We start from the raw sequence: 43,909 nt of genomic DNA on the forward strand, positions 1-43,909 counted from the left end.
GTTCATCGCGCGCTCCACAATTCCGAACGGTGTTACGGCGGTTGGGTTAACGCGCCGTTGCCGATTCCATACGGCGTCCACCCCATGGGGCGCGAAGGCCCGTGTTCACCTTCTGAAGCTAGGCTGGAGGCTCAACATCACGGACTTCCGGCCATGCAGAACGCTAAGCCCCGCTCCCTTCCCCGCCGTCTGGCGGCCCTGGCCGCACTGGCCGCACTGGCCCTCGTCGCCGCCCCGTCCCTCGCCGCAGCCCAGGCGAAGACAGAGACCGAACCGACCTGGACCTTCGCGTCTGAATATACGGCCGACGTCACGGGCGTCGTCTCGGGCGGGGCCGCGCGGGCGGGCCGCTATCTGGACAATCTGAGCGTCAGCCTGGACGGGGATCTGGAACGGGCCTGGGGCTGGCGCGGCGCGCGGCTGCATCTGTCGGGCCTTTACAACGGCGGGGGCGAACCCAACGCCCTGGCCGGAACCCTGCAAGGGGTCGACAATATCGAGGTCTCCGCCCAGGGCGCACGACTGTACGAAGCCTGGATCGAACAGGACCTGGGCTGGGGAAGCCTGCTGGGCGGCCTGTATGACCTGAACAGCGAATTCTACGCCACCGAGGCCTCGGGCCTGCTGCTGGCGCCGCCGTTCGGCATCGGCTCGGAACTGGCCTCCACCGGTCCGAACGGCCCGGCCATCTTCCCCTCCACCTCCCTGGCCGCGCGGCTGCGGATCGGGAACGTCGAGACCTTTTACGCCCAAGCCGCCGTGATCAACGCGGACGCCCGCACCATCGGCGACCGGGGCGGGGTGGCCACCACCCTGGATCACGGCGTCCTGGGGATCGTCGAGGTCGGGGGCCGCGTCAACGGGGCGGGCCGCTACGCCGTCGGCGTCTGGCGCTATGACCAGCATCAGGACGACATCCGCGACCTGACGCCCGAGGGCGAACCGGCCCAGGGCCTGGCGCGCGGCGCCTACGCCCTGGCCGAGGGGCGGGTCTATGGGACGGCGAACCCGGACGGGCCCCAGGTCGATCTGTTCGGCCGGATCGGCGCCTCGGACGGGGACACCACCGATTTCGAAGGCGGCTGGCAGGCCGGCGTCCTGGTCAGCCAGGTCTGGGCGGGCCGCCCCGACAGCCAGGTCTCCTTCGGCGTCCATCAGGGCTGGCTGTCCGACAAGGGCCGCGCCAACATCGCCGACGCCGGCGACGACCCCGCCCATTACGAAGAGGGGCTGGAGCTGACCTACGCCGACCGGATCGGCCGTTTCACCCTCCAGCCGGACGTCCAGCTGATCCGCTACGCCGGGGGTCTGCGCGACGCCGACACGGTGGTGGTGGTCGCGCTGCGGGTCACGACCGCCCTCTATTAATCCACCACGGCGCGGGCGGGGTCGAAGCCGACCACCTCGCGGATCACGATCATGCTGCGATAGCTGCGGACCCCCTTTTCCGGGACCAGTTCGCGGATGCCGAAGGCTTCGTAATCGGCCATGGTCGGGACGGCCACGGTCAGCAGATAGTCGGTCTCGCCCGTCACGTCCCAGGCGCCCTGGACCTCGGGACTGGCCCTCATGGCCTGCTGGAAGGCGGTCATGACCTTGCGGTCCTGAGTGTTCATCTCGACCAGCACATGCAGGACGATGCGCGGCTTGATCCGGGCCGGATCGACCAGGGCGACGTCGGCGACGATGACCCCTTCGGCCCGGAGGCGCCGCATCCGCCGCAGCACCGCCGATTCCGACAGGCCCACCGCCTGGGCCGTGACCCGCGCCGGCTCCTGATTGTCGCGCCGCGCCCGCGCCAGCAGCCGCCGGTCAAACTCGTCCAGGGTGACGAAATCCGTCATATCATGCTCTTTAACGCCGCTTTTCGGCGCAAGGAGGCCGGAAATCGGCGAGATACGCAAGCGGCTTTGGGCTATCTCTCGTCCCATGACCGCGCCCAGCCTGAGCCCGAGCCTGCAGTCCCCGCTGATCGCGCGGCTGATCCCCTACGCCGCCCTGTTCGCGGGGATGATGATCCTGGCGGGGGGCACATCCTTCGCCAAGAGCCTGTTTCCGCTGATCGGGGCGCAGGGGGCCACCGCCTATCGCGTCGGGATCTCGGCCCTGCTGCTGGTTCTGGTGTTCCGGCCCTGGCGGTTCGCCCTGACCCGGGCCGATCTGAAGGCCGTCGTCCTGTACGGCGCCGTCCTGGGGGCCATGAATCTGAGCTTCTACATGGCGCTGCGCACCATTCCGCTGGGCGTGGCCATCGCCATCGAATTCATCGGGCCGCTCAGCCTGGCCCTGATCCATTCGCGCCGGCCGATCCATTTCGTCTGCGTCGGCTTTGCGGTGCTGGGCCTGGGCCTGCTGCTGCCGCTGAAGGGCGGGGCGGGATCGCTGGACCCGGTCGGCGTGGCCCTGGCCGCCTTCGCCGGCCTTTGCTGGGCGCTGTACATCATCTTCGGCAAGCGGCTGAGCCATCTGCATCCGGGCCAGTCGGTGGCCCTGGGCATGAGCGTGGCGGCGATGGTCGTCGTGCCCTTCGGCCTCGCCCACGCCGGGGCGGCCCTGTTCAACCCGGCCATCGTGGTCGCCGGCCTGGCCGTGGCGATCTTCTCCAGCGCCCTGCCCTATTCGCTGGAGATGGTGGCCCTGCGCGGCATTCCCAAACGCACCTTCGGCGTGGTGCTCAGCGCCGAACCCGCCATCGGCGCCCTGGCCGGGCTGGTCGTCCTGCACGAACATCTGACCAGCCGGCAATGGATCGCCATCGCCGCCATCGTCATCGCCTCGGTCGGCGCCATCGCGACGACGCGGGAGACGCCGGTCGCCGGAGATCCGGTTTAACCCCCCCTTCACCCCCCGTTAACCATGATGGCGCAAACGGTTAACGCCTGTTTCTGGGGTTCGTCTTGCATAATCTCGTCGCCGCCGTCGAAGCGATCGACCCGCTGGTCGTCACCGGCAAGGTCGCGGGCGTCTCGGGCCTGCTGATCGAGTCGCGAGGGGGTCTGTCGCGGCTGGCGGTCGGGGCGCGGGCCGAGATTTGGCGGCGCGGGTTGGAGCCCCTGCCGGCCGAGGTGGTGGGGTTCCGCGACGCCAAGGCCCTGTTGATGCCGTTCGGCCCGGTCGAGGGGGTGGCGCCCGGCGCCGAGATCCGCATCGTCGACCAGGCCGCCAGCGTGCGCCCGACCACCGCCTGGCTGGGCCGGATCATCGACGCCTTCGGCAATCCCATCGACGGCCTGGGCCCCCTGCCCCAGGGGCCGGCGCCCTATCCCCTGCGCACGCCGCCGCCCCCGGCCCATTCGCGCGGCCGGGTGGGCGAGCGGCTGGACCTGGGGGTCAGGGCCATGGACGTCTTCACCACCACCTGCCGGGGCCAGCGGCTGGGCATCTTCGCGGGTTCCGGCGTGGGCAAGTCGGTGCTTTTGTCCATGCTGGCCAAACAGGCCAGCTGCGACGCGGTCGTGGTCGGCCTGATCGGCGAACGGGGCCGCGAAGTGCGCGAGTTCGTTGAAGAGACCCTGGGCGAAGAGGGGCTGAGACGCGCCGTCGTCGTGGTCGCCACCTCGGACGAACCGGCCCTGAAACGCCGCCAGTCGGCCTATATGACCATGGCCATCGCCGAGTTCCTGCGCGACCAGGATCTGGAGGTCCTGTGCCTGATGGACTCGGTGACCCGTTTCGCCATGGCCCAGCGCGAGATCGGCCTGGCGGCGGGCGAACCGCCGACGACCAAGGGATACACCCCCACCGTCTTCACCGAACTGCCCAAACTGCTGGAGCGGGCCGGGCCGGGGCCGATCCGGCCGGACGGCACCACGGCCGCGCCCATCACCGCCCTGTTCACCGTCCTGGTGGACGGGGGCGACCATGACGAGCCCATAGCCGACGCCGTGCGCGGTATTCTGGACGGCCATATCGTCATGGATCGCAAGATCGCCGAGCGCGGCCGCTTCCCCGCCATCGACGTGTTGAAATCCGTCAGCCGGACCATGCCGGCCTGCCAGACCCCCCCCGAGCGCGAGCTGAACAAGCGCGCCCGCCAGTGTCTGTCGGCCTATGGCAATATGGAGGAGCTGATCAAGATCGGCGCCTACCGCACCGGCGCCGACCCGATCGTGGACCGGGCCATCGCCCTGAACCCCGCGCTGGAGGAGTTTCTGAGCCAGGACAAGGACGACGTCACCCGTCTTTCCGATTCCTTTACCCGGCTGGAGACTATTCTGAACCAAGGCATGATCAGAGAGTGACGAAATGACCGCTTGGGCCCAATCCCTGATCCGCATCTCCAACTATGAGGTCGAAACCCTGCAAAAGCGCCTGGCCGAGGTCAGCGCGCGCCGGGCCACGGCCGAGATGCGGCTGGCGGTTCTGGACGCCGAGGTCGAGGTGGAGCGCGAGCGCGCACGCCTGGACGCCGACGCCAATATGATGCTGGCCGCCTATCTGAACGGCTGGAAGGCCCGCCGCGCCGCCGCCGAAAGCGATCTGAGCGTCATCGACGCCGAAGAGGCCGGGGCCCGCGACGCCCTGACGGGCGCCTTCGAAGAGCTGAAGAAGTTCGAACACGTCGCCGAAACCACCCGGCTGAACAAGCTGATCGCCATCGCCAAGCGCGAAACCGCCGCCTTCGACGAGTTGGGCCTGCGGAAACGTGCGGTCTGAGGATCCTCAGACCTTCCCCCGCTTGCGGGGGAAGTGTCAGCTCGTCGAGCGCAGCGAGACGGCTGACGATGGGGGAAGTCTTCTGTTGAGCAGCACGTCCCTCTCCGACCCTGGTTTGCTTCGCGAACGCCGGGCCGCCTCTCCCGCAAGCGGGAGAGGGTTTGGTCTCTCCCGCCGCGCCGTGATCGCCTCGTCGCTGGCCCTGGCCGCCTGCGACCGCACCGCGGCCGAACCGATCCCGCCGAACCTTCCGCCGCTGAAGTCCGTCGCCCCCGCCCCCTTCGGCGCGGCGATCAAGGCGATGCAGATCGACGATCCCGACTGGGTCGCCCTGGCCCGCGCCCAGGTCTCTCAACTCACGCCCGAGTGGGAGATGAAGATGGAATATGTCCTGGCCGACGGGCTGGACCGGCCCCGGTTCGACCGGTCGGACCGGATCGCCGCCTTCGCCGCCCAGAACGGCATGGCCCTGCACGGCCACACCCTGATCTGGTATTCGCAAGGGGCCGAGGCGTTTGCGGGCCTGTCGGGCCCCGCCTTCGACAGGGCCTTCGACGGCTATGTCGCCGCCTTGGCGGGCCGGTATCGCGGCAAGGTCCGCAGCTGGGACGTGGTCAATGAGCCGATCCTGGACGACGGTTCGGGGATGCGCGACTGCCACTGGAGCGCCCGATACGGCCACGACGGCTATATTCTGCGCGCCTTCGAACAGGCGCGGGCGGCCGATCCGGACGCGGTGCTGTTCCTCAACGAATACAATCAGGAAAGCGTGCCGGCCAAGGGCGTCCAGTTCCTGAAACTGGTCGAGCGGCTGTTGAAGGCGGGGTGTCCGCTTCAGGGGCTGGGGCTGCAGTCGCATCTTTGGATCGACATCCCCGAGGGGGCGATCCGCGCCTTCATGCGCGAGGCGGTCCAGTTCGGCCTGCCGATTCATGTGTCGGAGCTGGACTGCACCCTGCGGACCGAGAACCGGCTGGACCTGCGCGGCGCAGGTCAGCGCACGACCTTGCAGACGGCGCGGGTGCGGGAGTTGGCGGAGGCCTTTACAGCTCTGCCGGCGGCCCAGAGGTTCGCCTTCACCGTCTGGGGTCTGCGCGACACCGACAGCTGGTATCGTCAGGGCGACAAGGACGACGGGCGCGACCGGCCCCTGCCGTTCGACGGCGCGGGACGACCGGGGCCGATGGCGGCGGCCTTGGCCCAGGGGTTCACGGACTGAAAAAGACCGGCTTCGGGCGGTCGGCCGGGAGACCGCCCGAAGTCGGATCAGGGTCTCAGGACTTCTTCTTGGCCGTTTGAGCCGGGGTCTCGGCGCGCTGATGACGGCTGTGGCGGGCCGGGCGCTGCGGACGGGCGGCCGAGGTCGTCGAATGGGCGGTCGAGGCGGTCGCGGCCGGGGCGCGGCCAGAGGCAGAGGCGGGGGCCGAGGCGGGGACGGTTCCGGCGAAGGCGGCGCCGCTGCTCAGGGCGACGACGGCCAGGGCGCCCAGGACGGCGGAGGTGCGGAAGGATTTCATCTGAAGTCTCTCTGTGTTGAGAACGTCCGTTCGTTTCGGACGACCCGTTTCTCGACGCCGGCTCCGGCGGGCGATGGGCGGTTCGGTGTCGGCCCGTGTCGGCGGGGCGGAGATTTGTGTCCGACTGTGTCGGCCGCCTTTTCGCCATCAGCCGGGCGGACAGAGACGACCGACCTGCCACGCTGAACCCGCCCCATGACCGCCGCCCCGCCCGTGCTTCTGGTCGTCGACGACGACCGCGATATCCGCACCCTTCTGGCCGATCATCTGGAGCAGCACGGCTTTCGCACCTTAAAGGCGGCCGACGGCCGGGCGGCCAAGGCGGCGCTGGAGGCCGGGCCGGTCGATCTGGTGGTGCTGGACCTCAATCTGCCGGACGAGGACGGCCTAAGCCTGTGCCGCGCCATCCGGGCGACGTCGCGGACCCCGGTCATCATGCTGACGGCGCGGGGCGATCCGATCGACCGGATCGTGGGGCTGGAGATGGGGGCCGACGACTATATGGCCAAGCCGTTCGAGCCGCGCGAGCTGGTGGCCCGCATCCGCACCGTCCTGCGCCGCGCCCGCCCGGAGGCCGAGCCGGTCCAGGGGCGCTGCGCCCAGTTCGCCGGCTGGTCCCTGGACGTCGCCGCCCGCAGCCTGACGGCGCCGGACGGGCGGGTGGCGCCCTTGTCCGGGGCCGATTTCGACCTGCTGCACGCCCTGGTCCGAAACGGCGGGCGGCCCCTGTCGCGCGAACGCATCCGCGCCCTGTCCACCGTCGCCGACGCCGACGACCGGGCGGTCGATCTGAGGGTCAGCCGCCTGCGTCAGAAGCTGGGCGACGACGCCAAGAACCCGGTCCTGATACGCACGGTGCGCAGCCTGGGCTATATGTTGTCGGGGCCGGTGACGTGGCGCGCCTAGGCCGGGGCGTGAGGCGGGGGCTGGGCGGCGCCGTCGACGGATCCACGGTCCGGCTGTTCGCCCTGGTGCTGCTCGGGGCCTTGGCGGCGGCGGCGGTGACCTTTCTGGCGCTTCAGCTGGGCCGTCATCACTGGCTGAAACAGGCCCATGACTTCACCACGGCCGAGCGGATCGGCGACCTGGCCCAGGCCGACGACGATCCGGCCGCCGCCGTGGCCGTGGCCCTGACCCCGGCCGGGGGACAGCGGCGCGGGCCGCCCGACCCCGCCCTGACCCAGGCGGTGGCCCAGGCCCTGGCCCGACGCGGCGTGACCGGGGTCAAGGTGCGGGCCTATGAGGCGGCCAAGGCCGCCTGCGGCGCCCAGGCGGACGCGGCCCTTCGCTGTCGCATCCTGACCCTCGATCCCCAGGACGGAACGGCCGTGGCCCCTGTGGCGGTCAGCCTGCCGCCCGCCCCGCGGCCCTGGAGCCTGGGGCGCGACAGCGCACTGTTGCTGGCCGTCGGCCTGGCGACGGTGGCGGCGACGGCCTGGCTGGCGTCACGCCGGGCGGCGGCGCCCCTGGCGCGGCTGTCGGCCGGGGCCGAGGCCCTGGGCCGGGACCTGGACGGCCCGCCCCTGGCGGTGGAGGGGACGCGCGAGGTGCGCCAGGCGGCCATGGCGCTGAACGCCATGCAGACCCGGCTTCAGGCCCTGATCGCCGAACGGGCCCGCGTCCTGGCCGCCGTGGCCCACGATCTTCAGACGCCCCTGACCCGGCTGAGGCTGCGGGTCGAAAAGGTGGCGGACGAGACCCTGCGCGCCCAGCTGATCGCGGATCTGGCGGCCATGCAGCATCTGGTGCGCGAGGGGCTGGACCTGGCGCGGCTGGAGACCCGGATCGAGCCGATCGTCCCGGTCGATCTGGACGCCCTGCTGTCGGCCCTGTGCGAGGATGCGGCCGAGGCGGGCCAGCCGGTCGTCTTCGTTCAGGGCTGCGGGGCGGTGCGGCCGACCCGGCCCCTGGCTCTGAGGCGGTGCCTGACCAATCTGATCGACAACGCCGTGCGCCACGGCGGCGATGCGGCGGTCCGGGCCGAGGTCGAGGGCGAGACGGTGCGTCTGATCGTCCGCGACCACGGGCCGGGCGTGCCCGAGGACCGGCTGGAGGCCCTGTTCGAGCCCTTCTACCGGCTGGATCCCTCGCGGTCGCGCGACAGCGGCGGCTCGGGCCTGGGCCTGACCATCGCCCGCCGCATGGCCGAGATCGCCGGCGGCCGCCTGACCCTGGCCAATGCGGCGGACGGGGGGATGGAGGCGACGGTGACCTTCGCGCCGGACGAAGAACGGGGCTGATCGACAGGTGTCGGCCCACCCTTGAGTTCCCATATTGGAAACGTTTCCTTGTTTCCAGATTGGAAACATGCGATACGACCCCATGAACGTGATCGCGAAATCAGCCCTGGTGAAGTTCTGGGAGGCCCAGCCGAAGGGCAAGCCCCAGGACACGGCGAAGGCGGCGATGATCGAGTGGCACACCGCCGCCTCGGACGCCGACTGGAGCAACTTCGCAGAGCTGAAGGCCACCTTCAGCAGCGCCGACTATGTGGTGGACGGCAAGATCGTCTTCGACGTGGGCGGCAACAAATACCGGATCGTCGGTCTGGTGGGGTTTCGGGCCAAAGGGATTTTCATCCTCTTCGTCGGGACTCACGCCGAATACGACAAGATCGATGTGGCGAAACTATAGGATTGGAGAGAGCGAAGATGACGATGGACATGAGCACGATCCGCACCCTGGCTGACGAGGCCGAATACCAAGCGGCGCTGAAGGCGGTGCGGCCCTATTTCGAGAACGAACCTGCTGAAGGCTCCGAGGCGGCCGCCCATTACGACGCCCTGGTCCTGCTGATCGAGGACTATGAGCGCCGGCACTATCCAATTCCACGGGCCGAGCCGGTCGATGTGCTGAAGTTCGTCATGCAGGCGAACAACTATACGCAGTCAGATCTGACCGAGATCCTCGGATCGAAGGCGCGCGCCTCCGAGCTGCTGAACGGCAAGCGGGAGATCAACCTCGATCAAATCCGAAAGATCAGCCGGGCTTGGCGGATTCCGGCCGGATCGCTTGTCGGCGACTTAGCCGCCTAACACGGTCAAGGGCGCCCATGTCCTCCACGCCAGGAACACAACTAGAAGCGACATCGGTCCTGCTCACCACCAGATCGCCCAGCTGCATCCGAACGCCCGGTTCGCAGCCTCTAAAGGCTTAAAGCCCTTTTCAGGAGACGCCCGTGCCCCTTTTCCTTCGCCTTCGTCGCGGCCGTCTCGCGGCCTCCGTCCTGGCCCTGGCTCTGGCCCCCGTCCTGGCGGCGGGCCCCCTCGCAGCCCAGGATCGGGCGCCGGACGTGGCCCGAATGGACCAGATCGTCCGGGCCTCCAGCGAGGCCGACGCCTTTTCCGGCGCCGTCCTGGTCGCGCGCGACGGGGAGATCCTGCTGGACCGGGGCTATGGTCTGGCGAACCGGGAATGGGGCGTCCCCAATGACGGCGACGTCAAATTCCGCCTGGGCTCGCTGAGCAAACAGTTCACGGCCGTCGCCGTCCTGCTGTTGAGCGAACAGGGCAAGGTCGATCTGGACGCCCCGATCAAGACCTGGCTGCCCGACGCCCCGGCCGCCTGGGACGCCGTCACCCCGCGCCGGCTTTTGAGCCACACCGCCGGCCTGCCCAACTTCACCACCTTTGCCGACTATGAGGCGCTGAAGACCCGGCCGGCCACGACGGCCCAGCTGATCGCCCGGTTCAGCGGGCGGCCCCTGGACTTCGCGCCGGGCGAAGGCTTCGCCTATTCCAACTCGGGCTATATCCTGCTGAGCGCGGTGATCGAGGCGGCCAGCGGTCAGACCTACGCCGACTTCATTCAACAGGCGCTGTTCACCCCGCTCGGCATGGCCGACAGCGGCTATGACCGGCACGACCGCATCCTGCCTCGACGCGCCTCGGGCTATACGAAGGAGGCGTCCGGCGTGGTCAACGCCGACTATGTGGACATGAGCATCCCCCTGGGCGCGGGCGCCCTGTATTCGACCACCCACGACCTCTTGAAATGGGAACAGGCCCTGTTCGGGGGCCGGGTGCTGAAGCCCCAGTCCCTGACCGCCCTGACCACCCCGGTCAGGAACGGCTACGCCCTGGGACTGGCCGCGACGCCGGACCGGAAGCTGGTCTGGCACAATGGGGCGATCGAGGGGTTCAACACCTATATGGCCTATGCGCCGGACGACCGGATCGCCGTCATCGTCCTGGCCAATCTGAACGGCCCGGCGCCCGACAAGCTGGGGCCGGACCTGATGACCCTGGCGCGCGGCGGGACCGTGACCCTGGCCTCGGAACGCCGCGTCGTGACCCTGCCGGCCGAGGCCCTGGCCGCCTATGTCGGGGTCTATTCCCTGTCGCCGACCTTCGCCCTGACGATCACCGCCGCAGAGGGCGGGCTGAAGGTCCAGGCCACCGGCCAGCCCGCCTTCGAGCTGAAGGCGCAAGGGGACGACGCCTTCTTCCTGACCGAGGTGGACGCCCAGATCACCTTCACCCGCGACGCCGAAGGCCGGGTCGACGGCCTGGTCCTGCACCAGGGCGGCCGCGACATGCCGGCGAAGCGGCAGTAGGCGCAAATAGAAAACGCCCGCCGGAGGGACCGGCGGGCGTTTTCAGGATCAGCACGGAGCGGCCGTTCAGGCGGCGACGCTGTTTCCGGCCTCGGCCGGGTCGCGCAGGACGTAGCCGCGGCCCCAGACGGTTTCGATATAGTGTTTGCCGTCGGCGGCGGTGGCCAGCTTCTTGCGCAGCTTGCAGATGAAGACGTCGATGATCTTCAGCTCGGGCTCGTCCATGCCGCCGTACAGGTGGTTCAGGAACATTTCCTTGGTCAGGGTCGTACCCTTGCGGAGCGAGAGCAGCTCCAGCATCTGATATTCCTTGCCGGTCAGGTGGACGCGGTGACCGTTCACCTCCACCGTCTTGGCGTCCAGGTTCACGGCGATCTCGCCGGTGTGGATGATGGCCTGGGCGTGGCCCTTGGAGCGACGGACCACGGCGTGGGTGCGCGCGATCAGCTCGTCCTTGTGGAAGGGCTTGGTCAGATAGTCGTCGGCGCCGCCGCCGAAGGTCTTGACCTTGGTTTCGATCTCATGGGTGCCCGACAGGATCATGACCGGGGTGTTGATCTTGCCGACGCGCAGCTGACGCAGCACCTCAAGGCCGCTCATGTCTGGCAGGTTCAGGTCAAGCAGAATGAGGTCGTAGTCATAGATCTTGCCCAGATCGATGCCTTCTTCGCCCAGGTCGGTCGTATAGACATTGAAGCCTTCCGACTTCAGCATCAGCTCGATGCTCTGGGCGGTGGCGTGATCGTCTTCAATCAACAGGACGCGCATTCGTGCCCCTCCAGGCAAAAGCTTTGCGGTAATCACCCTGGCGCACGACCGGGTAACCTTGTTCGCAGGTTAAGACCCGAAAACCTTAAGAAGGGTTAACGGCGAGCTATGAGTCGTTCCTAAGCTGATTTGCGAATCGGCGTCGAGAGTCCCGAGTCAATGATTCGAAAATAATTAACCATGATGCGGACCGGACTCGGCCTGCGGCTCCCCGCGCAGAGCCGGTCGGAACGCGGATCCGCCCTGACGCAACCTCAAGTCCAATCCGGCGCCACGTCCGATTCTGACGCGGAGTAGGACGATATTCCTATCATGACGCCGCGCCCGCCTAGGATGGGGCGTCGAGGTTCGTGAACGGGAGTGAGGCATGGTTGAGGCATACAGGGCGCCGGTTCGGGAGGCGGACCGGTGCAAGGCGGGGCTGGCCCTGCATCTGGTGGCGGCGCGGACCGGGGCCAGCCCGGACCGGATGACGGCGGGACGGCGGATCGATCCGCTCAACGCCCGGTCGCGCTGGCTGGCCATGTATCTGGCCCACATCGCCTTCGGCTGGACGCTGGAACGGGTCGGCCACGTCTTCGGGGTCAACCGCAGCACGGTGGGGGCGGCCTGCCGCTGGGTGGAGGACGAGCGCGACCGCCGGGCTGTGGACGAACTGCTGTCGCAGTTGGAGGCCTGTCTGACCACGATCTACAGCGCGCCCCGCTGGGAGGCCGTGCAATGAGCCGGACGGTGGAGCGGGCGCGCTGTCTTCTGGCCCGGCCCGGCGCCTGGCTGGGCGCCGAACAGGGAGTCTATGCGCTGCGTCTGGGGCCGGACCGCAGGGCACGGATCAGCCTGACCCTGAGCGAGCCGGAGTTCCGCGCCCTGATCGAACGGCCGGGACTGAGGCGGCGGCCGCAGGGCGGATGGACCGTGCGCGCCGGGGGGGAGGCGGCCCCCGGCAAGGCCGAAACCCCGCCGCCCGGCCGCCCCGGCTTCATCGCGGGCGAGCGGGAGTTGATCGGGGCGGACGGGCGAATGGTCCGCCACGCCGCCAATCTGGGCGAAAGCCCGATCGCCTGGCTGGCGCGGCGCAAGGATGCGGCGGGCCGACCCTGGCTGAGCCCCGCCGAGGTCGCCGCCGGCGAACGGCTGAGGCGGGAGGTCGAACAGGCCGGCGCCGGCCCGGCCCTGACCATGGGCTGGGACGCCCTGCCCCGCGCCGGGTCGGGCGGAACGATGCGGGTCGAACCCGGCGACCGCGCCCTGTCGGCCGGACGACGGGTGGAGGCGGCCCTGTCCGCCGTCGGCCCGCGCCTGAGGCCGATGCTGACGCGGATCTGCATCCACGGCGACAGTCTGAAACTGGCCGAGACGGGCCTGGGCCTGCGCCGCCGCCAGGGCAAGACGGTGCTGAAACAGGCGCTGGCCGCCCTGGCCGATCACTACGGCATCGGCTGAGGTCAGAGGTATTTCATCCAGGGCCGGTCGCTGGCGCGCTTGATCCGGGCGAACCAGCGGCAGGCGAACCAGCAGGGGACGGCGACCACGGCGGCCAGGGCCCACAGGGCGGCGACACCCGGCACGCTGAAGCCTTGGCCTTGATTGGGACCGAACAGGGCCAGGGCCGCCAGATTCAGCAGATGCAGGCCGTAGAGGTGGATCAGATAGAAGAACAGCGGCGCCCCGCCGAAGACCGCCAACAGACCGATCAGACGGTCCGAGGCCCGCTCCAGTCCCGCCAGGATCAGGGCCCCCAGGCCCAGGGTCAGCAGCAGAAAGTCGGCCGAGGGCGGATATTTGGTGACGTTCAGCACGCTCATCGCCGTCCGCAGCGGCGTGTCCTGCACGCTCCAGGGCGTCGGGTCGCCGTACAGATTGATAGACCTGAGCAGGGCGAACAGGGCCAGGGCGCCCAGGCCGGTGACGACCAGACGCCGGAGCCGCGCCCCCTGGGGCCCGACGAACCACGGCCCGATCGCATAGCCCAGGGCCGCCACCCCGATCCACGGCAGCAGGGGATAGGAGGTGCGAACCTGTCCGCCCCAGGGCAGGTCCATCAGGCTGCGGTCGTGCAGCACGGCCCACAGCACATGGGCCGGACCTTCGGCGAAGGCGATCGGGTCCAAGAGATTGTGGCCCAGGGCCAGGACCAGGCCGACGGCGATCAGCCAGGCGCGCGGTAGATGAGCCAGGCCCGCCAGGGCGATCATCGACAGCCCGATGACCCAGATCACCTGGAGATAGAGGATCGGCGGCGTCAGGGAGAAGCCCCAGGCGAAGTTGACCAGGGTCAGCTCCAGCACCACCAGGAACAGGCCCCGCTTCAGCAGAAAGGCCGAGGCCGCCCCGGCGGCGGACCCTCCGCTGACCTCGGCTGTCTTGTTTCCGTAGAGCCAGGCGCCCAGGCCCGTCAAAGCGACGAAGATCGGGGCGCACAGATGGGCCGACAGACGGGTGAAGAACAGGGCCGGATCGGTCGCCTCGACATTCATCGGGTCCGGGACCTGAGCGTGGAAATAGAAGAACTCGCGCGTGTGATCGACCAGCATCAGCAGGATGACCAGACCGCGCAGGGCGTCGATCGAACGAATGCGCGCGGCCGGGCGGACGGCCGGAACGGCGAGGGCGGAAACGGGAAGGGCGGCGGTTGACAGCATGAGGCGCGAACGGATAGCCGATACAATATAACGTTTCAACGGAGTTCGTCCTTGCCCCTCCTTTCGAGCTGCGCCGGCCTGTGTCTTATTGCCGCCGCAACCGCCCCGACCCCAGTCCTGGTCCCCGTTGATGCGGCTCAGGCCGAGCCCCACGCCCTAGGCGAGATCGTGGTCCTGGGCCGCCGGGGTTCGCCGCACGACCATACGCTGGGCGTCGGGGCGATCACGGAGCGGATGTCGCCGTCCAGCCGTTCCATCGAAAGCGACCTGCTGCGCGCCGTGGGCGCCACCCGCCTGTCCGACGCCCTGGAGCTGGTCAGCGGGATCAGCCAGCAGAACAATCGCGGCGGGGTGATGGACAATTTCGCCATCCGCGGCTTCCTGGGCACGCCCGACGGCGGGGCGGAATATTATGTGGACGGCTTCCTGGCGAACCGGGGCATGGCGCCGCCGCGCGACCCGGCCACGGCCGAGCGGATCGAGGTGCTGAAGGGGCCGGCCGGCGCCCTGTTCGGGGACATCGACCCGGCCGGCCGGATCAACATCGTCTCCAAGACCCCGCGTTTCACACCCGACGCCGTCTTCACCGGCACGGTCGGCTCCTTCGGCCTGAGGCGGGGGGAGTTGGACGTGACCGGCCCGATCTCCGAGACCCTGGCTGGGCGGCTGGTCCTGGCCGGCGAGACCAGCAACGGTTGGCGCGACCATGTCGGCCTGGACCGGACGGCGGTCGCCCCCTCCCTGACCTGGCGGCCCAATGAGGATCTGCGCCTGACCTATGTGGGCGAGCTCACCGTCTTTTCGACCCTGTTCGACCGGGGCATGCCCGCGATCAACGGCGACGCCCTGGCCCTGCCGGAATCCAACTACTACGGCGAGCCCGGCGACGGCCGGACCCGGTTCCGCAACGCGCGGCACCAGATCACCGGCGAATACCGCCTCAACGACGGCTGGAGCCTGAACGGAGGGGTCGCCTGGCGGGGCGGCTCGCTGAAGGGCCTGTCCAGCGACCAGTCCCGCCTGGTCGGCGATGCGCTGTGGCGCCAGCGCCGGGGCCGGGACTTCTCGGTCGAGGACCTGTCGGCGCGGCTGGAGCTGAACGGGGAGGTCCAGACCGGCCTGGGCGTCCACACCCTGGGCCTCGGCGTGAAAGCCTATCGGCTGACCTATGGCGAGAAGTGGCTGCGCATCAATCCGACGGCGGCCAATCCCTATCCGATCTCGGTCTTCAACCCCGTCTATGGGTCGGTCGTCCCGCCGACGCCCCTGCCCTTCACCGACAATCTGGAGACGCGGGACGTCGTCACCCTGTACGCCCAGGACCTGTGGGAGGTGAACGACCGCCTCAGCCTGGTCGCGGGCCTTCGCTGGGACGACTACAGCCAGACCATCCGCAACAACCGCACCGGCGCCGTGGGCGAGACCAAGAACAGCCCGCTCGATTACCGGTTCGCCGCCCGTTATCGCCTGACCGACGGCCTGACCGCCCACGCCAGCTATGGCCGGTCCTTCGTGCTGAACTCGGGCACGGGGCGGACCGGGTCCGGCTTCGCCCCGGAAGAGGGCAAGGGCTATGAGATCGGCCTGTCCGGCGCCTGGCAGGGGATCGACCTGGCGGCCACCCTGTTCGATATCGAAAAGGCGAACATACTGACCACCGATCCCGTCGACCCCAACTATCTGGCGCCGGTCGGCAAGCTGACCTCGCGGGGAATCGAGCTGGACGGGTCGGTCCGGCTGGGCGAGGCGTGGCAGGTGGTGGCCAACTACGGCTGGACCGACGCCAAGGCCGACGACGACGCCTTCTCCACCGACCGGGTGCTGAACGTGCCCGAACATTCGGGCTCCCTGTTCGTGGTCGGCCGTTTCCCCACCCCGCACGGCACGGACTGGTCGATGACGGCGGGCGCCGCCTATGTCGGCGACCGGGCCGGCGGCCTTGCGCTCGGCGCGCCCGAACTGCCGGCCTATTGGAAGGCCAAGGCGGCGGTGGACTATGGCCTGACGCCCCAGGTCACGGCGCGGGTCGAGGTCGATAATCTGCTCGACGAACGCTACGCCGCCAGCTCCTACAGCGCCCTGTGGATCTTCCCCGGCGCGCCGCGCAGCGTGCGGGCCTCGCTGCGGATCGCCCTTTGACCTGCGCCTTGCCGCATCGAACGGTTGGCGCGCGAGCGGCGGTCCGATAACACCGGACGGGGAAGGGGAGACCGAGATGGGCCTTGGGCGGCGGATCAGAGCATGGCTGGGCGCCAAAGGCGACGTCCAGGGCGGCGCAAGGCGCTCAGCCAAGGCGCGGCGGATCCGGGCCCTGCCCGACCGGCGGGTGATGGCCGAAAGCTATGTCCCCGCCCTGTCGGCCCTGGGCGGGCGCATCCTGTGGGTCGGGTGCCGTGAATATACGCTGGACGACTACGCCGCCCTGGAGGCGGGCGGGGGCGAGGTCTGGACTACCGACATCGACCCCGGCGCCGCCCGCTGGGGCCGGGCGGGCCGTCACCGGACCGGAGACGTCTGTCAGGCCGACGCCCTGTTCGCCGACCTGACCTTCGATACGGTGGTGTGCAACGGGGTGCTGGGCTACGGCGTGGATCATCCCGAACAGCAGCGTCAGGCCCTGGCGGCCCTGGCGGCGGTGCTGCGGCCCGGCGGGCGGCTGCTGCTGGGATGGAACACCGACAAGGTCGAGGATCCGCTGGGGGCGGGCCTGATCGACCAGGCGTTCGAACCGGCGCCCCTGGGCGATCGGCCGCCCCGCGTGACCTTCGAGGCGGTCACCCACGTCTACGACAGTCTGATCCGAAAGGGCTGAGCGGCCCCTCCCCTCAAGCCCGGCCGAGCGGCGGCAGGCCCAGACGCGGCAGGCTGAAGCGCGGGCGCGGCGGCGCCTCCGCCCGCCGTCGGCGCGCCTGTTCGGTCCAGGCTTCGCGCAGCCGATCCAGCTGGGCCGCCCGCGCCTCGGGGGCGTGGACCTCGGCCACGAAGGTTTGGCCGGACCGGGCCAGGGCCAGCCGTGTCTCCGGGTCCGTGATCAGCCGCTCCAGGGCGGCGGCGAGGGGGTCGGGCCCGTCCACCGCAACATAGAGGGCGTGATCGCCGCTGGCTTCACGCAAGCCCCCACGACCGGACGAGACCAGGGCGCAGCCGGCGGCGTGGGCCTCCAGAGCGGTCAGGCCCAGGGCCTCGCGCACCCGCGACGGGGTCGCCGCGATCGCCGCCCGCCGCGTGACCGCCCGCACCGCCTCCAGCGGGGCCGACTTCAGGATTTCGACCCGGTCGCCGAACCGGTCCAGCAGGCCCAGATAGGGATCGGCCCAGGCCTGGTGCCGCTCCCAGTCGCCCAGGACCAGGGCCCCGCGCCAGTCGGGATGGGCGTCCAGGGCGCGGGCCAGGGCGATGCAGAACAGGTCCAGCCCCTTGTCCGCCATGGCCCGGCCGCAGAACAGGATCAGCTTCTCCTTGTCGGCGGGATCGGCGCGCCAGGCCTCGACCGCAATGGGGTTGCACACCACGCTGACCCGGTCGGCCAGGGCCGGATAGTCGGCCGCGAACTCCTGCCCCGCCGCCTCGCTGACGAAGACCAGCCGGTCGAACCGCGCCAGCCGACGTCCGTAGCGCCAGGCGTCCAGCGGATGGCGGGGCGGCTTGATCCGGGTGTGGCGGTAAAGGACGTAGGTCGCCGGCGGCCCCTCGGCGGCCAGGTCCGAGGCCGACTTCAGCTGCTGGTGATATTCGACCACATCCGGCTGGAGGGTCTCCAACAGGGCCTTGATCCGCCGGTTTCGCGCCCGCCCGCCCAGGCCGGGAGGCACCGTCAGAAGCCGGGGATCGGGGGCGGTCGCCTGGTCCGCGTCGCAGATCAGGGTCACGGCCGACTGGGACCGGGCGTGGGCCGCCAGGGTCCGCACCACCGTCTCCATCGAATTGGCCCGCTCGGGGCGGAAGGCGCAACCGCGCGGCAGGACGACGGCGACACGCATGGTCAACTCTGAAGCGCGGATGAAGGAGAAAAGAGGGCCGGATAGATCTCCGCCCCGGTCCGGCGCGGGCCGTTCAGCCCCAGGGCGCGGCGCAGCTTGTATTGCGTCTTCAGCCAGGGCTCGGCGCGGTCTCGGCGCACCGACTTGAGGTCGATGAAACTGACGCCGCCCGCGCCCGACAGGGTGTGCAGCCCGTCGGAAAAGCCCGCCGCCAAGTCGCCCGGTTCGAACCGCCGCACCACCGTAGCGGCGAAGTCCCGGGGCGTCAGGACGTCGATCCGCAAGAGATTGACCGCCGCCCCATAGGCGGGGGCGCAGTCCTGGACCGGCAGATGCAGGGCGCCGTCATGGACAAAGGCCGAGCCGCCCGGCCGCGAGGTCTGAAAGCCGCTCATCACCGGGCGATCGGCGTGAGGCGTCCAGGGCCCGGTCAGCCGCTCGGCCCAGGCCAGATGCAGTTCGCGCATGGCCCGGTCGTCCGGTCCCGGCAGGGCGTGGAACATCCACCATCGGCCGTCGTGGCGCACCACCGTCGCATCAATGGCCGGCGACGCGCCCAGCCGCGCCACCGCCTCCCAGTCGTCGGGAAAATGCCGGCAGCGATAAAGGATCAGGCCGCCGCTCTTATAGGCTTCGGGCAGCATATAGAGCTCGCCCCCGTCCTCGATCAGGGTCGGATAGGACAGGTGCCAGGGCTCGGCCAAGGCCACCCCCTGCCCCACCAGCCGGTCGTCGGCGTCATATTGGCAGTAGTGGATGTCGCCCCGCCGGACCCGATAGTCGAAAGCCTCGACAAAGACCGTCAGAACCCCGTCGCGTTCCAGGCCGAAGGGGTCGGCGTAAAAGGCGTGGGGGCCGCGGTCGGGCAGCCAGACGATCTCGTCGGGGCGAGGGGGCCGATCCATGACCTCGGTCAGGGGACGCCTCAGATATCCGGACCGCCAGATGTCGAACATTCGGAGTTGAAATCCTGGCCCGACGCGCGACGGCCGATGGGGAAGAGGGTGACCGACCAGCCGGCCGGACTTGATTGCAAGCCGGGCCATGACGCCGTTAAGCCGCGCTTGTGTCAACTAAGCGACATTACTCTAAAAGCGTGGCGCACTATGACCTTAGCAAGCGTCAGGCCGTCCCCAGGGCCGCCTCGCGGATGCGGCCGACCATGCTGTTCAGGCCGTTGGCGCGCTGGCGGGTCAGGGCCGAGGGCAGGCCCAGGCGGTCCAGGGCGGCCTTGGCGTCGAAGGCCAGGATTTCGGCCGAGGTCCGGCCCGAATAGAGTTTCAGCAGAAGGGCGATATTGCCCTTGGACAGGGCGCTGTCGCTGTCGGCGTCGAACCACAGCCGCCCCTCGGCCGGATGGACCGCCAGCCAGACCTGGGCGGCGCAGCCCGGCACCTTGTTGGCCTCCACCCGATCGGCCTCGTCCAGGGGCGCCAGCCCCTTGCCCAGTTCGATGACGTATTCGATCCGCTGCTCCCAGTCGCCCAGGAGGTCGAAATCCTCGGCGAGGTCGGCCAGGGTCTGGTCCAGGCTGTCGGCGGGCGGCGTGCGATCGGTCATGGCCGCCAGATAGGCCGCCCGGCCGTTAACGACAACCGGCCGGTTTGTCCCCCGAAATTCATGGTGAACGCGCGGTTGCAGATCGCCTGACACGGGAGGGGCCTCGCGCCGACTCGGCGCGGCGTTTAGTCTGGGGACGACCCATGATGGCGACGGCGCTTGCATAATCACCCTCCACAACCCGGGCTGGCGGTCCCGACCGCAGCGGCGTCGGCGGCTCAGCCGTCGGCGGCGCCGGCCGCCCTGTGGCATGCGGGCTGGGCGGCGGCGGTCGCCCTGACGGCCCTGGCGGCCCAGAGCTTCGCCCGGCTGGAGCCCACGGTCCTGGCGGCCCTGCTGCTGACGGCCGCGCCGGGCGTGGCGGGCGTGGCCCTGATGGTGCGCGACACGGCGGGTCTGAGGTTCAGCCTGATGGGCGGCTGGCTTCTGGCGACCGTGGCGGCGGCGGGCCTGACCGGCGGGGCCACCGGGGCGACGCCGGGGCTTCTGCTGCTGCCCCTGGCGGCCGGGCTGGTGCTTGACGATCCCAGGATCGGCGAAGACCGGCTGATCCGGCTGGGCACGGCGGGCCTGGCCCTGCCGCTGATCTCGGGCCTGATCTCGACCCTGCTGATCGGATCGACCGCCCAGCCGCCGGTCCTGGCGGCGGCGTCGGGCCTGTTGGCGGTTCTGGCCCTGGCCGGGGCGGCCCGTCTGTCGAGCCACCGCCGCATGGCCCGTCTGACCCGCGCCGAACAGGACGGCGCCCTGGTCCAGGCCGTGCTGAACGCCCAGCCGGGCCTGACCCTGCTGCTGGAGCCGACCGGCCGCGCCCTGGCCGCCTGGGGCACGCCCCCGCCGTCCGTCTCGGTCCCGGCCCTGATGGACCAGGGGCTGATCGCCGCCGTCCACGCCCCCGACCGCCCCGGCGTCGCCGGCGCCCTGCAACGCGCCGCCCAGGGCCAGCCGGCCGAGGTGATGTTCAGCCCCCGGATCGCCCTGGACCGCCGGGTGGTGCTGATCCTGCGCCGGTACGACGGCGAGACGGGGGCGGTGGCGGGGGCGCCGCGCCTGATCGCCCAGGCCTTCGACGGCACGGCCCAGTTCGCCCGCGAGCTGGGGCTGGAAAGCGCCCGGGTCGAGGCCGAGGCCCAGAGCGCGGGCAAGACCCGCTTCCTGGCCAATATGAGCCATGAGCTGCGCACCCCGCTGAACGCCGTGATCGGCTTCGCCGACATTATGCGCCAGCGCCTGTTCGGCCCCCTGCCCGACCGCTACGCCGACTACGCCGAGTCCATCCATCAGGCGGGCGGCCATCTGCTGGACCTGATCAACGACGTTCTGGACCTGTCCAAGATCGAGGCCGAGCGGTACGAACTGGCCCTGGACCGGTTCGACGCCCGCGATCCCGTTTCGGCCGCCGTGGCCCTGATCCGGCCCCAGGCCGACGAAAAAGGCGTGCATCTGGCCCCCGTCCTGCCGCCCCATCCGCTGGAGGTCGAGGCCGACGCCCGCGCCCTGAAGCAGATGGCGCTGAACCTGTTGTCCAATGCGGTGAAATTCACCCCGGCGGGCGGGTCGGTGACCCTGACGCTGGACGGGATCGGCCCCTATCTGGAGCTGGTGGTGTCCGACACCGGCGTGGGGATCGCGCCCGAGGATCTGCAAAGGCTGGGCCGCCCGTTCGAACAGGCCGGCGGCGCCGATCAGAAGGCGCAAGGGACGGGGCTGGGCCTGTCGCTGGTCCGATCCCTGGCGGAACTGCACGGCGGGCGCCTGACGATCGACAGCACCCTGGGCGAGGGCGTGGCGGCCATGGTGCGCCTGCCGGTCGCAACCCTGTCGCCCGCCATCGAAGCCGACGAAACGCCGGGCGCCGCCGTCGAGGCGTGAGACGATCCAGGCCCTAAGTCTGGCCCATCGCCAGGAAGGCGCGGCCGGCGGCGAAGTCGCCCGCCTCGAAGACCGTGCGCGCCACGCTGCCGTCGCGGAAGACGAACTCCACCGTAAAGACCTCGCGCGGATCCAGGCCGGACAGGGCGTCGGCCGCCGCCAGGGGGAAGCGCCAGGCCTGACCCGCCGTGCGTCCCTGGACCAGCAGGCCGGGATCGGCCGTCGTCACGCCCGAGGCCCAGAAGACCCGGCGCTGGGCCGCAGGCGGCAGTTCGCGCGCCAGCCAGGGCCGGGGCGCCACCGTCGTGTCGCGCATGACCAGCCGCACCCCGGTCGGTCGCGACCGCCCCTGCCAGGAGACCACCGCCGTCAATTGATCCGCCCGATCCATCGCCCCGACCAGGCCGAACCGCACCGGCGAGGCGCCGACGGCGGTTCCCTGCATCAGCCGCCAGGTCGGCCGGCTGTAGGCGGCGCGGTCGGCGCTCCAGCCCGCCCGGTCGCCGGGAAAGTTCATTCGCGCCGTGCGCGACCAGCCGGCGAAGGCGGTCTTCACCCGACCGCTGACCGTCTTCATGTCGGCGGAATCGCAGGCGGCGGCGGCCGCCCGGGCGCGGGCGCGGGCGGCGGTCTCGGACAGCTGACGCGGATCGGCGCCGGCCCGCAGGGCCGCGCCCCGCGCCTGCCAGGTCGAGGCGTTCAGGGCCGCCGTCAGCTGAGGCTGGAACAGGCCGCACCGCTCATTGGCGGCCAGGACGAAGCTGCGTTCATAGAAGCGGTCGGCCGCCCCCGAAGCCGCCCCAGACGCGGCCTGGGCCGCGACCGGATCGCCCGCGATCACCGCCGCCCCGACCACGGCCGCGCCGATCAGGGCCGCGCCGATAGGGACTTGGGTTCGCCGGGGATAAGGCCGTAAGATCATGGGCCGAGCCTAGCGGCCGGGCCTTTGAGTCTGGTTTCCTTACAGGGTTAGCGAATTGCTTCTGTCCAGCGACCTGTGGGTCGGCGCCCTGATCCGCCGCGCCGAGATCGAAGGCGCCCACGCCGTCGTGGTGAACAAGGGCGACGCTCGCGCCGGCGCCGTGATCGTCAAGGCCTATGACACCTCGACCCGTACGGCCCGCCTCTATGCCGAAGCCTTCGGCCCCGACGGCGAGCGGCTGTGGATCCAGCCCGTGACCTCGGACAGCGAGGCCGAACTGGACGCCTATATCGCCCGCCAGCGCCAATACGACCCCGACCTGTGGATCGTCGAAATCGAAGACCGCCAGGGCCGGCATTTCCTGACGGAGAAGGTGCAAGGGTAGGGGGCGGAAGCACAACCGAGACCTGTTCCCAGCCCCCTTTAAAGTCGTCTCCCATCCTGTTTCCGGCTAGGGTGATCCATGGCGCGCAGGCGCGGCCGGGGAGGATGCGGATGGACGATTTCGACAAGTTTGAAACGCAGCTTCGCGGCGACGCCCGCGACGTCCTGACCAAATATTCTGACCGGGTGCTGCATCTTGAGCGGTATCGGCCTTGGCTGATCGGCCTCGGCGCCCTGGGCGCCTTGATCGTGGCCCTGTCGCGACTGGATCCGACCGGCACGCCCGGTCTGGTCGCCCTGATCGCCGGTGTCATTCTGGCCTTCGTCAGCGCAGCGCTGGTAGGCGATCCTGATCCGGCACAACAACGAGGTCTGGGGCGTGGTGACGGCCACCAGCAATCGGCCGGGCGTGTTTGATCGCAGCGGTCCAGGGCTCCAGAACGTGGATGTCGTCCGCGACATCGCTCGGATCGCGGCCCTGCTCGCCGGGCTGAACGCCCCTGCGCCGCCCGGCCGCGCCCGCGGCAAACCCGCAGCGGCCGATTGAAAATTGGGCTGGGATCGGCCATTGTCAGACCTGATCCCATGCCCCTCTCTAGGAGGCGAAAGTGCAAGACGACGAAACGCTCGAGCGGGAATATCGCATCCTGTCCGCAAAGGTGACCTATGCGGAGGTCGCCGGACAGAAGGTCGAGCCCGCCGATGAAAAGCGGCTGGAGGAGCTGGCCGAACTCAGGGTCAAAGCGGTGCAGCCCGACTTCCGCGATTACGCCGCCGCCTGATCCGGCCCATACGGCGACGTCATCGGGCGGATCGGCCCCTCTTCACTTCCTCGCGTCGAACGCCGCCCGCGCGGCTTCGATGCGGTCGATATTGGCCTCGGCCCAGGTCCAGACGCCGCAGAAGGCCTCGGCCAGGGTGAAGCCCAGGTCGGTCAGGCGGTATTCGACCTTGGGCGGGATGACCGGATGGACCGTGCGCACCACCAGGCCGTCGCGCTCCATCTGGCGCAGGGTCTGGGTCAGCATCTTCTGGCTGATGCCGCCCACCAGTTCGCCCACGCGAGTGAACCGGGTCTCGCCGTGTTCGGCCAGGACCTCCAGGATCAGCATGGTCCATTTGTCCGCCACACGCCCGATCACCTCATTGACCAGGGCCTCGACGCGCGGATCGGCGACCTCGCCGGTTTCAGGATGCGAAATTCTTGCGGGCGGATAGGCCGTCATGTCCATTTCTTTCCTGCGGGTAAGTATGGCGGGTTTCGGTGCCTACTTTCCAGTGGAGAGCGACCGTCATAACTGAGTTTCCGCACTGACGCATCCCCTGAAGGAGAGCCCCATGAACATCAGCGGAAACACCATACTGATCACCGGCGGCGGCACGGGCATCGGCCGCGCCCTGGCCGAGGCCCTGCATGCGCGCGGCAATCAGATCGTCATCACGGGTCGCCGCGCGGACGTGCTGAAAGACGCCGCCGCCGCCAATCCCGGCATGGCCTGGGCGACGCTGGACGTCGCCGATCCCACAGCCGTCGCCGCCTTCGGCGAACAGGTGGTCAAGGACCACCCCGCCCTGAACGCGGTCATATTGAACGCCGGGATCATGAAGACCGAGGATTTGAAGGGCGAACCGTTCGACCTGGCGACGGTGGAGGCGACCATCGCCACCAACCTCCTGGGACCGATCCGGCTGACGGCGGCCCTCCTGCCCCATCTGACGGCCCAGCCCCAGGCCACGGTCATGACCGTCACCTCCGGCCTGGCCTTCATCCCCCTGACGGCCACCCCGACCTATAACGCCACTAAGGCGGCCCTCCACTCCTGGACCCAGTCCCTGCGCCATCAGCTGCGCGACACGGCGGTGGAAGTGCTGGAGCTGGCGCCGCCCGGCGTGGCCACCGACCTGATGCCCGGCCATGCCCAGAACCCCGCCTCCATGCCCCTGGCCGACTATACGGCCGAGGTGATGGACCTGATCGAGCGGGGCGAAACGCCGCGCGGCGAAATCCTGGTCGAACGGGTCAAGCCGCTGCGCTTCGCCGAGGCTGACGGCTATCAGGCCGTGTTCGAGGCCCTGAACGGAGCGGGGTGAACCCCAGCCGCGGCGGCGGCTCAGCCCTGCCGCCGCGCCAGGGCGTCGCGGATGGCCTGGGCCAAGGTTTCGATCAGGGCGGGGTCGGGCGTGCGGTCCTGGGCGAAGGCGTCGTCGCAGTCGCCGGCCGCTTCGCTGATCGCTGGGAAGCCGAAGACGGCGCCGGCGCCGGCGAGGCTGTGGACCAGGCGGCGCAATTCATCGGCGTCCCAGGCGCCCCGCGCGACGTGACGGTCGATCCGCGCCAGATCGCCGACGCACCGGTCCAGGAACCGGGTCCGCAGATCGGCCATGTCCGCCGTCACGGCCCCCTCACCCGGCCTGGGCCAGGATCGTCCGAATCTCCTCCACCAGGGTCATCGGGTCGAAGGGTTTGACGATGACGTCCAGGGCGCCCAGGGCGCGATAACGGCTGATCTCGCTCGACTGAGCCCGGGCGGTCATGAAGATGACCGGCGTCGTCTCATGTCCCGCCCGTTCGCGGATGCGCGCCAGGGCTGCGGGACCGTCCAGAACGGGCATCATCACATCCATCAGGACGACGTCGGGACGAAGCCCGCCGTCCAGCGCGGCCAGGGCCGCCTCGCCCGAGGCCACCGAGGTCACCGTAACCTGGGGGTCCAGCGTCAGGGCGAAGGCGGTCACGTCGCGAATGTCCTTGTCATCCTCGACGTGCAGGATGTGGAGAGCGGTCATGCAACACCTCGGGCGCGGGGGGCCAGGCGGCGCACGGTCCGCGCCAGCTGGGTCAGGGACATGCGGGACTTGATCAGGACCGCCTGAACGGCCGGGGCGGCCTCTCTGTCCATGTCCTGAGCCGAATAGATGATGACGGGAATGGTGCGGCCGTCCTCCTCGGTCAACAGCGGCAAGAGGTCCAGGCCGTTGCCGTCGGGCAGGCCCAGGTCCAGAATCACCAGGTCCGGTCGCCGCCGCGCCAGGGCCTCGCGCGCCGCGGCCAGGCTCTCGACCGGCACGACCTCGACCGTATCCAGGGCCTGGCGCGTCACCTCCAGAATGTCGCGGTCGTCGTCGACGTGCAGAACCACCGGCTTGTCGTCGGCGCTGAACAGGGCGCGGACGGCCTGGCGCAGCCGGTCCTGATCGACCGGCTTTTCGACCCAGTCGGCCACCTCCAGCGAGCGGCCGCGCACCCGGCCCCGGGCCACGTCGCCGGAGACGACCACCACCGGCATGGCGCGCGTCGCCTCATCGGCCTTCAGCTGCCGGATCAGGCTGACCCCGTCGGCGTCGGGCAGTTGAAGGTCGATGAGGGCGGCGGCGTAGGGCGCGCGGCGGGCCAGGGTCAGCGCCTCGCGCGCCGTGTCGGCCACATCGGCCTTGAACCCTTCATAGGACAGCATCTCGACCAGGATGCGCGCGGCGTCGGGATCGTCTTCACAGATCAGCAGCCGCACCGCCTCCTCGTCATGCGCCGCATCGGCCTGGTCCAGCGGCAGGTCCAGATGGAAGGTCGCCCCCTCGCCCTCGGCGGATTCGAACCACAGCCGCCCGCCGTGGCGTTCGGCGATCTCCTTGGCGATGGCCAGGCCCAGGCCCGTGCCGCCCTTTTCACGCGCATCGGTCGAATCCGCCTGGGCGAACTTGCCGAAGATGCGCGAGCGGAACTCGTCGGCTATGCCGGGGCCGCGGTCGGATACGCTGAGCCGGGCGATCCGGGTCTCGGGATTGACCGTCACCCGGACCTCGCCGCCGGACGGCGAGAACTTGACCGCGTTTGACAGAAGATTGGTCGCCACCTGGATCAGCCGATCGCCGTCGCCCCGCACCGGCGCCGGCGGGCCGTCGTTCAGGCTGACGCCCACGCCCAGCTGATCGGCGTAGCCCTGGATCCCCTCGACCGCTCGGGCGGCGACGTCGCGCAGGTCCAGCGGGGCCAGGGTCATCTTCAGCTGCCCGGCCTCCAGCTTCTCCACATCCAGGATGTCGTTGATCAGCCGCACCAGACGGCGGCTGTTGGCGTGGGCGATGTCGATCAGTCGGGCCGCCTTTTCCGGCAAGCGTCCGCCCGCCCCGGCCGCGACCAGGCCCAGGGAGCCGGCGATGGAGGTCAGGGGGGTGCGCAGTTCGTGGCTGACGGTCGAGACGAAGGCGTCCTTCATCTCGGCGATGCGGCGGCGTTCGGTGGCGTCGCGGATCACCGCCACCACATGGCGGCCCGTCGGCAGGTCCATGGCCGCAAGAGCGACGTCGACCGGGAAGCGCGCCCCGTCCCGGCGCTTGCCGGTCAGTTCGAGCAGAAGCCCCTGCTCCAGATCGCCGTGGCTGGCGTCCAGCCGGTCCAGAAAGGCGCCCTCTCCGTTTTCGGCCAGATCATCGACCAGAAGGCCGACGTCGCGGCGCTCGACCTCCGGCGCCGACCAGCCGAACAGCCGTTCCGCCGCCGGATTCAGCGTCTCGATGCTGCCGCTGGGGTTCAGGGTCACGATGGCGTCGAAGGCGCTGTCCAGGGTGGCGCTGTGGCGGGCGGCGGCGGCCTCCAGCCGCTCCAGCAGGGCGCTGCGGGTCGCCAGATAGCGCCAGACCAGGAAGGCGGTCCCCAAGGCGGTCAAGACCAGAACCTTGAACATCAGGGCCACCAGGAATTCGGTATGCCGGGTCCGTTCGCGCGCGTCGGCCGACAGCGCCGACAGCAGGTCGGCCTCACGCTGCGTCATCCGATCCACGATCTGGCGGATATCATCCATTGTCAGCTTGCCTCGCCCGCTGATCACGAGGCTGATGGCGGCGGACGCCTGGCCGGATTCGCGCAGCGCGATGGTCCGCTGCATCTCCAGCCGCTTCTGCCGGACCCGTTCCGACAGAAGACGCTGGTTCTCGGCCTGTGGCGGGTCCTTAGCCGAAAGACCCGCAAGCTTGTTCATCTGAGCGTCCAACCGGTCGAGGGCGCGATCATAAGGCTCAAGGAAGGTCTCGTCCCCGGTGATGATATAGCCGCGTTGGCCGGTCTCAGCGTCCTGAATCAATGAGAAGACGGACTGAATCTGCAGCCGGGTGTCATAGGATTGCTCGACCGCATCGCGCAGAGCGTCCGCGCTGGAGAATTCTCGTTGCAGCGTCACCCCAGTGGCCGCCAGAAGCAGGGTCACGACCGCGCCCGCCAAGGCGATGGCCAGTCGGAAACGCCGTCTTCCGAGTTGACGCAACATGGGATTCATCCGTTAGTTCCCCCTGATCGCATCTGGAGGTTGGGCGTGAAAGTCTGCGTGATCGAGGACGATTCGCTGGTTCTGCTTCATCTGGAGGAGATGCTGAAACGGCTGGGTTGCCAAGTCCTGACCGCAGCAACGGTCAACGAAGGGTTGCGGATCGTCGAGGACTGGTCGCCCGACGCCGTGCTGGTGGACATTCTGATGCCGGACCGCGACGGGCTGAACTTCATCATGGACACCCGGCATTTGAGGGACTCCCTGCGGGTCATCGCCATGAGCGGCGGGGGACGTCTGGCCTCGTCGTCCATACTGCAGATGGCGACCGGCCTGGGCGCCCACGCCGCCCTGACCAAGCCGATCACCGAAGAGGCGCTGAGGGCCGCTCTGGAGGGATGACCGGGGATGGTCGCGAGGGGGCGGCCGAAACCTCAGTCCCGGCCCAGCGGTCCCAGAACTGGAAATAGAGGCCGTAGTTTCCGTTGAACCGCTTGTGGTGGGCGTCGTGGTGGGTGGCGGTGATCAGCCAGCGCAGCGGCGCCCGCTCCAGCCAGGCGGCGGGCCAGACCTCGCGCCCCGCATGGTTCAGGGCGGCCGTCAGCGACATCAGCGTCAGCAGGGTCAGGGCCACGCCCCAGTGGATCGGCACGATCAGGGCCAGGGCGGGCAGGAACCAGGCGGTGGCCGCAGCCTCGGCCGGGTCGAAGGCGAAGGAGGCGAAGGCGCTGGGGTCGCGCGACCGGTGGTGTTCGGCATGGGCCCAGCCGAAGACGCGCGGGTGATGCAGGGCCCGGTGCACCCAGTAGTAGAAGGCGTCGTGCGCCAGCAGATAGACGATCAGACTGACCGGCAGCCACCACAGGGGCCAGGCGTCGGGATCGCTGTAGATCGCCGTCCCGCCCCGCTTCCACAGCTCCAGCACCAGGGCCGCCGGCAGGGCGTAGATGGGGCAGGCGATCAGGGAGACGACGATCTCGGCGCGGATGCGCTTCATCGCCGGCGGCCGCAGGTTCAGCGCCCGTCCCCGGCCAGCCCCGGCCCACAGCAGCCCATGGGCCGCCGCGCCGACCAGCAGATAGCGCAGGCCGATGATCAGGCTCAGCGCCAGGGTGGTGATGAGCAGATCCCTCAACATGGGGGCACAGACGGTCAAATCCCTGCGGCGGTCAAGTCGTGGCTAAGGCGGATCAAACCGCCTATGCTGGGGCCATGGCCTGGCTGACGTGGATCGCGCTGTTCCTGACCGCCTTTTTGGGCATGGAGGCGTTCGCCTGGATCATGCACCGCTATGTGATGCACGGTTTCCTGTGGTCCTGGCACCGCAGCCATCATGAGCCGCACGATCACCCCCTGGAGAAGAACGACCTGTTCGCCGTGGTCTTCGCCGCCCCGGCCATCGTCATGGTGGCCGTGGGTCTGCACCTGTGGCCCTGGGCCCTGCCGGTCGGGCTGGGGATCACGGCCTATGGGATGGTCTATTTCTTCTTCCACGACGGCCTGGTGCACCGGCGGTTCCCGACGGGCTTTTCCGGGCGGTCCGGCTTCTGGACGCGGCGCATCCAGGCGCACCGTCTGCATCACGCCGTGCGCACGCGCGAAGGCTGCGTCTCCTTCGGCTTTCTGTGGGTGCGGTCGGCGCGGGCGCTGAAGGCCGAACTGGCTCAGAAGCGGGGCTCTTCCAGCAGCGGCGCCTGAGCGAGGGCCGCCAGATCGGCGGAGCCCGTGCAGAAACAGGCGAGCCGCAGCTGGGCCGCCATCAGCTCGAAATGATCGACCACCGCCTGGGTCGAGGTCAGGGCCGCCTCCAGCACCCCGGCGGCCTGGCCGACCAGATCGGCCCCCAGGCGGACGGCGCGGGCCGCATCCAGACCGTCCTTGATCCCGCCCGAGCCGATCAGCCCCAGGTCCGGGGCGGCCTGGGCGCAGTCGCGGAGGCTGCGGGCCGTCGGCACCCCCCAGTCGGCGAAGGGGGCGGCCAAGGCCTCGGCCCGCCCGCCGGTGGCCCGCGCCCCTTCGATCAGGCCCCAGTTGGTGCCGCCCGCCCCCGCCACGTCCAGGGCCGCGACGCCCATGTCGGCCAGGCGCCGGGCGACGGCGGCCGACAGGCCGGCGCCGGTCTCCTTGACCACCACCTGGCCCGGAAAGGCGGCGGCGATCCGCTCGATCCCCTGGGCCACGCCGCGCCAGTCGCGGTCGCCCTCGGGCTGGACGCCTTCCTGAAGCGGATTCAGATGCAGGATCAGGGCGTCGGCGCCGATCATCTCCATGGCCCGGCGCGCCTCGTCCACCCCATAGCCCAGGGCGAACTGCACCGCCCCCAGATTGGCCAGGATCAGGGCGTCGGGCGCCCGGCGGCGCAGATCCGGCCCCAAGCCCGAGCCGCCGGACCCGCCGGCCGTCTCCAGGGCGACGCGCTGGGAGCCGACCGCCAGGGCCACGCCCAGGGCCTGGGCCGCCTCGGCCAGCCGCGCATTGATCGCCTCGGCCCGCGACGGGCCGCCGGTCATCGAACTGATCAGGAAGGGCAGGTTCAGCCGCCGCCCCAGGAAACGGGCGGACAGGTCGATCTGGTCCAGGGCCAGGTCCGGCAAGGCGTCATGGACGAAACGCACCGCCTCCAGTCCCGAGGACGCGCCGCTGAGACCCCGTCCGGCCCGCACGTGGTCGATGTGTTCGTCCTTGCGTCGGATCAGGGCGTCGTCGGGGGTGGGCATCGCAAACGCTCCTAGCGGTTCCCTCCGAAACGATCATGCTCTGGCGGGTTGCATCCGACGCAGTCGTGATGCCGTATGTGATCATAATGCGTCAGCCCAGGGTCGCAACGCGACTGTCGAAGGACATCAGGAGACCCGTATGGCGATCGTCGGCTTAAGGCCCCAGCCCGTGTCGGACCCCGAACCTCAGTCGCCCGAGAATCTGCGTGGCCTGGTGCAGGACCGGCTGGCCGAGACGGCGCCCTCATCGGACGGTCTTTTAGCCCTCGCCGCGCGCGAGGCCCTGCTGGGACCGGGCAAGCGGGTCAGGCCGGTCGTGGCCATGTTGGCCGCCGCGCACGTCGGCGGGCGGGCCGAGGACGCCCTGGATTTCGGTTGCGCGGTCGAAATGGCCCACGCCGCCTCCCTGGTTCTGGACGACCTGCCCTGTATGGATGATGCGGCCTTGCGGCGCGGTCAGCCGACCCTGCACCGCCGCCACGGCGAGGATGCGGCCGTGCTGGCGGCCGTGGCCCTTTTGAACCAATCGACCCGGCTGATTCTGCAAAGCCGGGCGCCGGCGGAGGCGCGGCTGGGCGCCCTGGACGATTTGACGCAGGCGATCGGCTTCGACGGCCTGGCCGAGGGCCAGATGCGCGATCTGCGCGACGATCCCGTTCAGCGCGACGTGGTCGCCCTGCGTCGGATCAACGATCTGAAGACCGGCGCCCTGTTCGTCGCGGCCGCGCGGGGCGGCGGCCGGATGGGCGGCGGCGATGCGGACGACCTGGCGCGTCTCGCCGCCTTCGGCGAGGCGGTCGGCTTCGCCTTCCAGCTTTGCGACGACCTGATGGACGCCTGTTCGACGAGCGAGGCCCTGGGCAAGGACGTGGGTCAGGATCAGGGCGTGACCACCTTCGTGGACCTGTGGGGCGAAGGCCGGGTCCGCGCCGGGGTGCGCCAGTCCCTGGCCCGGGCGGCCGAGGCGGTCGGGCACGACAGCCCCCTGACGACCTATGTCCTTCATCTCTTCCGGCAGGCCGAACTTGGACGCTAGCGTCGCGCCGGCGCTGGTTCTGAAGGACGTCGAGGCGGGCTACGGCGAAGGGCCGGTGCTGCGCGATTTCAACCTGACCGTCGCGGCCGGAGAGGTTTACGCCCTGCTGGGTCCGAACGGGGCGGGCAAGTCCACGGCGGCTCGGGTGGCCTGCGGCCTGATCCCCGTCCGGCGCGGGCGGGCGACGGCCGGCGAAGGCGCGCCCCGTCGCGGACGCATCGGCCTTGCGCCCCAGGACTGCGCCCTCTTTCCCGCCCTGACGCCGCGCGAGAACGTCGCGGCGGTCGCGGCCCTGTGCGGCCTTCCCCGTTCCAACCGCCCTGCGGCGGTGGAGCGGGCCCTGGCCCTGACCGGATGCGCCCCCAGGGCGGACGAGCCGGTTCATTCACTGTCGGGCGGATGGCGTCGGCGCGCCAACCTCAGCGCCGCCCTGGTCGGGCGCCCGCGCCTGCTGATCGCCGACGAACCGACCGAAGGGGTGGACGCCGCCGCCCGCGTCGTCCTGTCGTCCGCCCTGCGCGAGGCGGTCCAGGCGGGCGCCGGCTGTCTGCTGATCAGCCACGACGAGGCCTTCGTCTCCGAAACGGCCGATCGGATCGGCGTCCTGGCCCAGGGCCGGCTGCTGGCGGAAGGACCGCCCAAGGCCCTGCTGCGTCAGGCCTTCGGCCTGGCGCGGCTGCTGGTCGTCAAACTGCCGCGGCCCGCCTCGCGCCCGGCCGCGAGCCGGTTCGCCCAGTCGGGTCTGGCGCCCTCCAAGGACGGGCTGGAATGGCGGCTGCTGTGCGAGGACGCCCTGGGCGCGGCCCAGCGGGTTTCGCCCGAGGCGGACGCCGAGGGGGGCGAGGTCGCCGTGCGTCGTCCCGGCCTGGACGACCTGGTCGCCCATCTGTCGGACGCCTCGTCATGATGGCGGTTGCGGGCGCCTGGGCGCGCGGCTTCTGGCGGGACCGTTCGGGCATGGCCCTGACCCTGGTTTTGCCGCCCCTGGTCTATCTGCTGTTCGCCGCCGTCTTCGGTGCGGGGGCGCGTGGCGACATCGACGCCAGCGTGGTCCTGCACGATGCGGCGCGCACCCCGGCCACGGCCGCCGTCGGCGAGGCCCTGTCGCGGGACCTGGGGCCGCGCCTTCGCCGTCTCGACGACTCCCAGGCGGTGGAGCGGGCCGTGATCGACGGCCGCGCCGACGCCGGCGTTCTGATCGCCCGCGACGAGGCAGGCGCGCCCCAGGTGACGGTGGTGTCGGCGGCGGGCCGAGACGTGGCGGCGGCGGCGCTCCAAGCGCGGCTGGTCCCGGCGGCGGCGGCCCTGGCCGGTCGGCCCGCGCCCCCGTCGCGCGCGGTCTCGATCCGCCAGGTCGGGCCGCAGGGCGACGTCCAGGCCGCCTATTACGCCGGGGCGGTCAGCGTGATGTTCGTCTTCTTCGCCGCCATGCACGGCGCCATGGGCGGGCTGGACGAGCGGCGCTCGGGCCTGCAGGCGCGGCTGGTCCTGGCGCGGGGCGGGACGGCGCCCATACTGGCGGGGCGGGCAATCTGGCTGACGACGGTCGGCCTGATGCAGTCGGCGGCCGTTTTCCTGGCGGCCTGGCCTCGGCTGCCGGATCTTGCGTTTTGGCAGGCGGCGGCGGCGCTCCTGACCGCCGCCCTGGTCGCCCTGTGCGCGGCGGGGGTGGCCCTGGCCCTGACGGCGGCCTGTCGGTCGCGCGAACAGGCCCAGCCCCTGACCACCTTCGTCGCCCTGCTGCTGGCGGCCCTGGGCGGGTCGATGGCGCCGCGCTTCCTGATGCCCGAAGCCTTCCGCGCCCTGGGCTGGATCACGCCCCATGCCTGGGCCGTCGAAACCTATCAGGCCCTGATCTGGCGCGGCGACTTCAACGCCGGGGTCCTGGCCGGCTGGGCGGCCCTGGGCGGCGTGGGTCTGGCCGGGCTCGCCCTGGCCGTGATGATGGAGCAGAGACGCGCCGCGCGCTGAGCGTCGTCAGATATGGGTCCAGAGGGCCGGGCGCGGCGGCGGTTCGCGCCAGGCGTCCAGGGTCTTGCACCACAGGGTGATCAGGGCCCCGCGCCCCACCAGGGCCAGCTTGCCCGCCTTGTCGACCGAGGTCCGGCCGTCCCAGGCCTTGGCCCCCGACCGCGAGACGTGGCGGCCGATGGCGCGATAGACGCCCCGCGCCGTGGCGACGGCCCAGGCCGAGCGCGGATTGAGATCGCGCAAGCCCCAGCGCGCCGAGGCGTAATAGGGCTCCGCCGCCGCCACCAGCCGCTGGGCCGTATGGGCGACGGCCTGACGATGCCGGGGCTGATCGACCTGATCGCGCGGCACGCCCGCCTCGTCCAGCCACTGGCCGGGCAGATAGACCCGCCCGCCCTTGGCGTCCTCCACCACGTCTCGGGCGATATTGGTCAGCTGAAAGGCCAGGCCCAGGTCCTGGGCGCGGCGCAGAGTCGGCGCGTCCTGAACCCCCATGATCCGGGCCATCATCACCCCGACCACGCCGGCGACGTGATAGGCATAGTCCAGCGTGTCCTCCAGGGTGTCGTAGCGGCGGCCCTCCACGTCCATCTCGAACCCCTGCAACAGGTCCATCGCCTCCTCGGCGGGAATGGCGTGGCGGGCGGCGACGCGCTGAAAGGCGGTGAAGACCGGGTCCGTCTGCGGCTCTCCGGCCAGGGCGGCGGCGGTGCGTTCGCGCAGTTCGACCAGTTTGCGCCCCGCCAGGACCGGGTCGATGCCGACCGCCCCATGGCCCAGGACCTGGCCGTCGATCTCATCGTCGCAATGGCGGCACCAGGCGTAGAACATCCAGGCGTCGTCCCGGATGGCCGCCGGAAACAGCCGGGCGGCGGCCGCAAAGCTCTTGGAGCCCTGCTCCATCGACTGGCGGCTGTGGTCCAGGACGGCGTCGGTCATGCGGTCCGCCCCGCGTCTTCGATCATCAGGCCGGCGGTGGCCTTGGCCGAGCCCACCACCCCCGGCACGCCCGCGCCCGGATGGGTGCCGGCGCCGACGAAATAGAGGTTCGGGATCTGGTCGTCGCGATTATGGACGCGGAAATAAGCGCTCTGGGTCAGGATCGGCTCCAGCGAGAAGGCCGAGCCCTGGTGGGCGTTCAGCTGGTCGCGGAAATCCACGGGCGTGAAGATGCGGCAGGTGTCCAGATCGGCGGTCAGGCCGGGAATGTAGTGCTGCTCCAGATAGGCCAGGACCCGGTCGCGATAGCGCGGCCCCTCGACCGCCCAGTCAATGTCGGCCGAGGCCAGGTGCGGCACCGGCGCCAGCACATAGAAGGCGTCGCATCCCTCGGGCGCCAAGGACGGATCGGTGCGGGTCGGGGCGTGCAGATAGAGGGAAAAGTCCTCCGGCAGGTCCGGCCCCTTGAAGATTTCGCCGATCAGCTCGCGGTAGCGGGGGCCGAAAAGCACCGTGTGGTGGCGCACCTCCGGGTGGACCCGCTTCAGACCGAAATAGATGACGAACAGCGACATGGAATGCCGCTTGGCGGCCAGACGCGCCCCCTCCTTGCGGCCGCGCGGCTCCTGGCCCAGCAGGCGCTGATAGGTGTGGACCACGTCCGCGTTGGAGGCGACCATGTCGAAGGCCAGGGCCTGGCCGCCGACCACCACCCCGTCGGCGCGCCCGTTCGCCAGGGTGATCCGCTCGACCGGACTGTTCAGCCGGATTTCGCCGCCCAGGTCCCGAAACAGCCGCACCATGGCCTGGATCAGGGCGCCGGTGCCGCCGCGCGGGAACCAGACGCCCCAGCGCCGCTCCAGCGCGTGGATCAGGGCGTAGATCGAGGAGGTCGCGAACGGGTTTCCGCCCACCAGCAGGGAGTGGAAGCTGAAGGCCTGGCGCAGATGCTCGTCCTGAATATAGCCGGCGACCTTGTCATAGACCGACCGCCAGGCCTGGAGCCGCATCAGCTCGGGCGCCGCCTTGACCATGCTGGCGAAGTCCAGGAAGGGCACGGCCCCCAGCTTCAGATAGCCTTCCTTCAGCAGGTCCTGGGAATAGGCCAGGAATTTGCGATACCCCTCCTTGTCCGCCGGGTTGCGGGCGACGATCTGGCGGTCCAGCTCGTCCTGGTCGTTGACGTAGTCGAAGACGTCCCCGTCTTCCCAGCACAGCCGATAGAAGGGGGCGACCGGCAGCAGTTCGACATAGTCGGACAGCTTGCGCCCCGCGCCCTCGAACAGCTCCTCCAGCGCGGACGGATCGGTGATGACGGTGGGGCCGGCGTCGAAGGTATAGCCCTTGTCCTTATAGACATAGGCCCGGCCGCCCGGCAGGTCGCGCGCCTCGAAGACCGTGGTCTGAATCCCCGCCGTCTGCAGGCGGATGGCCAGCGACAGCCCCCCGAACCCCGACCCGATCACTGCTGCTCGCATTACGCACGTCCTCTTTCGACCAGACAGGTCAGGGCGGCGCCGATCGGCACCGGGGGTTTGCCGCTGAGGATCCGCGCCTTGTCGCCCAAGGTCGTCTCCCCCGCATAGAAGCGTTCGATCAGCGGCTGGGGCAGGCGGTAAAACCGCTCCAGCACCCTGTACCTCTGATCCGGCCGCGCGGCCCGAAACAGCATGCGGTTCAGCAGCCGATAAAAGCCTCTTTGCGCCCATACGTCGCGCGCATGGCGACGGATGACCTGGGCCAGGGCCGGGCCGTCCGGCGCCGCTTCGATACGCTTCGCCAGATGATCCGCCAGCCGCACCGCGTCCGGCAGGGAATAGCCGGTGGTCGGATGAAACAGACCGGCGCGCAGGCCGCTCAGCGCCGTCGGCCCCAGCCGCTTCAGATGGGCGGCGATGTCGCCGTCCAGGGCGACCGGCAGCACCCCCTCCTCCTCGCGCAGAACCGTCTCTATGACCCAGCCCCGCTGCGCGGCGTAGTCCCTGACGCCCGTTCGGAACAGGTCGCGATCCAGGTCGTCGCCGTCGGTGTAGCGGGTGTCCTCGATCAGCAGGGTCCGGTCGTCGAACGGCAGGACATAGAGGAAACGATAGCCCCCCGCCTGATCGACGCAGGCGTCCATGACGATCGGTTCCTTCAGCCCGTGGGGCGCGGTCAGCCGCACCTCCAGGCCGACGAATTTCTGAAACCCCAGGGCAAGGTCCGGCGCGGCGGTCGGGCCGCGCCCGTCGATCACCGCCCGGGCCGTCAGCCGCCGACCGTCGGCCAGAACCGCCTCGGTCGGCCCGGCCGATGCCACCGAGACGCCCGTCAGGATCCGTCCCGGCAGGGCGCGGTCCAAGGCTTGGGCGAACCGCGCCGCCGTCACGCTGGAATATCCGGTCGCCAGACGCCGTTCGAACGCCGGAAACCGCACGGAATAGCCGGGCCAGCTATGGGCGATCAGCGGCGCGATCCACGCCCGCTGCCTCGGCGTCAGATCGGGTTCGAAGAAGGACCAGGTGTGAACCCCGCCCAGCCGGTCGGCCGCCTCCACGATCCGCACGTCCAGTTCGGGCCGGACCTGGGACAGGCGCAGGGCCAGAAGGCCGTTGGCCAGACCGCCCCCCAGCAGCAAAAGGTCCGGCGCGGAACTGTCGGGGGCGGCGGCCTGCATCCGCGACAGGTGGCACGGGCGGACGTGACGGGCAAGCCGCCTGGATGCCTCCGACGCCGGCATAGGCTAGATTGAAGTCCATGACCGCCGCCGTCGCCGAGCCCCGCATCGTCCCGCGCCAGACCTGGATCGGTCTGACCCTGGCGGGAATGATCGTGGCGGGATGGGGGAGCCTGCACGTCTACGGCGTCTATTTTCACCGCTGGGGCACCTCCAGTCTGGTGATCGTCCCGGCGATCGTAGCGGTCCAGACCTGGTTGTCGGTCGGCCTTTTCATCGTCGCCCATGACGCCATGCACGGCTCCCTGGCGCCGGGACGGCCGCGGCTGAACGCCGCAGTCGGCCGGCTGACCCTGGGGCTCTATGCGGGCTTCCGCTTCGATCGGCTGAAGACGGCGCACCACGCCCACCACGCCGCGCCCGGCACGGCCGACGACCCGGACTTTTACGCCCCGGCGCCCCGCGCCTTCCTTCCCTGGTTCCTGAACTTCTTTCGCACCTATTTCGGCTGGCGCGAGATGGCGGTCCTGACCGCCCTGGTCCTGATCGCCCTCTTCGGCCTGGGGGCGCGGCCGGCCAATCTCCTGACCTTCTGGGCCGCGCCGGCCCTGCTTTCAGCGCTTCAGCTCTTCACCTTCGGCACCTGGCTGCCGCACCGCCACACCGACCAGCCGTTCGCCGACGCCCACCACGCCCGCAGCAGCGGCTACGGCCCCGTTCTTTCCCTGCTCACCTGCTTCCACTTCGGCCGCCACCACGAACACCATCTGACCCCCTGGCGGCCCTGGTGGCGTCTGTGGCGCGGCGAGTCTTGATCCAGGGCTGCGGCGCGGGCCGCGAAGACCTGTTCGGCGACCTTTGTATCGACGAAGGGAACACGGCCGCGTTCAGGGCCTTATAGGTGAGAAGGAACTCGCCCATGCCCCTCGCCCTGCTGTTCGCTCTTGCCGCCCTGAGTTCGACGCCGACGCCCGCCCCCGATCTGGCGAAGGCGCAGCCCAAGACGTCTGGCGGGATCAAGACGGCGGCCCAATCCTCAGCGCCCGTCTTGGACGACGTCAGGGTTCGACTGCGATGCATCGGGCGTGCCGACGGCCGGGTTTCGGATTGCGTGGTGCTGTCGGAGAGCCGGCCGGGCTATGGATTCGGCGAGGCGGCTGTGGCCCTGATGAACGGAACCGCGACGCCCCCCTCGCGCGACGGCGGCCGCCCGATCGACCGCCCGTTCGAACATACGATCCAGTTCACCCCTTGAGCGCCGACGCCGATCGTGGGCGTCCGGGCTGGGGCGGCGCGGGCCTGTAGGTTCAGGCAGCAAAAAGCCGCTAGATCGTTGATCCAGCGGCTTGATTGTTTGGGTGCGGGAGCACGTACTGGCCACGGTCGTAAGATCGGCGTGATCGATGTTCCCGCCTGATCATGAGACACAAAGGCTGATCAGGGCACGGAGTCTACACGGCGGCAGGATTTCTGGGCAGCGACTCTTCGGTTCAGCACGATAGGGCTCGGCCGCTGACGGGCACACCGCCATCCGCCCCATCTGCAGCTACGCCCGTAAGCGCTCCAAGCACGCTAAAGCACCCGCGCCCGAACACAGTTCAGACCGGTTCAGTCGAACACCTGGAGAGAAGTCACGCTTTCGGTATCGCCCCAGAACGAGCAGGCGCCGCTGCCGTGCACCGCAATCTTTCTCCCGCTTGCGACCGCCGTGAGCACTGCGGCGTACATCGCTTGGCCGGCCGGCGTCGTGACGTTGATGACCCAACGGTCCTGGGTCGCGCATGACGGTCGGTTGGTTCTGGGGCCGTCATGATAGAAGAAGGCGCCGCCTTGGTCGTGAATCAGCAGGCCGTAGGGCTTGCCGAGGGCCGACTCGCTCGCCTGCCCGGGCAGAGGCGTCAGCGCAAGAGAAGCAACTAGGACGAACAGAAGGCGTGGCATCTCAGAGCCTCATCAGGTTTGCGTGTTCGCGTTGAGCGGAATGACTATAAAGCCTGATCCCGACGGCACGACCACGACCGGACGCTTTGGGTTGGAGGACGTGCTTGACCTAGTGACGCTGACGACGGTGCGGTTTCCGGCCGCATCATAGTTGTACACGGTTGTGGAGGTCGGTGTTTCCACTCGGATCAGCCTGCCCAAGGCGTCGTAATCAAAACGTTCGGCAGTCTGGGCGAAGGACGTCGATGGCGAAACCATTAGCAATGCTGCGGTGGCGGTCGCAAAACTCGAAAGCCGGTTTAGGTACTTCCCATCTCGAGGCTTCATTCGCCCTTGCTCCTTCGACCATCTGGTCAGCTCGCATTGCACGCTGGACCGCCACACCTTCTACCCATCGAGGTTAGGCCGATTTGCGGATATCGACTCCTATGACGTTCGGGCGTCCCAGAATACAGCCATCGACCGTAAGCTGCACCTGATCGCCACTGGCGTATGCCGTCATTAACATGGCCTGCAAAAGCTGAGCGCCCGGTAGGGAGGCGCCTACGATATAGCCGTCAGTGTTCTCGCAGGAAGACGGATTATGGAATGGGCCGGACAGAACCACCCTGAGGTTTGCATCCACCCATCCCCCAGACAAAGAAGTGATGGATGACCAACCACTGAGACTTGGTTCGGCCAGGGCCGGCTTTGCGACGGAAGCGATAGCCAAAGCGATCGCAAGAATCTGTCTGGACATTGCTGAGCCTCTTAGTGGGATAGAAAACATCTCGTAGAACCGGCCAACGTCACCGCACCAAGGACACATCCGGGTCGGATGGATCGCGTTGACCGGATCATCGTTGAGGACGCAACGATCGATTGGGAAGCAGAGGTTACGACACTCTTCTATCTTGCACTCTGCCACTTTGCGCCTGCATCAATCAAGGATTGTTCGGCGAGGCGGCATTTCGAATGATGTATCGATTGAATCGGGCGGCGTACTGACGGGCGCGCTCGTTCAACGAACGGTCCCAGGGCGCATCGAAGACGTCGCTCGTCCCTGTCATCTCCAATATGATCTTCCCCCGCGAAAGTGGACGGTGACCTGCCCCTGAGTTTTCATCCAGCGGCGACCAGAGTCCTTGGGTTAGTGACCTTGACCCCGATGTTGGACCGGGCCTTGCCGGAACGTCTCGGTGTTTAGGCGCCGGGCGGGCCAGTGGCCCGGCGCCGTTCATGAGCTCGATCGGGCACTAGGTCCAATCGACATTCAGGGATTCACGCGCGGCTTGATGCGTGATTCATAGGTCTCCGCTTTGGCGGAGGTTTGTGATGGGCGTGAAGCGTTATGAGCTGGACGAGGCGCAGTGGTTGCCGATCGCGCCGTTGCTGCCGGGTAAGGCGTCGGACCCCGGGCGGACGGGGTCCGACAACCGACTGTTCGTGAACGGGGTGCTCTGGGTGCTGCGCTCCGGTGCGCATTGGCAGGATCTCCCGGAGCGCTACGGCAAGTGGAAGACGGCGCACAAGCGCTTCAGCCGCTGGGCGGCGGCGGGGGTTTGGGAGAAGGTGTTCGACGACCTGATCAAGGATCGCGACAACCAGTATCTGATGCTGGATTCGACCCTTGTGCGGGCCCGCCAACAAGCGACGACCGGCCGGGGCAGCGGCCAAAAAAAGGGGGCCCCGACCCGGCTGTGGGGCGTTCCAGAGGTGGACTGACGACCAAGGTCCACATGGCCTGCGACACGCTCGGACGGCCCGTTCGCTTCCTTATCGCAGCCGGTCAGAGCCACGATATCCTGGCGGCGCCGGCCCTTCTGGAAGGCCACCGCCCCGCCGCCGTGCTCGCCGACCGCGCCTATGACGCCAACAGCCTACGCGCCCATCTGGCCAGGATCGGAGCCGAGGCTGTCATACCCTCGACCCGATCTCGCAAGGCACAGATCCCGCACGATCCCCTGATCTACAAGCTGCGCAACCGCGTCGAGCGTTGCTTCAACAAGCTCAAGCACTTCCGCCGCTTCGCCACCCGCTTCGATAGGCTGGCGCGACACTACCTCGCCTTCGTCCACATCGCCGCCTCCATCCTCTGGATGCGGTGAATGTCGATTCGTCCTAGTCGGAGGCTGCGCTGACCGGCCACTTGCCAACCCCGCCAACCCCAGTTCAGATCACCAAAGGACACTCGTTATGGCTGGATAAGAAACGGGGGGCACGTCAAGTTCCCCAGCACGCGCCGTCAACTCAGGCACTGTCGCTCTAGCGGCTTCGGGGGCCTCACGAGCGAACACGCGAACCACTGAAGAACCCGCCACTGCGAGGTCCACGACGCCTGTTGTTATTGCATAAGCCTCTGCGAAATCAGCAGTGACCTGGAGTGAGATCGCAGCAGCTTCATGATTGTAGGTCCCTGTTTGAATGCCGGTTGGACTCGTCAGAGGTACCGGCCCGCCCAGGACCGCGCAGACGATCGCACACGTCGAATCCTGAAGCATCCCCGTCGGATCCGTCAGATTGACCGGATCATTCCCCACATACGCATACAGGTTGACCTGATCCTCATACCCGATCGGATCGGTCTGTAGGAACCGTCCGAGGGTGGGGGAGTAGATGCGGGCCTTGTAGTGGTACATGGCCAGTTCGGGCAGCCAGGCCTGGCCGGTGTACTGGAACCGGCCGCTGTTGCCCGCGCCGGGGATGCCGTATTCGTCATAGGTGTTGACGGCGACGACCGCGCCCGAGGCGTTGGTCCGAGCCGTGATGGAGCCCTGGTGATCGGCGTAGAGGTACTGGGGCGCGGTCACGCCCGATCCCTCGAACCAGACCAGGGGCGTGTCCGAGCCGTCGGCGTGGACGTAGCGCCGCAGCAGAGTGCTCGAGGCGTCATATTCCGCCGTCAGCTTGTCGCCGTCGTAGAGGTAGCGGGTGACGCCGTGGCTGTTGCTGGAGCTCTGGAACAGACGCCCCAGCGGATCCCACACCAGGGAGGCGCCGTTCGGCCCGGCGATCAGCCGGTTCTCCACGTCATAGACATAGGTCCCGCCCTGACCGTCGGAGGTCAGATTGCCGTTCGGGTCATAGGTGAAGTTGGCCGGACCGGCCGAGGTATATTGGTTCAGCCCATTGACCGCATAGTCGCGCGTGACGTTGACGTGGTTGTTGAAGCGATAGGCGGCGTTCGACACCGATCGGCTGGTTACCTGGCCGGCCTGACCGGCAACCCCATCAGCGCGTGCATGAAGCCGTGGAACAGCGGACCCAGCACCAGCCACCACGGCACCAGCCCCGTCAGGCCACCCAGCGCGAACATCACCACGTCCAGCATCGAATCCACCTCCGCTCGGCTCGATCAACGAGGCCAATCGCCGGCCGTTCCTGCCCCACGGCCACGCCGTCAGACAATGCCGGCGCGAAGCCTATCCTGCCCTCGTCGCCCTACAACATTTCGATCAATTTAAACTTAGCCGCAATGAACACAGCCACCGCAGTCAGAAGTGCGACAGACGGCCCCACTATAACCCCCAAGACCATCGTACGAGTGGCGCTCCAAGCGTAAGGACCACCATAACTTACGTCCAACGATGTGGTCATGTATGGATGCAAGAACCCATAGACGATCATAAATATAAAGGCACACAAGGATGCAACTAAAGGCTTTTGATGCCCCCTCGGGGAGAATATTAGCAATGAAGCTACCAAGAATGACGCCATAGACAACATCTCAGCAAACCATCCGGAAGCTTCATTCACGCGATATCCAAATATCAACTCCACAACAAGAGATATTACAATTATTGATACGGCCCACGTGTTCAGCGATTTTTTGGATGCGCGAAGGCGCATTTCGTTGTTCCTTACATTAATGTGGGTGCCCGTTCGCGTTCTGCCTGACGCCTGGCCCTCTCTTGCCTTTCCTGCTCTTGAGGAAGGGGTACTTCTCGCCAGTTTGGATCCCTCCTCATGTGGGATCGTGTTGAGGCAGGATTTGTTGTTTGGGGAAATCTATCATCAACACCGCCAGCAGCTACCGCGCTCGACACCACATCTCCGCAGTTGCAGCGTAGGACATCATACGGCTCAGTTGCGACCTCAGCTCCTGCCTCTCGCATGCGGCTGTCTTGCTCAGCCGTTGCCTCCCGTCGCCATGCCTTTTCATACCTGGTCAGATCGGAGGTTCGGAGAACTCGATCTAGCGGCATTTTAAACGTCCTCATGGTGAAGGTCGCGGGGCCTTGAGCGCCTCCGCCCACGGCACCATCCTTGGAAATATAGGTCCAGACGTCACCGCTACCGACTAGGATTGCTTGGTGATCAAGTCCGACACCGTTCACCCCCACAAACGTGTCGTTGAGTACTACGATGTCCGTTCCGCGTGGGTCGATCTTGTTCACCGGATCGTTTGCGACGTAGGCATAGAGATTGATCTGATCCTCATACCCAATCGGATCGGTCTGCAGGAATCGCCCCAGGGTCGGGGAGTAGATGCGGGCCTTGTAGTGGTACATGGCCAGTTCGGGCAGCCAGGCCTGGCCGGTGTACTGGAACCGGCC

The 43,909-nt window shown here is 68.9% G+C and carries 50 protein-coding genes and 1 pseudogene (1 of these 51 only partly in view); 27 read left to right on the forward strand and 24 right to left on the reverse strand.

All coding sequences use genetic code 11. The annotated features are described in order from the left end of the window. Positions 1-6 carry the start of a HAMP domain-containing methyl-accepting chemotaxis protein gene (locus AC1RKE_RS11585; protein WP_348683545.1) on the reverse strand. 1,938 nt of this gene lie to the left of the window's left edge, so 6 of the gene's 1,944 nt are visible here — the first part of the coding sequence; the start codon lies at positions 4-6; its stop codon lies off the left edge, out of view. Between the two features lie 147 nt (positions 7-153). Here AC1RKE_RS11585 and AC1RKE_RS11590 point away from each other — a divergent pair, with 147 nt between their 5' ends. Next, positions 154-1,368, forward strand: coding sequence for a carbohydrate porin (locus AC1RKE_RS11590; protein ID WP_348683547.1), 1,215 nt, complete (start codon positions 154-156; stop codon positions 1,366-1,368). Here AC1RKE_RS11590 and AC1RKE_RS11595 read toward each other — a convergent pair. Beyond that, positions 1,365-1,844 (reverse strand): Lrp/AsnC family transcriptional regulator, encoded by a 480-nt coding sequence (locus AC1RKE_RS11595; RefSeq protein ID WP_182714391.1) that lies wholly within the window; start codon positions 1,842-1,844, stop codon positions 1,365-1,367. The two genes, AC1RKE_RS11590 and AC1RKE_RS11595, sit on opposite strands and share 4 nt — an antisense overlap. 85 nt (positions 1,845-1,929) lie before the next feature. Here AC1RKE_RS11595 and AC1RKE_RS11600 point away from each other — a divergent pair, with 85 nt between their 5' ends. From AC1RKE_RS11600 to AC1RKE_RS11615, 4 genes are all read left to right on the forward strand, one after another. Continuing rightward, entirely contained in the window at positions 1,930-2,832 is a 903-nt protein-coding gene (locus AC1RKE_RS11600) for an EamA family transporter (RefSeq protein ID WP_348683550.1), read from the forward strand. A gap of 65 nt (positions 2,833-2,897) precedes the next feature. Continuing rightward, on the forward strand, positions 2,898-4,241 hold the full coding sequence (gene fliI, locus AC1RKE_RS11605; RefSeq protein ID WP_348683551.1) for a flagellar protein export ATPase FliI: 1,344 nt from the start codon (positions 2,898-2,900) through the stop codon (positions 4,239-4,241). A gap of 4 nt (positions 4,242-4,245) precedes the next feature. Beyond that, complete coding sequence (locus tag AC1RKE_RS11610; protein ID WP_054764866.1) at positions 4,246-4,656, forward strand: flagellar export protein FliJ; 411 nt, start codon at positions 4,246-4,248, stop codon at positions 4,654-4,656. A 181-nt stretch (positions 4,657-4,837) separates the two neighbouring features. Beyond that, on the forward strand, positions 4,838-5,875 hold the full coding sequence (locus AC1RKE_RS11615) for an endo-1,4-beta-xylanase (protein WP_348685407.1): 1,038 nt from the start codon (positions 4,838-4,840) through the stop codon (positions 5,873-5,875). A gap of 55 nt (positions 5,876-5,930) precedes the next feature. Here the strand turns inward: AC1RKE_RS11615 and AC1RKE_RS11620 are convergent, their stop codons facing one another. After that, positions 5,931-6,173, reverse strand: coding sequence for a hypothetical protein (locus tag AC1RKE_RS11620; protein ID WP_054764864.1), 243 nt, complete (start codon positions 6,171-6,173; stop codon positions 5,931-5,933). Positions 6,174-6,368: 195 nt separating this feature from the next. On the opposite strand from AC1RKE_RS11620, the gene AC1RKE_RS11625 reads away from it, so the two are divergent. From AC1RKE_RS11625 to AC1RKE_RS11645, 5 genes are all read left to right on the forward strand, one after another. Continuing rightward, the gene (locus tag AC1RKE_RS11625; RefSeq protein WP_054764863.1) at positions 6,369-7,079 is read left to right on the forward strand and encodes a response regulator; all 711 of its coding nucleotides are present in this window, start codon (positions 6,369-6,371) and stop codon (positions 7,077-7,079) included. Next, positions 7,067-8,413 (forward strand): ATP-binding protein, encoded by a 1,347-nt coding sequence (locus tag AC1RKE_RS11630; RefSeq protein WP_395942293.1) that lies wholly within the window; start codon positions 7,067-7,069, stop codon positions 8,411-8,413. The genes AC1RKE_RS11625 and AC1RKE_RS11630 overlap by 13 nt, the downstream gene beginning before the upstream one ends. 82 nt (positions 8,414-8,495) lie before the next feature. After that, the gene (locus AC1RKE_RS11635; protein ID WP_348684903.1) at positions 8,496-8,807 is read left to right on the forward strand and encodes a type II toxin-antitoxin system HigB family toxin; all 312 of its coding nucleotides are present in this window, start codon (positions 8,496-8,498) and stop codon (positions 8,805-8,807) included. Between the two features lie 17 nt (positions 8,808-8,824). Continuing rightward, entirely contained in the window at positions 8,825-9,208 is a 384-nt protein-coding gene (locus AC1RKE_RS11640; protein ID WP_007390098.1) for a helix-turn-helix domain-containing protein, read from the forward strand. Positions 9,209-9,351: 143 nt separating this feature from the next. After that, positions 9,352-10,728: a serine hydrolase gene (locus AC1RKE_RS11645; protein WP_348684905.1), complete on the forward strand. Its 1,377-nt coding sequence runs from the start codon at positions 9,352-9,354 to the stop codon at positions 10,726-10,728. A 66-nt stretch (positions 10,729-10,794) separates the two neighbouring features. Here AC1RKE_RS11645 and ctrA read toward each other — a convergent pair whose 3' ends face one another. Beyond that, complete coding sequence (ctrA, locus tag AC1RKE_RS11650) at positions 10,795-11,496, reverse strand: response regulator transcription factor CtrA (protein ID WP_054764860.1); 702 nt, start codon at positions 11,494-11,496, stop codon at positions 10,795-10,797. Positions 11,497-11,863: 367 nt separating this feature from the next. Between ctrA and AC1RKE_RS11655 the strand changes: the two genes are divergently transcribed. Together AC1RKE_RS11655 and AC1RKE_RS11660 are read left to right on the forward strand one after the other, a co-directional pair. Further along, complete coding sequence (locus AC1RKE_RS11655; protein WP_336970523.1) at positions 11,864-12,220, forward strand: chromosomal replication initiator DnaA; 357 nt, start codon at positions 11,864-11,866, stop codon at positions 12,218-12,220. Next, positions 12,217-12,939, forward strand: a complete 723-nt coding sequence (locus AC1RKE_RS11660; protein WP_333896229.1) for a DUF6456 domain-containing protein — start codon at positions 12,217-12,219, stop codon at positions 12,937-12,939. The genes AC1RKE_RS11655 and AC1RKE_RS11660 overlap by 4 nt, the downstream gene beginning before the upstream one ends. Positions 12,940-12,941: 2 nt before the next feature. Here AC1RKE_RS11660 and AC1RKE_RS11665 read toward each other — a convergent pair whose 3' ends face one another. After that, positions 12,942-14,138, reverse strand: a complete 1,197-nt coding sequence (locus tag AC1RKE_RS11665) for an acetyltransferase domain-containing protein (RefSeq protein WP_191555653.1) — start codon at positions 14,136-14,138, stop codon at positions 12,942-12,944. Between the two features lie 51 nt (positions 14,139-14,189). Between AC1RKE_RS11665 and AC1RKE_RS11670 the strand changes: the two genes are divergently transcribed. Beyond that, positions 14,190-16,277, forward strand: coding sequence for a TonB-dependent siderophore receptor (locus AC1RKE_RS11670; protein ID WP_348684252.1), 2,088 nt, complete (start codon positions 14,190-14,192; stop codon positions 16,275-16,277). 76 nt (positions 16,278-16,353) lie between these two features. Further along, on the forward strand, positions 16,354-16,950 hold the full coding sequence (locus AC1RKE_RS11675; RefSeq protein WP_228186158.1) for a methyltransferase domain-containing protein: 597 nt from the start codon (positions 16,354-16,356) through the stop codon (positions 16,948-16,950). 13 nt (positions 16,951-16,963) lie between these two features. Here the strand turns inward: AC1RKE_RS11675 and AC1RKE_RS11680 are convergent, their stop codons facing one another. The 3 genes from AC1RKE_RS11680 to AC1RKE_RS11690 all read right to left on the reverse strand — a co-directional run bounded on the left by AC1RKE_RS11680 (position 16,964) and on the right by AC1RKE_RS11690 (position 19,678). After that, positions 16,964-18,118, reverse strand: a complete 1,155-nt coding sequence (locus AC1RKE_RS11680) for a glycosyltransferase family 4 protein (RefSeq protein ID WP_348684254.1) — start codon at positions 18,116-18,118, stop codon at positions 16,964-16,966. A 2-nt stretch (positions 18,119-18,120) separates the two neighbouring features. Further along, positions 18,121-19,074: a glucosamine inositolphosphorylceramide transferase family protein gene (locus AC1RKE_RS11685; RefSeq protein ID WP_348684255.1), complete on the reverse strand. Its 954-nt coding sequence runs from the start codon at positions 19,072-19,074 to the stop codon at positions 18,121-18,123. A 166-nt stretch (positions 19,075-19,240) separates the two neighbouring features. Continuing rightward, positions 19,241-19,678 (reverse strand): SufE family protein, encoded by a 438-nt coding sequence (locus AC1RKE_RS11690; RefSeq protein WP_054766842.1) that lies wholly within the window; start codon positions 19,676-19,678, stop codon positions 19,241-19,243. A gap of 159 nt (positions 19,679-19,837) precedes the next feature. On the opposite strand from AC1RKE_RS11690, the gene AC1RKE_RS11695 reads away from it, so the two are divergent. After that, positions 19,838-21,550 carry a sensor histidine kinase gene (locus AC1RKE_RS11695; protein WP_261339101.1) on the forward strand — a complete coding sequence of 571 codons (1,713 nt, stop codon included), beginning with the start codon at positions 19,838-19,840 and terminating at the stop codon, positions 21,548-21,550. A 13-nt stretch (positions 21,551-21,563) separates the two neighbouring features. On the opposite strand, the gene AC1RKE_RS11700 is transcribed toward AC1RKE_RS11695, so the two are convergent. Continuing rightward, complete coding sequence (locus tag AC1RKE_RS11700) at positions 21,564-22,472, reverse strand: hypothetical protein (protein ID WP_082382612.1); 909 nt, start codon at positions 22,470-22,472, stop codon at positions 21,564-21,566. Positions 22,473-22,527: 55 nt separating this feature from the next. Here AC1RKE_RS11700 and AC1RKE_RS11705 point away from each other — a divergent pair, with 55 nt between their 5' ends. From AC1RKE_RS11705 to AC1RKE_RS11715, 3 genes are all read left to right on the forward strand, one after another. After that, positions 22,528-22,857: a DUF1491 family protein gene (locus AC1RKE_RS11705; RefSeq protein WP_054764853.1), complete on the forward strand. Its 330-nt coding sequence runs from the start codon at positions 22,528-22,530 to the stop codon at positions 22,855-22,857. Positions 22,858-22,967: 110 nt separating this feature from the next. Further along, positions 22,968-23,273, forward strand: a complete 306-nt coding sequence (locus AC1RKE_RS11710; RefSeq protein WP_336970542.1) for a hypothetical protein — start codon at positions 22,968-22,970, stop codon at positions 23,271-23,273. Between the two features lie 191 nt (positions 23,274-23,464). Continuing rightward, the gene (locus AC1RKE_RS11715) at positions 23,465-23,638 is read left to right on the forward strand and encodes a hypothetical protein (RefSeq protein WP_152949596.1); all 174 of its coding nucleotides are present in this window, start codon (positions 23,465-23,467) and stop codon (positions 23,636-23,638) included. A gap of 42 nt (positions 23,639-23,680) precedes the next feature. Here the strand turns inward: AC1RKE_RS11715 and AC1RKE_RS11720 are convergent, their stop codons facing one another. Then, positions 23,681-24,082: a winged helix-turn-helix transcriptional regulator gene (locus AC1RKE_RS11720; RefSeq protein ID WP_224761268.1), complete on the reverse strand. Its 402-nt coding sequence runs from the start codon at positions 24,080-24,082 to the stop codon at positions 23,681-23,683. A 112-nt stretch (positions 24,083-24,194) separates the two neighbouring features. Here AC1RKE_RS11720 and AC1RKE_RS11725 point away from each other — a divergent pair, with 112 nt between their 5' ends. Beyond that, positions 24,195-24,947 carry an SDR family oxidoreductase gene (locus AC1RKE_RS11725; protein ID WP_152949595.1) on the forward strand — a complete coding sequence of 251 codons (753 nt, stop codon included), beginning with the start codon at positions 24,195-24,197 and terminating at the stop codon, positions 24,945-24,947. Positions 24,948-24,967: 20 nt separating this feature from the next. On the opposite strand, the gene AC1RKE_RS11730 is transcribed toward AC1RKE_RS11725, so the two are convergent. Genes AC1RKE_RS11730 through AC1RKE_RS11740 form a run of 3 tightly spaced genes read right to left on the reverse strand, consistent with a single transcriptional unit; the run spans position 24,968 to position 28,117 of the window. Beyond that, positions 24,968-25,252 carry an Hpt domain-containing protein gene (locus tag AC1RKE_RS11730; RefSeq protein WP_152949594.1) on the reverse strand — a complete coding sequence of 95 codons (285 nt, stop codon included), beginning with the start codon at positions 25,250-25,252 and terminating at the stop codon, positions 24,968-24,970. Between the two features lie 7 nt (positions 25,253-25,259). Then, entirely contained in the window at positions 25,260-25,643 is a 384-nt protein-coding gene (locus AC1RKE_RS11735; RefSeq protein WP_054764848.1) for a response regulator, read from the reverse strand. Further along, the gene (locus AC1RKE_RS11740; protein WP_395942158.1) at positions 25,640-28,117 is read right to left on the reverse strand and encodes a CHASE3 domain-containing protein; all 2,478 of its coding nucleotides are present in this window, start codon (positions 28,115-28,117) and stop codon (positions 25,640-25,642) included. Before AC1RKE_RS11740 ends, AC1RKE_RS11735 begins: the two co-directional genes overlap by 4 nt. Positions 28,118-28,162: 45 nt before the next feature. Here AC1RKE_RS11740 and AC1RKE_RS11745 point away from each other — a divergent pair, with 45 nt between their 5' ends. Continuing rightward, positions 28,163-28,516, forward strand: a complete 354-nt coding sequence (locus AC1RKE_RS11745) for a response regulator (RefSeq protein WP_054764846.1) — start codon at positions 28,163-28,165, stop codon at positions 28,514-28,516. Here the strand turns inward: AC1RKE_RS11745 and AC1RKE_RS11750 are convergent. After that, a complete protein-coding gene (locus tag AC1RKE_RS11750) occupies positions 28,479-29,252 on the reverse strand; it encodes a sterol desaturase family protein (protein ID WP_348685067.1) in 774 nt (257 codons plus the stop codon). The genes AC1RKE_RS11745 and AC1RKE_RS11750 overlap by 38 nt on opposite strands. 38 nt (positions 29,253-29,290) lie before the next feature. On the opposite strand from AC1RKE_RS11750, the gene AC1RKE_RS11755 reads away from it, so the two are divergent. Further along, complete coding sequence (locus AC1RKE_RS11755; protein WP_227976050.1) at positions 29,291-29,812, forward strand: sterol desaturase family protein; 522 nt, start codon at positions 29,291-29,293, stop codon at positions 29,810-29,812. Here the strand turns inward: AC1RKE_RS11755 and fni are convergent. Further along, on the reverse strand, positions 29,779-30,831 hold the full coding sequence (fni, locus tag AC1RKE_RS11760; protein ID WP_182714372.1) for a type 2 isopentenyl-diphosphate Delta-isomerase: 1,053 nt from the start codon (positions 30,829-30,831) through the stop codon (positions 29,779-29,781). The two genes, AC1RKE_RS11755 and fni, sit on opposite strands and share 34 nt — an antisense overlap. A gap of 139 nt (positions 30,832-30,970) precedes the next feature. Here fni and AC1RKE_RS11765 point away from each other — a divergent pair, with 139 nt between their 5' ends. Genes AC1RKE_RS11765 through AC1RKE_RS11775 form a run of 3 tightly spaced genes read left to right on the forward strand, consistent with a single transcriptional unit; the run spans position 30,971 to position 33,838 of the window. After that, positions 30,971-31,867 carry a polyprenyl synthetase family protein gene (locus AC1RKE_RS11765; protein WP_182714371.1) on the forward strand — a complete coding sequence of 299 codons (897 nt, stop codon included), beginning with the start codon at positions 30,971-30,973 and terminating at the stop codon, positions 31,865-31,867. Next, entirely contained in the window at positions 31,857-32,774 is a 918-nt protein-coding gene (locus AC1RKE_RS11770) for an ABC transporter ATP-binding protein (RefSeq protein ID WP_228186180.1), read from the forward strand. The genes AC1RKE_RS11765 and AC1RKE_RS11770 overlap by 11 nt, the downstream gene beginning before the upstream one ends. Continuing rightward, positions 32,771-33,838 (forward strand): ABC transporter permease, encoded by a 1,068-nt coding sequence (locus AC1RKE_RS11775; RefSeq protein WP_348684592.1) that lies wholly within the window; start codon positions 32,771-32,773, stop codon positions 33,836-33,838. Before AC1RKE_RS11770 ends, AC1RKE_RS11775 begins: the two co-directional genes overlap by 4 nt. Positions 33,839-33,844: 6 nt before the next feature. Here AC1RKE_RS11775 and AC1RKE_RS11780 read toward each other — a convergent pair whose 3' ends face one another. From AC1RKE_RS11780 to crtY, 3 genes are read right to left on the reverse strand one after another with little or no spacing between them, the layout of a single operon-like run. Further along, on the reverse strand, positions 33,845-34,777 hold the full coding sequence (locus AC1RKE_RS11780) for a phytoene/squalene synthase family protein (protein WP_348684591.1): 933 nt from the start codon (positions 34,775-34,777) through the stop codon (positions 33,845-33,847). Next, complete coding sequence (locus tag AC1RKE_RS11785) at positions 34,774-36,255, reverse strand: phytoene desaturase (RefSeq protein ID WP_348684590.1); 1,482 nt, start codon at positions 36,253-36,255, stop codon at positions 34,774-34,776. Before AC1RKE_RS11785 ends, AC1RKE_RS11780 begins: the two co-directional genes overlap by 4 nt. Then, positions 36,255-37,433 (reverse strand): lycopene beta-cyclase CrtY, encoded by a 1,179-nt coding sequence (gene crtY / locus AC1RKE_RS11790; RefSeq protein ID WP_395942157.1) that lies wholly within the window; start codon positions 37,431-37,433, stop codon positions 36,255-36,257. Before crtY ends, AC1RKE_RS11785 begins: the two co-directional genes overlap by 1 nt. Positions 37,434-37,513: 80 nt before the next feature. On the opposite strand from crtY, the gene AC1RKE_RS11795 reads away from it, so the two are divergent. Both AC1RKE_RS11795 and AC1RKE_RS11800 read left to right on the forward strand, forming a co-directional pair. Next, positions 37,514-38,248 carry a fatty acid desaturase gene (locus tag AC1RKE_RS11795; RefSeq protein WP_336970560.1) on the forward strand — a complete coding sequence of 245 codons (735 nt, stop codon included), beginning with the start codon at positions 37,514-37,516 and terminating at the stop codon, positions 38,246-38,248. 104 nt (positions 38,249-38,352) lie between these two features. Next, entirely contained in the window at positions 38,353-38,688 is a 336-nt protein-coding gene (locus AC1RKE_RS11800; RefSeq protein WP_054764835.1) for an energy transducer TonB, read from the forward strand. A gap of 353 nt (positions 38,689-39,041) precedes the next feature. Here the strand turns inward: AC1RKE_RS11800 and AC1RKE_RS11805 are convergent, their stop codons facing one another. The 3 genes from AC1RKE_RS11805 to AC1RKE_RS11815 all read right to left on the reverse strand — a co-directional run bounded on the left by AC1RKE_RS11805 (position 39,042) and on the right by AC1RKE_RS11815 (position 40,113). Further along, on the reverse strand, positions 39,042-39,374 hold the full coding sequence (locus AC1RKE_RS11805) for a hypothetical protein (protein ID WP_348685111.1): 333 nt from the start codon (positions 39,372-39,374) through the stop codon (positions 39,042-39,044). A 12-nt stretch (positions 39,375-39,386) separates the two neighbouring features. Further along, complete coding sequence (locus AC1RKE_RS11810) at positions 39,387-39,701, reverse strand: RHS repeat domain-containing protein (protein WP_348685110.1); 315 nt, start codon at positions 39,699-39,701, stop codon at positions 39,387-39,389. Positions 39,702-39,774: 73 nt separating this feature from the next. Further along, on the reverse strand, positions 39,775-40,113 hold the full coding sequence (locus AC1RKE_RS11815) for a hypothetical protein (RefSeq protein WP_333895915.1): 339 nt from the start codon (positions 40,111-40,113) through the stop codon (positions 39,775-39,777). Between the two features lie 581 nt (positions 40,114-40,694). Between AC1RKE_RS11815 and AC1RKE_RS11820 the strand changes: the two are divergent. Next, a pseudogene (locus AC1RKE_RS11820) lies at positions 40,695-41,461 on the forward strand (IS5 family transposase). Between the two features lie 69 nt (positions 41,462-41,530). Here the strand turns inward: AC1RKE_RS11820 and AC1RKE_RS11825 are convergent. The 3 genes from AC1RKE_RS11825 to AC1RKE_RS11835 all read right to left on the reverse strand — a co-directional run. Next, positions 41,531-42,544 (reverse strand): RHS repeat-associated core domain-containing protein, encoded by a 1,014-nt coding sequence (locus AC1RKE_RS11825; protein ID WP_492897105.1) that lies wholly within the window; start codon positions 42,542-42,544, stop codon positions 41,531-41,533. 11 nt (positions 42,545-42,555) lie between these two features. After that, on the reverse strand, positions 42,556-42,684 hold the full coding sequence (locus AC1RKE_RS11830; protein ID WP_333895913.1) for a hypothetical protein: 129 nt from the start codon (positions 42,682-42,684) through the stop codon (positions 42,556-42,558). A gap of 529 nt (positions 42,685-43,213) precedes the next feature. Beyond that, positions 43,214-43,909, reverse strand: a 696-nt coding sequence (locus AC1RKE_RS11835) for an RHS repeat-associated core domain-containing protein (protein ID WP_492897107.1), incomplete at its 5' end; no start/stop codon positions are given.

The organism is Brevundimonas sp. GW822-FHT03E11 (assembly GCF_058801445.1).

Excerpts from the sequence above, each read along its gene's own strand:
- fni (WP_182714372.1), bottom strand. The coding sequence starts at position 30,831 with ATGCCCACCCCCGACGACGCCCTGATCCGACGCAAGGACGAACACATC.
- AC1RKE_RS11735 (WP_054764848.1), bottom strand. The coding sequence starts at position 25,643 with ATGACCGCTCTCCACATCCTGCACGTCGAGGATGACAAGGACATTCGC.
- ctrA (WP_054764860.1), bottom strand. The coding sequence starts at position 11,496 with ATGCGCGTCCTGTTGATTGAAGACGATCACGCCACCGCCCAGAGCATC.
- AC1RKE_RS11720 (WP_224761268.1), bottom strand. The coding sequence starts at position 24,082 with ATGACGGCCTATCCGCCCGCAAGAATTTCGCATCCTGAAACCGGCGAG.
- AC1RKE_RS11780 (WP_348684591.1), bottom strand. The coding sequence starts at position 34,777 with ATGACCGACGCCGTCCTGGACCACAGCCGCCAGTCGATGGAGCAGGGC.
- AC1RKE_RS11805 (WP_348685111.1), bottom strand. The coding sequence starts at position 39,374 with ATGCCACGCCTTCTGTTCGTCCTAGTTGCTTCTCTTGCGCTGACGCCT.
- AC1RKE_RS11690 (WP_054766842.1), bottom strand. The coding sequence starts at position 19,678 with ATGACCGATCGCACGCCGCCCGCCGACAGCCTGGACCAGACCCTGGCC.
- AC1RKE_RS11830 (WP_333895913.1), bottom strand. The coding sequence starts at position 42,684 with ATGCTGGACGTGGTGATGTTCGCGCTGGGTGGCCTGACGGGGCTGGTG.
- AC1RKE_RS11815 (WP_333895915.1), bottom strand. The coding sequence starts at position 40,113 with ATGTCCAGACAGATTCTTGCGATCGCTTTGGCTATCGCTTCCGTCGCA.
- AC1RKE_RS11800 (WP_054764835.1), top strand. The coding sequence starts at position 38,353 with ATGCCCCTCGCCCTGCTGTTCGCTCTTGCCGCCCTGAGTTCGACGCCG.
- AC1RKE_RS11740 (WP_395942158.1), bottom strand. The coding sequence starts at position 28,117 with ATGTTGCGTCAACTCGGAAGACGGCGTTTCCGACTGGCCATCGCCTTG.
- AC1RKE_RS11700 (WP_082382612.1), bottom strand. The coding sequence starts at position 22,472 with ATGATCTTACGGCCTTATCCCCGGCGAACCCAAGTCCCTATCGGCGCG.
- AC1RKE_RS11810 (WP_348685110.1), bottom strand. The coding sequence starts at position 39,701 with ATGAAGCCTCGAGATGGGAAGTACCTAAACCGGCTTTCGAGTTTTGCG.
- AC1RKE_RS11635 (WP_348684903.1), top strand. The coding sequence starts at position 8,496 with ATGAACGTGATCGCGAAATCAGCCCTGGTGAAGTTCTGGGAGGCCCAG.
- AC1RKE_RS11600 (WP_348683550.1), top strand. The coding sequence starts at position 1,930 with ATGACCGCGCCCAGCCTGAGCCCGAGCCTGCAGTCCCCGCTGATCGCG.
- crtY (WP_395942157.1), bottom strand. The coding sequence starts at position 37,433 with ATGCAGGCCGCCGCCCCCGACAGTTCCGCGCCGGACCTTTTGCTGCTG.
- AC1RKE_RS11640 (WP_007390098.1), top strand. The coding sequence starts at position 8,825 with ATGACGATGGACATGAGCACGATCCGCACCCTGGCTGACGAGGCCGAA.
- AC1RKE_RS11590 (WP_348683547.1), top strand. The coding sequence starts at position 154 with ATGCAGAACGCTAAGCCCCGCTCCCTTCCCCGCCGTCTGGCGGCCCTG.
- AC1RKE_RS11725 (WP_152949595.1), top strand. The coding sequence starts at position 24,195 with ATGAACATCAGCGGAAACACCATACTGATCACCGGCGGCGGCACGGGC.
- AC1RKE_RS11660 (WP_333896229.1), top strand. The coding sequence starts at position 12,217 with ATGAGCCGGACGGTGGAGCGGGCGCGCTGTCTTCTGGCCCGGCCCGGC.
- AC1RKE_RS11620 (WP_054764864.1), bottom strand. The coding sequence starts at position 6,173 with ATGAAATCCTTCCGCACCTCCGCCGTCCTGGGCGCCCTGGCCGTCGTC.
- AC1RKE_RS11685 (WP_348684255.1), bottom strand. The coding sequence starts at position 19,074 with ATGTTCGACATCTGGCGGTCCGGATATCTGAGGCGTCCCCTGACCGAG.
- AC1RKE_RS11765 (WP_182714371.1), top strand. The coding sequence starts at position 30,971 with ATGGCGATCGTCGGCTTAAGGCCCCAGCCCGTGTCGGACCCCGAACCT.
- AC1RKE_RS11750 (WP_348685067.1), bottom strand. The coding sequence starts at position 29,252 with ATGTTGAGGGATCTGCTCATCACCACCCTGGCGCTGAGCCTGATCATC.
- AC1RKE_RS11675 (WP_228186158.1), top strand. The coding sequence starts at position 16,354 with ATGGGCCTTGGGCGGCGGATCAGAGCATGGCTGGGCGCCAAAGGCGAC.
- AC1RKE_RS11680 (WP_348684254.1), bottom strand. The coding sequence starts at position 18,118 with ATGCGTGTCGCCGTCGTCCTGCCGCGCGGTTGCGCCTTCCGCCCCGAG.
- AC1RKE_RS11655 (WP_336970523.1), top strand. The coding sequence starts at position 11,864 with ATGGTTGAGGCATACAGGGCGCCGGTTCGGGAGGCGGACCGGTGCAAG.
- AC1RKE_RS11665 (WP_191555653.1), bottom strand. The coding sequence starts at position 14,138 with ATGCTGTCAACCGCCGCCCTTCCCGTTTCCGCCCTCGCCGTTCCGGCC.
- AC1RKE_RS11610 (WP_054764866.1), top strand. The coding sequence starts at position 4,246 with ATGACCGCTTGGGCCCAATCCCTGATCCGCATCTCCAACTATGAGGTC.
- AC1RKE_RS11625 (WP_054764863.1), top strand. The coding sequence starts at position 6,369 with ATGACCGCCGCCCCGCCCGTGCTTCTGGTCGTCGACGACGACCGCGAT.
- AC1RKE_RS11795 (WP_336970560.1), top strand. The coding sequence starts at position 37,514 with ATGACCGCCGCCGTCGCCGAGCCCCGCATCGTCCCGCGCCAGACCTGG.
- AC1RKE_RS11710 (WP_336970542.1), top strand. The coding sequence starts at position 22,968 with ATGGACGATTTCGACAAGTTTGAAACGCAGCTTCGCGGCGACGCCCGC.
- AC1RKE_RS11775 (WP_348684592.1), top strand. The coding sequence starts at position 32,771 with ATGATGGCGGTTGCGGGCGCCTGGGCGCGCGGCTTCTGGCGGGACCGT.
- AC1RKE_RS11785 (WP_348684590.1), bottom strand. The coding sequence starts at position 36,255 with ATGCGAGCAGCAGTGATCGGGTCGGGGTTCGGGGGGCTGTCGCTGGCC.
- AC1RKE_RS11595 (WP_182714391.1), bottom strand. The coding sequence starts at position 1,844 with ATGACGGATTTCGTCACCCTGGACGAGTTTGACCGGCGGCTGCTGGCG.